The organism is Allobosea sp. GW822-FHT03F07 (assembly GCF_058801345.1).
Genome location: NZ_JBXAND010000005.1, coordinates 173,015 through 229,302 on the forward strand (window position 1 = coordinate 173,015; position 56,288 = coordinate 229,302).

Annotated in this window: 50 protein-coding genes and 1 tRNA gene (2 of these 51 running past the window's edge); 15 read left to right on the forward strand and 36 right to left on the reverse strand. The window is 68.1% G+C overall.

The annotated features are described in order from the left end of the window. Positions 1–387, reverse strand: the 5' portion of a protein-coding gene (rsgA, locus tag AC1RMY_RS16450) for a ribosome small subunit-dependent GTPase A (RefSeq protein ID WP_492866263.1). The gene continues 627 nt to the left of window position 1, outside the view; the window shows 387 of its 1,014 coding nt (coding positions 1–387); the start codon lies at positions 385–387; the stop codon falls past the left edge of the window. Positions 388–619: 232 nt separating this feature from the next. On the opposite strand from rsgA, the gene hydA reads away from it, so the two are divergent. Continuing rightward, complete coding sequence (hydA, locus tag AC1RMY_RS16455; protein WP_492866265.1) at positions 620–2,101, forward strand: dihydropyrimidinase; 1,482 nt, start codon at positions 620–622, stop codon at positions 2,099–2,101. A gap of 153 nt (positions 2,102–2,254) precedes the next feature. Here hydA and AC1RMY_RS16460 read toward each other — a convergent pair whose 3' ends face one another. From AC1RMY_RS16460 to AC1RMY_RS16490, 7 genes are all read right to left on the reverse strand, one after another. Beyond that, positions 2,255–4,882: an AAA family ATPase gene (locus AC1RMY_RS16460; RefSeq protein WP_492866267.1), complete on the reverse strand. Its 2,628-nt coding sequence runs from the start codon at positions 4,880–4,882 to the stop codon at positions 2,255–2,257. 10 nt (positions 4,883–4,892) lie between these two features. Then, positions 4,893–6,017, reverse strand: coding sequence for a metallophosphoesterase family protein (locus AC1RMY_RS16465; protein ID WP_492866269.1), 1,125 nt, complete (start codon positions 6,015–6,017; stop codon positions 4,893–4,895). A gap of 117 nt (positions 6,018–6,134) precedes the next feature. Then, positions 6,135–7,619, reverse strand: coding sequence for a tripartite tricarboxylate transporter permease (locus tag AC1RMY_RS16470; protein ID WP_492866271.1), 1,485 nt, complete (start codon positions 7,617–7,619; stop codon positions 6,135–6,137). Next, a complete protein-coding gene (locus tag AC1RMY_RS16475) occupies positions 7,616–8,134 on the reverse strand; it encodes a tripartite tricarboxylate transporter TctB family protein (protein ID WP_492866273.1) in 519 nt (172 codons plus the stop codon). Before AC1RMY_RS16475 ends, AC1RMY_RS16470 begins: the two co-directional genes overlap by 4 nt. Further along, on the reverse strand, positions 8,125–9,087 hold the full coding sequence (locus AC1RMY_RS16480; RefSeq protein WP_492866275.1) for a Bug family tripartite tricarboxylate transporter substrate binding protein: 963 nt from the start codon (positions 9,085–9,087) through the stop codon (positions 8,125–8,127). Before AC1RMY_RS16480 ends, AC1RMY_RS16475 begins: the two co-directional genes overlap by 10 nt. Positions 9,088–9,156: 69 nt before the next feature. Beyond that, positions 9,157–10,632, reverse strand: coding sequence for an NAD(P)-binding domain-containing protein (locus AC1RMY_RS16485; protein WP_492866277.1), 1,476 nt, complete (start codon positions 10,630–10,632; stop codon positions 9,157–9,159). Continuing rightward, positions 10,629–11,612 carry a LysR family transcriptional regulator gene (locus AC1RMY_RS16490; RefSeq protein ID WP_492866279.1) on the reverse strand — a complete coding sequence of 328 codons (984 nt, stop codon included), beginning with the start codon at positions 11,610–11,612 and terminating at the stop codon, positions 10,629–10,631. Before AC1RMY_RS16490 ends, AC1RMY_RS16485 begins: the two co-directional genes overlap by 4 nt. Positions 11,613–11,720: 108 nt before the next feature. On the opposite strand from AC1RMY_RS16490, the gene AC1RMY_RS16495 reads away from it, so the two are divergent. Continuing rightward, positions 11,721–12,206 carry a CMD domain protein gene (locus tag AC1RMY_RS16495; protein WP_492866281.1) on the forward strand — a complete coding sequence of 162 codons (486 nt, stop codon included), beginning with the start codon at positions 11,721–11,723 and terminating at the stop codon, positions 12,204–12,206. Further along, a complete protein-coding gene (locus tag AC1RMY_RS16500) occupies positions 12,203–12,778 on the forward strand; it encodes a peroxidase-related enzyme (RefSeq protein ID WP_492866283.1) in 576 nt (191 codons plus the stop codon). Before AC1RMY_RS16495 ends, AC1RMY_RS16500 begins: the two co-directional genes overlap by 4 nt. A 6-nt stretch (positions 12,779–12,784) precedes the next feature. On the opposite strand, the gene AC1RMY_RS16505 is transcribed toward AC1RMY_RS16500, so the two are convergent. The 3 genes from AC1RMY_RS16505 to AC1RMY_RS16515 are packed head-to-tail and all read right to left on the reverse strand — an operon-like array spanning position 12,785 to position 14,769. Continuing rightward, positions 12,785–13,852 carry an NAD/NADP octopine/nopaline dehydrogenase family protein gene (locus AC1RMY_RS16505; protein ID WP_492866285.1) on the reverse strand — a complete coding sequence of 356 codons (1,068 nt, stop codon included), beginning with the start codon at positions 13,850–13,852 and terminating at the stop codon, positions 12,785–12,787. Between the two features lie 21 nt (positions 13,853–13,873). Continuing rightward, entirely contained in the window at positions 13,874–14,560 is a 687-nt protein-coding gene (locus tag AC1RMY_RS16510) for a GntR family transcriptional regulator (protein WP_492866287.1), read from the reverse strand. Positions 14,561–14,583: 23 nt separating this feature from the next. Then, positions 14,584–14,769, reverse strand: a complete 186-nt coding sequence (locus AC1RMY_RS16515) for a hypothetical protein (RefSeq protein ID WP_492866289.1) — start codon at positions 14,767–14,769, stop codon at positions 14,584–14,586. 55 nt (positions 14,770–14,824) lie between these two features. Here AC1RMY_RS16515 and AC1RMY_RS16520 point away from each other — a divergent pair, with 55 nt between their 5' ends. From AC1RMY_RS16520 to AC1RMY_RS16550, 7 genes are all read left to right on the forward strand, one after another. Further along, positions 14,825–16,282 (forward strand): ABC transporter substrate-binding protein, encoded by a 1,458-nt coding sequence (locus AC1RMY_RS16520; protein ID WP_492866291.1) that lies wholly within the window; start codon positions 14,825–14,827, stop codon positions 16,280–16,282. Positions 16,283–16,373: 91 nt separating this feature from the next. Further along, positions 16,374–18,455, forward strand: a complete 2,082-nt coding sequence (locus tag AC1RMY_RS16525) for a hydantoinase/oxoprolinase family protein (RefSeq protein WP_492866293.1) — start codon at positions 16,374–16,376, stop codon at positions 18,453–18,455. A gap of 2 nt (positions 18,456–18,457) precedes the next feature. Next, the gene (locus AC1RMY_RS16530; RefSeq protein ID WP_492866295.1) at positions 18,458–20,104 is read left to right on the forward strand and encodes a hydantoinase B/oxoprolinase family protein; all 1,647 of its coding nucleotides are present in this window, start codon (positions 18,458–18,460) and stop codon (positions 20,102–20,104) included. 73 nt (positions 20,105–20,177) lie between these two features. Then, the gene (locus AC1RMY_RS16535; RefSeq protein WP_492866297.1) at positions 20,178–21,098 is read left to right on the forward strand and encodes an ABC transporter permease; all 921 of its coding nucleotides are present in this window, start codon (positions 20,178–20,180) and stop codon (positions 21,096–21,098) included. Then, positions 21,095–21,952: an ABC transporter permease gene (locus tag AC1RMY_RS16540; RefSeq protein ID WP_492866299.1), complete on the forward strand. Its 858-nt coding sequence runs from the start codon at positions 21,095–21,097 to the stop codon at positions 21,950–21,952. The genes AC1RMY_RS16535 and AC1RMY_RS16540 overlap by 4 nt, the downstream gene beginning before the upstream one ends. A 112-nt stretch (positions 21,953–22,064) precedes the next feature. After that, positions 22,065–24,386, forward strand: a complete 2,322-nt coding sequence (locus AC1RMY_RS16545) for a molybdopterin guanine dinucleotide-containing S/N-oxide reductase (protein ID WP_492866301.1) — start codon at positions 22,065–22,067, stop codon at positions 24,384–24,386. A gap of 44 nt (positions 24,387–24,430) precedes the next feature. Continuing rightward, positions 24,431–24,721, forward strand: a complete 291-nt coding sequence (locus AC1RMY_RS16550; RefSeq protein ID WP_492866303.1) for a DUF1330 domain-containing protein — start codon at positions 24,431–24,433, stop codon at positions 24,719–24,721. A 30-nt stretch (positions 24,722–24,751) separates the two neighbouring features. On the opposite strand, the gene AC1RMY_RS16555 is transcribed toward AC1RMY_RS16550, so the two are convergent. The 22 genes from AC1RMY_RS16555 to glpK form a co-directional block, all read right to left on the reverse strand. Next, on the reverse strand, positions 24,752–26,350 hold the full coding sequence (locus AC1RMY_RS16555) for an isochorismatase family protein (RefSeq protein WP_492866305.1): 1,599 nt from the start codon (positions 26,348–26,350) through the stop codon (positions 24,752–24,754). Positions 26,351–26,364: 14 nt separating this feature from the next. Further along, complete coding sequence (locus tag AC1RMY_RS16560) at positions 26,365–27,213, reverse strand: N-acyl homoserine lactonase family protein (protein ID WP_492866307.1); 849 nt, start codon at positions 27,211–27,213, stop codon at positions 26,365–26,367. 11 nt (positions 27,214–27,224) lie between these two features. Next, the gene (locus tag AC1RMY_RS16565) at positions 27,225–28,109 is read right to left on the reverse strand and encodes an amidohydrolase family protein (protein ID WP_492866309.1); all 885 of its coding nucleotides are present in this window, start codon (positions 28,107–28,109) and stop codon (positions 27,225–27,227) included. Continuing rightward, a complete protein-coding gene (locus AC1RMY_RS16570) occupies positions 28,106–29,218 on the reverse strand; it encodes a vWA domain-containing protein (RefSeq protein WP_492866311.1) in 1,113 nt (370 codons plus the stop codon). Before AC1RMY_RS16570 ends, AC1RMY_RS16565 begins: the two co-directional genes overlap by 4 nt. Beyond that, complete coding sequence (locus AC1RMY_RS16575; protein WP_492866313.1) at positions 29,215–30,099, reverse strand: AAA family ATPase; 885 nt, start codon at positions 30,097–30,099, stop codon at positions 29,215–29,217. Before AC1RMY_RS16575 ends, AC1RMY_RS16570 begins: the two co-directional genes overlap by 4 nt. A 4-nt stretch (positions 30,100–30,103) precedes the next feature. After that, on the reverse strand, positions 30,104–31,147 hold the full coding sequence (locus AC1RMY_RS16580) for a xanthine dehydrogenase family protein molybdopterin-binding subunit (RefSeq protein ID WP_492866315.1): 1,044 nt from the start codon (positions 31,145–31,147) through the stop codon (positions 30,104–30,106). A 1-nt stretch (position 31,148) separates the two neighbouring features. Beyond that, a complete protein-coding gene (locus tag AC1RMY_RS16585) occupies positions 31,149–32,936 on the reverse strand; it encodes a xanthine dehydrogenase family protein molybdopterin-binding subunit (RefSeq protein ID WP_492866317.1) in 1,788 nt (595 codons plus the stop codon). 11 nt (positions 32,937–32,947) lie between these two features. After that, positions 32,948–33,430 (reverse strand): (2Fe-2S)-binding protein, encoded by a 483-nt coding sequence (locus AC1RMY_RS16590; RefSeq protein ID WP_492866319.1) that lies wholly within the window; start codon positions 33,428–33,430, stop codon positions 32,948–32,950. 11 nt (positions 33,431–33,441) lie between these two features. Then, entirely contained in the window at positions 33,442–34,281 is an 840-nt protein-coding gene (locus AC1RMY_RS16595; protein WP_492866321.1) for an FAD binding domain-containing protein, read from the reverse strand. Between the two features lies 1 nt (position 34,282). Beyond that, positions 34,283–34,735: an SRPBCC family protein gene (locus AC1RMY_RS16600; RefSeq protein ID WP_492866323.1), complete on the reverse strand. Its 453-nt coding sequence runs from the start codon at positions 34,733–34,735 to the stop codon at positions 34,283–34,285. Between the two features lie 4 nt (positions 34,736–34,739). Next, positions 34,740–35,177, reverse strand: a complete 438-nt coding sequence (locus tag AC1RMY_RS16605; RefSeq protein ID WP_492866325.1) for an SRPBCC family protein — start codon at positions 35,175–35,177, stop codon at positions 34,740–34,742. Between the two features lie 12 nt (positions 35,178–35,189). Beyond that, positions 35,190–38,078: a flotillin family protein gene (locus AC1RMY_RS16610; protein ID WP_492866327.1), complete on the reverse strand. Its 2,889-nt coding sequence runs from the start codon at positions 38,076–38,078 to the stop codon at positions 35,190–35,192. A 28-nt stretch (positions 38,079–38,106) separates the two neighbouring features. Continuing rightward, on the reverse strand, positions 38,107–38,997 hold the full coding sequence (locus tag AC1RMY_RS16615) for a phosphoenolpyruvate hydrolase family protein (protein WP_492866329.1): 891 nt from the start codon (positions 38,995–38,997) through the stop codon (positions 38,107–38,109). Then, positions 38,994–41,243 carry an ABC transporter permease gene (locus AC1RMY_RS16620; protein WP_492866331.1) on the reverse strand — a complete coding sequence of 750 codons (2,250 nt, stop codon included), beginning with the start codon at positions 41,241–41,243 and terminating at the stop codon, positions 38,994–38,996. Before AC1RMY_RS16620 ends, AC1RMY_RS16615 begins: the two co-directional genes overlap by 4 nt. Next, a complete protein-coding gene (locus AC1RMY_RS16625; protein ID WP_492866333.1) occupies positions 41,236–42,024 on the reverse strand; it encodes an ABC transporter ATP-binding protein in 789 nt (262 codons plus the stop codon). The genes AC1RMY_RS16620 and AC1RMY_RS16625 overlap by 8 nt, the downstream gene beginning before the upstream one ends. Then, entirely contained in the window at positions 42,021–43,106 is a 1,086-nt protein-coding gene (locus AC1RMY_RS16630; protein ID WP_492866335.1) for a branched-chain amino acid ABC transporter permease, read from the reverse strand. Before AC1RMY_RS16630 ends, AC1RMY_RS16625 begins: the two co-directional genes overlap by 4 nt. 2 nt (positions 43,107–43,108) lie before the next feature. Continuing rightward, positions 43,109–44,119, reverse strand: a complete 1,011-nt coding sequence (locus tag AC1RMY_RS16635) for a branched-chain amino acid ABC transporter permease (protein ID WP_492866337.1) — start codon at positions 44,117–44,119, stop codon at positions 43,109–43,111. Next, positions 44,112–44,966, reverse strand: coding sequence for a helix-turn-helix transcriptional regulator (locus tag AC1RMY_RS16640; RefSeq protein WP_492866339.1), 855 nt, complete (start codon positions 44,964–44,966; stop codon positions 44,112–44,114). The genes AC1RMY_RS16635 and AC1RMY_RS16640 overlap by 8 nt, the downstream gene beginning before the upstream one ends. A 159-nt stretch (positions 44,967–45,125) precedes the next feature. After that, positions 45,126–46,376: an ABC transporter substrate-binding protein gene (locus AC1RMY_RS16645; RefSeq protein ID WP_492866341.1), complete on the reverse strand. Its 1,251-nt coding sequence runs from the start codon at positions 46,374–46,376 to the stop codon at positions 45,126–45,128. Positions 46,377–46,598: 222 nt separating this feature from the next. Further along, positions 46,599–46,904 carry a DUF982 domain-containing protein gene (locus tag AC1RMY_RS16650; protein ID WP_492866342.1) on the reverse strand — a complete coding sequence of 102 codons (306 nt, stop codon included), beginning with the start codon at positions 46,902–46,904 and terminating at the stop codon, positions 46,599–46,601. 513 nt (positions 46,905–47,417) lie between these two features. Next, positions 47,418–47,491 (reverse strand) — tRNA-Gln (locus AC1RMY_RS16655). A gap of 192 nt (positions 47,492–47,683) precedes the next feature. Further along, on the reverse strand, positions 47,684–49,189 hold the full coding sequence (glpK, locus tag AC1RMY_RS16660) for a glycerol kinase GlpK (protein ID WP_492866344.1): 1,506 nt from the start codon (positions 49,187–49,189) through the stop codon (positions 47,684–47,686). A 392-nt stretch (positions 49,190–49,581) separates the two neighbouring features. Here glpK and AC1RMY_RS16665 point away from each other — a divergent pair, with 392 nt between their 5' ends. Genes AC1RMY_RS16665 through AC1RMY_RS16675 form a run of 3 tightly spaced genes read left to right on the forward strand, consistent with a single transcriptional unit; the run spans position 49,582 to position 52,094 of the window. Continuing rightward, the gene (locus tag AC1RMY_RS16665) at positions 49,582–50,607 is read left to right on the forward strand and encodes a Ppx/GppA phosphatase family protein (RefSeq protein ID WP_492866632.1); all 1,026 of its coding nucleotides are present in this window, start codon (positions 49,582–49,584) and stop codon (positions 50,605–50,607) included. Between the two features lie 57 nt (positions 50,608–50,664). Continuing rightward, on the forward strand, positions 50,665–51,456 hold the full coding sequence (locus AC1RMY_RS16670) for an RlmE family RNA methyltransferase (RefSeq protein WP_492866346.1): 792 nt from the start codon (positions 50,665–50,667) through the stop codon (positions 51,454–51,456). Next, complete coding sequence (locus AC1RMY_RS16675; protein ID WP_492866348.1) at positions 51,453–52,094, forward strand: hypothetical protein; 642 nt, start codon at positions 51,453–51,455, stop codon at positions 52,092–52,094. The genes AC1RMY_RS16670 and AC1RMY_RS16675 overlap by 4 nt, the downstream gene beginning before the upstream one ends. Before the next feature lie 64 nt (positions 52,095–52,158). Here AC1RMY_RS16675 and AC1RMY_RS16680 read toward each other — a convergent pair whose 3' ends face one another. The 3 genes from AC1RMY_RS16680 to AC1RMY_RS16690 form a co-directional block, all read right to left on the reverse strand. Then, positions 52,159–52,443 (reverse strand): type II toxin-antitoxin system RelE/ParE family toxin, encoded by a 285-nt coding sequence (locus AC1RMY_RS16680; protein WP_492866350.1) that lies wholly within the window; start codon positions 52,441–52,443, stop codon positions 52,159–52,161. Further along, the gene (locus AC1RMY_RS16685; protein WP_492866351.1) at positions 52,440–52,727 is read right to left on the reverse strand and encodes a CopG family ribbon-helix-helix protein; all 288 of its coding nucleotides are present in this window, start codon (positions 52,725–52,727) and stop codon (positions 52,440–52,442) included. Before AC1RMY_RS16685 ends, AC1RMY_RS16680 begins: the two co-directional genes overlap by 4 nt. Before the next feature lie 107 nt (positions 52,728–52,834). Beyond that, positions 52,835–54,286, reverse strand: coding sequence for an MFS transporter (locus AC1RMY_RS16690; RefSeq protein ID WP_492866353.1), 1,452 nt, complete (start codon positions 54,284–54,286; stop codon positions 52,835–52,837). A gap of 362 nt (positions 54,287–54,648) precedes the next feature. Here AC1RMY_RS16690 and AC1RMY_RS16695 point away from each other — a divergent pair, with 362 nt between their 5' ends. Beyond that, the gene (locus AC1RMY_RS16695; RefSeq protein ID WP_492866355.1) at positions 54,649–54,861 is read left to right on the forward strand and encodes a hypothetical protein; all 213 of its coding nucleotides are present in this window, start codon (positions 54,649–54,651) and stop codon (positions 54,859–54,861) included. Between the two features lie 161 nt (positions 54,862–55,022). Beyond that, positions 55,023–56,288, forward strand: the 5' portion of a protein-coding gene (gene guaB, locus AC1RMY_RS16700) for an IMP dehydrogenase (RefSeq protein WP_492866357.1). Its footprint extends 228 nt past the window's final position; the window shows 1,266 of its 1,494 coding nt (coding positions 1–1,266); the start codon lies at positions 55,023–55,025; its stop codon lies off the right edge, out of view.

Here is a 56,288-nt window from a genome sequence, read left to right on the forward strand (position 1 = left end):
CTCCAGCCTTGCGACGTTGAAATCAGCATTGCAGGAGGTGACGATGAACAGCGTGTCGATATTGGCGCCCGCCAGTTGCGGCGTCTTGCTGCCCTCGACGCGCCGCGCGAGCACGCTCCTGCGCTCCAGCAGGCGCCTCAACCGATGCGTGCCGGGTTCGACCAGCACCCAGTCGCCGACCGTGTAGTCGCCGGTGTTGGTGTGAACCGGCAGTTCCAGCCTGATCGGGCCGTCCGGCGTGATCGCGCTCATCCGGGCGCGATGGACGGTGGCGATACGCGCCGGCACCAGCCCGGCCTCGTCGGGCTCGCATTGCCCGGCGAAGAAATCCGACCAGCCCAGCGCGGCGAGCGTCAACGGGCTTTCATCGTGGTCGGGGCCGGTCACGAGCAGCGCCCGTCATGCAGCGTCATCGTCATGTGCAACGCTAGAGCGGGGATCGGGCCGGCTGGCAAGCCTCCGATGCGGGCGAGCTGCATATAAGCGGCGCAAATACCTCGCGCGAACAAATCATAGCCCTGCGCCAGCCGCGGCTCGCCGCTGGCCGGAGGTTTGCTATGGTCGCGCCGCGCCAGCACCAATGGCCCGCCGAACTCGCTTTGCCCATCAGGAGAACGCCATGACCACCGAACCCTATGATCTGGTCATTCGCGGCGGTACCGTCGGCACGGTCTCGGGCAGCTTCACTGCCGATGTCGCGATCAGTGGCGGCACCATCGCGGCGATCGGCTTAGGCCTCGGCAAGGGCAAGCGCGAGATCGACGCGACCGGCAAATTCGTCCTGCCCGGCGGCATCGACACCCATGCCCATGTCGAGCAGGTCTCGGCCGGCGGCCTGCTCAATGCCGACACCTTCGAGAGCGCCACGACCTCGGCGGCCTTCGGCGGCAACACCACGCTGGTCTCCTTCGCCGCCCAGCATCGCGGCCTCGACCTGCGCAAGGTCGTCGACGACTACGCGGCGCTGGCGAAGCGCGGCGCACTGATCGACTACGCCTTCCACATGATCGTCGCCAATCCGGACAAAAAGACGATCCAGGAGGACCTGCCGGCCCTGATCAAGGAAGGCCACGCCTCAATCAAGGTCTTCATGACCTACGACCTGATCAAGGTCGACGACGAGCCGCTGCTGGACCTGATGCTGACCGCGCGCGAGAACCGCGCCCTGATCTGCGTCCATGCCGAGAACCACGGCATGATCTCCTGGATGGGCAAGAAGCTCGTCGAGCGCGGCTACACCGCGCCGAAGTTCCATTCCATCAGCCACCCGCGCGGCTCGGAATCGGAGGCCTTCACCCGCCTGATCACGCAGGCCGCGCTGATCGACCAGCCGATCATGATCTTCCACGTCTCGACGGCGGAAGGCTGCGCCGTGATCCGCCAGGCGCGCGGACAGGGGCTCAAGGTCTTCGCCGAGACCTGCCCGCAATATCTCTTCCTGACCAAGGCCGATCTCGACAAGCCGGGCATCGAGGGCGCGAAATGGATGTGCTCGCCGCCGCCGCGCGAAGCCGCCGACCAGGATGCGCTCTGGCAGGCGCTGGCGCTCGGCGACCTTCAGACGGTCTCCTCCGACCACGCCCCTTACCGCTTCGACGAGACCGGCAAGCTCTCTGCCGGGCCGAATCCGAACTTCAAGCAGATCGCCAACGGCCTCCCCGGTCTGGAGACCCGCCTGCCCCTGCTCTTCGACGCGCTGGTCTCGAAGGGCCGGCCGGAATTCGCCGGTCGCGGGCTGGAGGCTTTCGTCGATCTGACCGCCACGGCGCCCGCAAAGATCTACAACCTGCCCGGCAAGGGCGCGATCCAGCCGGGCTACGATGCCGACATCGCGATTTGGGATCCCAGGCGCGAGGTCACGATCACGGATGGGGCGATGCACGACCTCACCGGCTTCACACCCTTCGCTGGCCGCAGCGTGACAGGCTGGCCGGAGACCGTGATCCGGCGCGGCGAGGAGATCGTTTCGGGCGGCACGCTCAGGGCCGAGCCCGGCTCCGGCCGCTGGCTCTCACGCACCGGCGGCCCGGCCTGCGAGCCGACCGGTAGGCTCGCTTTGGAAATGGACCCGGCCCGCAATTTCGGTGCGAAGATCCTCTGAGCGGCTGTCGCCTGTCCCCGTAAACACCGCGTCATCCCGGACAAGCGGCGCAACCGCGCTGCTCCGGGATCAATCGTAGAGTGCGAGCCCTCCAATGGATTCCGGGTCAAGCCCGGAATGACAGCGTGAATCCGAGGCAAGGCAAGCCGCCCCTCAAACCTCGGGCGTCCACGGCACCATCCGCAGGATGTTGCCGCCGAGCTGCGCGAAGGCGCGCTGACGGCAGGAGAAGACGATGATCTGCTGGTTGCTGGCTTGCCGATGGAGCGCGTCGAACATCCGCTCGATCCGGTCGTCGTCGGAATAGACCAGCGCGTCGTCGAGGATGACCGGCGCCGGCTGGCCGTCCTTCGCGAGAAGCCGCGCGAAGGCGAGCCGCGTCAGCACGGCGAGCTGCTCGCGCATGCCGCCGCTGAGCACGCCGACGGGCTCCTCCAGCCCGTTGCGGCTGACCGTCCGGGGCAGCAGCGTCTCCTCGTCGAAGGTCACCGTCGCATCCTCGAAGAGCAGCCCGAGCAGCGGCCGCAGCTCTCTCATCACCGGCGCGAAATAATGGTCGCGCGCCTCGGCTCTCGCCGCCTCCAGCGCGTCGCGCAGCCGGGTCAGCAAGGCGACCTCGCGCTCCAGCCCGGCAAGCCGCTTCTGCGCCGCCGCCAGCTTGTCGCCGGCCTCCTGCCAGGCCTCTTCCACAGCCGTATCGGCCTGAGCGCGGATCTGCCCGTTCAGCCCGGCCGTCTCCTCGCGCAGCTTGGCGATCTCGGCCGCCGTCCCATCGACGACGGAGCGCATCCGCCGGAATTTGGCTTCGGCGCCGGCCACGTCGGTCGCGCCCTTGCGGAGCTCGTCTAGCTGAACCAGCACCGCGGCGCAGACCCGCTCGGCCTCGGCCAGCTCTGTCGCGAACGTCGTCTCCTGCGCCATACGACCCGCCTCCGGCCCCAACACCGCCGCCAGACCGGCCAGTTCGGAGGCAACGCTCGCCAATGCCCGCTCGGCTTCGACGACAGCGGCATGGGCCGCATCGCGCTGCGACTGCGCCGCACGGACCGCGCTGCGCGAGGCCGTCACCCGCGCCTCGGCCGTTGCCAGCGCGCTACGCACCGCCTCGGGATCGCCCTTGGCTTCGCCCGCGCCGGCACTCTGGCTCTCCAGCCGCGCGATCTGCTCCTGCAGTGCCGGCAAACCGTCCGGCGCCAGCAATGCGAGGCGCTGCCGGGCGAGGCCGAGCTTTGCGGTCAGATCACCGATCGCGGTCTCGCGCCGGCGCGCTTCGATCAGGCTCTCGACGCCGAGCGTCGCCAGCAGGCTTGCTCGCCGGGTTTCAGCGCGCGCGATGTCGTCATGGGCGCCGCCTTGCGACAATGTCAGCGCCAGGCGGCCGACGCCCTCGATCTCCAGCGTGGCATTGCGCGTCAGGGCGCGCTCCTCGCCATCAGCCAGCGGGGCGCCGTCGATCGCCACCCCTCCGCTCGCCGCCGTGCGATAGTCCATGCGCAGCAGCGGAGCCTGTGCGGCGATCGCGGCCCGCAATCCGACGAGCTCGGTCTCCAGGGCTTCGAGCTGCTTGACCGCGCCGGCCGGCAGCGCCAAGGCCTTCAGCTCGGCCTGGATCGTCTCGACCTCCGCGCGGCCGGCCTCGGCATGGGCCTGCGCCTGCCTCAGCCCCACGAGACGCTCGGTCGCATCGCGCGCCCGCAGGGCCTTTTCGAGGCGGCTCAGCAGTTCGCGCGCCTCGCGTTCCTCGCGCTCCGCCGCTTCGACCGCCTCCGTCGCGGCCTGCCCGGCCAGGCCGGATGCGCGCTGCCGCTCCAGCGCCTCGTCGCGCCTGCGGCTGCCCTCGGCCTCGCGCTCGCGCAGCACGGCAAAGCGCGCCAGATTCTGCCGGTAGCCGTCGAGCCGCTGCCGGGCGGCATCGCGACGGCCGCACGCCAGCGCCGTCTCGACCTCGGCGGTCTTCAGCGCCTCGCCCTGCGCCCTGGCCGTCGCGAAGGCGGCCTCTGCCTGGGCCACCTCGCGCAGGCGCGCCGCCTGCTGCTCGGGGTCCTCCAGCTCGGCCAGCCGGGCCCGCAGGGTGCGACGCCGGTCCAGCGCCTCGCGCAACGCCTTCACCTCGGCAGCCAACCGCCGCTCGGTCTCGACGAGCCGGTCGCGCTCCTCGAGCGCCTGCGCATAAGGGCCGCCGGCCTTTGGCCGTCCCGTCGCCGTCACCAGCCGCGACAGCTCCTCCTCGCAGGCGGCCACCGCCTGCGCCATGCGCCGGCCGCCGGTCAGCGACTCGACCTCACCCTGCACCGAGGTCAGCACGGATTCGCGCGCCCGCTTCTCGCTCTCTTCGTCGCTCTTGGCGCGCCGCTCGATCCCGGTGATGCCCTGTCGCACCCAGAGCAGGCCAGCCGGACCGGCGGTACCGCCCTCCACGAGGTTCGCGATGAAGCGCTCGGCCTCGTCGGCCTGCGCGACGAGGCGCCCCGAGCCGATCTCCCTGATCATCGCCCGGCGCCCGCCATAGAACTGCTTGGTCAGGCGGAACGGACCGTCGCCCGTCAGGATGTCGGCCTCGACCAGCGGATTGCCGCCGCTATAGGGCCGCAGACCCTGGACCGCGCCGGGCGTGCCGGTGTGGGGCTGGAAGAACAGCGCGTGCAGCGCATCGAAACAGGTCGACTTACCGAATTCGTTGACCGCGCAGAGCACGTTTACGCCGTCGCCGATGCCCTCGACGGCGATGCCGCGCCCGGCGAAGCGCCGAACATTATGGAGGCGCAGCGCCGTCAGCTTCATGACGGCAATCTCATGATGACATCGCCTCGCAATAGGAGAACAGCCTGACCAGCGCATCGCGTGCGGCCTGACGTTCGCTGGCCGGGCGGCTCTCGTCGAGGCTCTCGGCCAGCAGCAGGTCGGCCGCATGGCGCAACGCGCCGGCGCGGTCGATCGCGTCGAGGTCCTCGCTGTCGCAATCGGTCGCCAGCGCCTCGGTGTCGATCGAGAGATGCGCGAATTCCGGGGCGGCCGCCGCGATGGCCGCGTCGAGCCCGGCGCGCGCCTGCGGCCGCAGCCTGCCCGATGCGACAAGGCGCAACAGGATCTGCCGGCGGATGCTGCCCGCGGGCAGTCGCTCGCCCAGCGCCGCCGCGGCATCGTCGCCGGAGAGCAGTTCCAGCGGCAGCACACGCCAGTCGAAGCTGCCGGTCTCGACCGGAGCGACCTCGGGCATGGCAGCGGCCCCGGCGAGCGAGACCAGCAAGGCCCGCCCGGGTCCGTCATGCTTGAAGCGGTCCTGCTCCGGCGCGCCGCTATACCAGCTGCGCGGATTGACCTGCATCTGGCCGTGCCAGTCGCCGAGCGCGAGATAATCAAGCCCGGAGCGCTGGGCGCGATCGGGCGCGATCACGTCGAGCCCGGTGCCATCCTCGGAAAAGCTCTGGATCGCCCCATGGGCGAGGCCGATCCGCAGCGCACCCTCGGGCGTGACCGCCCGATCCATCCACTCGGTCAGGTCGCGGCCGGGCCGCCGCGTCGTGCAGGGTGCGGGCAGGATCGCGACGCCGGGCTCCAGTTCGATCGGCTCGGGCTGGATTGCCAGGACGACGTTCGCCGGCAAGGCCGCGCGCGCGGCCGCCCATAATTCGTCCGCCAGCAGGGAATCATGGTTCCCCGGCAGCACGACCCAGCGCAGGGAGGCATGGCCGGCCATGGCCGCGAGTGCCTGCCGCAGCATGGCAGGGCTCGGCGTCTCCGTGTCGAAGCAGTCGCCCGCCAGCAGGATCGTGCCCGCCCCACCGGCGCGCGCCTGCGCGGCCAGCCGGTCGAGCACGGTGTGGCGCGCATCGCGAAGCCGGCCGCGCAGCTCCTCCGGCATCGTGCCGAAGCGCTTGCCGATATGCAGGTCCGAGCTGTGGACGAAACGGAACATCGGGTCTCGCGAAGCCGCGGACGACGAATCCGCCCTGCCTTTGTCGGGACAGAGCGGGCATTTGTCGAGACGCTGGCGCAGCCGGAGCTGGCCGGCTGCACCATGCGGCTGCCGCGGCTATGTCGCGGCGCGCCATTTCCGCCAGGCCGGTGTCAGCAGGATCGCCGCGCTGAGCAGCGCGAGCGTGATCGCGATCGGCGTCGAGACGAGCGCGACCGTCCGTCCACCGGAGATCGTTAGGGCGAGCCGCAACTGGCTCTCGATCATCGGGCCGAGCAGCAAGCCGAGCACGATCGGCGCGCTCGGATAATCGAGCCGCTCCAGCACATAGCCGACCACGCCGACGCCCAGCAGCACCCAGAGGTCGAAGACAGCGTTGTTGACCGAATAGACGCCGATGGTGACGAAGAGCAGGATCACCGGCGCGAGCACGATGCGCGGCAGCCGCAGTACCTGTCCGAAGACGCGCGTCGCCGCAAGGCCCCCGAGAACGGCGAGCAGCAGCGAGGTCACCAGGAACTGCAGCATGAAGCCGTAGACGATGTCGGGATGCTCGCGGAAGAGCTGCGGGCCCGGCCGCAGGCCATGCACGAGCAGGCCGCCGAGGATCACCGCGGCAACGCCCGAACCGGGGATGCCCAGCGCCAGCGCCGGGATCAGCGAGGCCGCATTGTCGGCGCCGTTGCCGCATTCCGAGGCCGCGACGCCCTCGGGATTGCCGTGCCCGAAGGTCTCCGGCTCGCGCGCCACCCGCTTCGCCTCGTTATAGGCAAGGAAGGAGGACATGCTGCCTCCAGCGCCGGGCAGGATGCCGATGATGATGCCGATCACCGAGGAGCGCAGCCAGACCGGCATGAAGTAGCGCCACTGTCGCAGGGCAGAGCCCTGCGCATGCAGCTTGAGCTTGTCGCCGCTCATGCCGGTCTTCACGGCCTCCTCGACCATCTGCAGCACCGGCGGCACCGCGAACAGGCCGGTGAGCAGTACGATGGCGCTGAAGCCATCGAGCAATTCGAGCTGGCCGAAGGTGAAGCGCTCGGTGCCGTTGGAGATGTCCTGTCCGACCGCACCGATCAACAGCCCGATACCGCACGCGATCAGGCCCTTGGGCAGGTCGTCGCCGAGCAGCGAGGAGACGGTGGCCAGCCCGAGGATGCCGAGCCAGAAATACTCGATCGGCCCGAATAGCAGGCTGAACGAGACCAGCGGTGGTGAGAGCACGATCAGCGCGATGGAGGAGAGGACACTGCCGATCACGCCCGAGAGCAGCGCGACCTGGAGCGCATAGGCCGCCTGGCCCTTCTGGGTCATCTTGTAGCCGTCGAGCACGGTGGCGACGGAGGCCGGCGTGCCCGGCACGCGCATCAGGATCGCGGGGATCGCGCCGCCATAGGAGCCGCCATTGTACATGCCGGCCATCATGCCGAGCGCGAACAGCGGATCGAGCCCGAAGGTCAGCGGGATCAGGACGGCGAGCCCGGTGACGACGGTCAGCCCCGGCAGGCAACCGACGACGAGGCCGGCGACCACGCCGATGACCATCGCCAGGATGTTCATCGGCGCGAAGACGAGCGGCACGGCATGCAGCAGCGCGTCGATCATCGGAACAGCCTCCCGAGCGGCGAGAGGACGTCGGGTGGGATCGGACGCTCCAGAGCGAGCACGAAGATCAGCAGGATCGCGACGACCGAGATCACGGCGACGCCGAAGGATAGACCCCAGCGTCGAAACCCGACACTTGCCGGAAGCAGGACCCCAAGCGCGACGCTCGGCAGGATGAAACCGATCTGGCTGACCGCGAGAAAATAGAGAATGAGCGCGGCCAGACCGATCGCCAGCCGCGGGCCATGTTCGGCGAAGCTGCCCGCCATGGCGCGCCCTTGCCGGCGGCGCAACACCTCACGCAGCAGAATCCAGCAGCCGAGCCCGGCGAGCGCGACCCCGATAACGAGAGGATAGGTCGCACTATCGCCGGGATAGGCCGAGGCCGTGAGGATGACGGCGATCGCTCCCGCCACCAGGACGGCGGCGAATCCGATCTCGGCGAGGCTGCGCGAGCCCGGCGCAGGCGCGCCGCCTCCCTCCTGCGTCGGGGCTGACGCGCTGCTCACTTCCACGGCGTCGCCTTCCAGGTCGCTTCCAGATCGCGCGTCGCGCCGTCGAGGAAGGCCTTGTAGTCGGTAGAGGCGAGGTATTGCAGCGGAATCTCGGCGCGCTTGGCCGCGTCGAGATATTCCGGATCCTTGAGCGCCTGATCGACGGCCTTCTCCAGCTTCGCAATGATCTCGGCCGGGATGCCCTTCGGCGCGGCGATGCCGCGCGTGGCGCCCGCCACGACGTCATAGCCGCCCTCGCGGAACGTCGGCGCATCCGGCAGATAGGGCGAACGCTCGGCGCTCATGACGCCGATCACCCTGATCTGGCCCTCACGCGCGATCTGCAGCGCTTCGCTCAGATTCATCGTCGCGGCGGGGATGTGCCCACCCAGCACGGCCTGCCGAACCGGCGCGGTGCCGCCGAAGAAGGCCGGCGTGAATTTGGTATCGGCGAGGCGCTGGAAGTTCAGCAGCGCGATATGCTCGGAGGAGCCGCTGACGCCGGAGGTGCCGATAACGACGGCACCGGCCCCCTTCTTCGCGGCATCGACGATGTCCTTCAGCGAGGTATAGGCGCTGTTTTTCGGCACGACGAGGACACCGGGGTCGTAGACGAGGTTGGCGACCGGCTGGAAGTCGCTCATCTTGAACTTGGCCTTGCCCTCGATGACCAGCGCGTTGATCGCAGGCGCGTTGATGAAGCCGATCGTGTAGCCGTCCGGCTTGGCCTGTGCGACCGCCGTCCAGCCGATCTCACCGCCGGCTCCGGGCTTGTTGATCACACCGATGCGGGCATTCCCGCCGAGATATTTCTCCATGTAGCGGGCGATCGAGCGCGCCGCGACGTCGGTGCCGCCGCCGGGCGCGAAGGCGACGATCATCTCGATCGGCCTTTCGGGATAGGCCTGCGCGAGGGCCGGCGCCGGGCCGGCGAGGATCGCGGCGAGACCGCCAATTAACGTCAGCGTCTTCATGATCGGCTCCTTCGTTGGGTCGGTCGTGATGGCAGTCTCGGGCAAGGGCGATGGGTGCAGTCGTCGCTGTCAGGCAGGTGCGTGATCGCGCGGTTCGGCGACCAATGCGTCGGCATCGACCCATTCGTCGCCGAGAAGCTCCGGCGTGGCGAAGGCGACGAGCGCTTCGTAGTGCGTCTTGCGGTCGGCGACGAAGAGCGCGCGGGCGATGCCGCGCGCCAGCCGCTGCGCGCCCTCGCTGACCGCCGGAATGTCGCCCGACAACTTCCCATGCGAGAGCATCGCCGGGTAGTTGAAGCAGTGGATCTGCGTGAGCGCCGGGCAGATCCCGGGCTCGCGCTCCTGGAATTCGAAGCTCGGACCGAGATCGGGGGCACTCGCCAGCTCGGCGTTGTCGATGCCGGCCGGCGGCGCGTAGCGGTCCTTCCAGAAGCGGATGAAGGGCGCGACGGCGGCAAGTTCGCCGCGCAGGCCGAGATCGACCGAGAAACCCGTCGCCATGATCAGGAAATCGAGCGGATACGCGCCCTTCCCCGTCGTCAGGACGAGATGGCCGTCGCGCTCGACGAGGCTCTCGATCGGGCTGCCGAGATGGAAGCGCGCCTGTGGGTGACGCGACACGCGCAGCGTCGAGTCGCGCGGAGGCGGCGTCTGCGCCTTCATGGCGTAGTCGAGGAAGCGCCATTTCCAGTCGTCGGGCAGACCTGCGAAGCCGTGGACGACACCCTGGCTGCCGATGCCGGTGAACTTGTTGATCCGCGGCAGGTCCTTGCGGCGAACGAACAGATCCAGGCTCGCCGCGCCACGCTCCAGTGCCTCCGCGGCATTGTCCATAGCCGAGGCGCCGGCGCCGACGACGCCGACGCGCTTGCCCGCGAGCGCGGCGAAGTCGATCTCGTCGGCGCTATGGGCCCAGAGATTGCGGTCGATACCGGAGACGATCGGCGGCGCCCAGGAGCCGCCGAGCCCGTCGCGGCCCGTCGCCAGCACGAGATGGCGGGCATGGATCACGCGCTCGGCGCCGGCTTCGCTCAGGCGCAGCGTCAGCAGGTCATCGGGGCCGGGCGCGACCGCGACGAGTTCGACCTCGTTGCGGACCGGAAGCTCCAGCACCTTGCGGTACCAGACCAGGTACTCCATCCACTGCCGGCGTGGGATCTTGCCGAGCGCCTCCCAGGCCTCGACCCCGAACTGCGCCTCATACCAGGCCCGGAAGGTCAGCGCCGGCAGCCCCAGCGCCGGTCCGGTCAGTTGCTTGGGCGAGCGCAGGGTCTCCATGCGGGCGAACGTCACCCACGGCCCCTCGCGGCCGGCCGGCGCCTTGTCGAGCACCAGCAGGCTGGCGATGCCCAGCCCCTTGATCGCGGCAGCCGCCGCCAGGCCGCACATGCCCGCCCCGACCACGACGACGTCGGTCACCGGCTGCCCGGCGATCTCGCGCGGCGGTACCCAGCTCTTGGCCGGCCATTCCAGCCAGGACAGGTCCTGCTGCAAACGGAGCTCGAGCTGGCGCAACCCAAACGGCTGCTGCGGAACGGCGTTCATGGCGTCATGTCTCGTAGGGACGGCGCGGCGGGCTGTCCGAAGGCATCAGCCATCAGCCGGTCGCGCGCCGCTGCAGGGTGCTTGACGAAACCGGGAATGGTTTCGCGGGAAATTGCGTCGAGCCGGTCGATCAGGCCCGAGATCAGCGCCGTCGAGGGACGCCCATAGGGCGTGATCACCGCCCAGAAGAAAGAGATCGGCACGTCGATCGGCCGGATCGCGACACCATCCACCGGCATGCCGCAGGCGATGACCGGCTCGACAATGGCGATGCCGAGGCCGGCGCGTGCCGACATGATTGCGGTGTTCGAGGTGTTGGTGTCGAGCACAGAGGCCGGGACGACGCCCCGCTCGCGCAAGGCGAGATCGACCCGCCGGCGCCAGCGGAAGGGATTGGCCATGGTGATCAGCCGCCGGCCGGCCAGAGCCGCGAGCGGAATGCGCTCTGCCTGCGCCAGCGGATCGCCCGCCGCGACGGCCGCGACGCAGGGCGCCTCCCCGATCCAGTGGATCTCCAGCGCCGGATGATCCACGGGCAGGCTGGTGATGCCGATCTCCGAGACCTGCGTCGCCACCGCCTGGACCACCTGTTCGGCCAGCGCCGTGCGGATATGGATCTGTTCCGGCAGGCTGGCTTCACCCAGGCGCTGCAGCGCCGTCGGCAGCATTCCGACCGAGAACGAGGCGATCGATGCGACCGACAGCGAGCGCGGCCGGTCGAGCGCGATCGCATCGGCCCGCTCGCGCAACTGCCGGAGCCAGGCCATCACCGGCTCGACCTCCTGATGGAAGCGCAACCCCTGCTCGGTCGGGGTGACGCGCGGGCCGGCGCGGTGGAGCAGCCCGAAGCCGAGCGAGGTTTCGAGATCCTGGATCAGGCGGGTAAGCGCCGGCTGCGAGCGGCCGAGCAGACGGGCGGCCCCGGTGATGCTGCCGGCGGACATGACCGCTGCGAAGGCCTCAAGCTGCTTCAGGTCCATCCGTCTCACCATTCACATTCCGAATGATATGGACATCATGATGCGGGTCAAGCATCATTCTTGCATGCCCCTTTTTCAGGCTGCCCCATCCTGCGCGGAAAGGACGAGATGACGTTGATTGAAGAGCTCGCCGGCGTGCAGGCCGGCACCCCGCTGGCCGATGCGCTCGCGCAACGGGCCGAGATCATGGGGCTGAGCCAGGCCAGCCACGATGCCGTGCTGTTGCCGCGCGACCCCGGCGGGCTCAGCCATGCCGAGCGCGCCGCCCTCGCGGCCCGGATGGCCGGCGCGAACGCCGATCCGGCGCTGGTCGCGCACTACCGGACGTTGCTGACGCAGCGCGGCGAGACTTCTGCCCTGGCCGCCGTAGCAGTCGGCGAAAGCCCAATGGTCGATCCGCGCTTCGCCGCCATCATCCGCCACGCCGACCTGCTGACGCGGCGGACCCGCGAGGCGCGCAAGGACGACATCGCAGCCCTCGTCGCCGCGGGCGTCAGCGAGCCGGATATCGTCCGCCTCGCTGAACTCGCGGCCTTCGTCAACTATCAGGCCCGGGTGATCGCGGGCCTGCGCCTTCTGGGAGCGGCGGCATGAGCAAGGTCGTCCATGAATTCACCGCGACCGTCCCGCGCTGGTCGCCCTATGTCACGCCGGTTGAGCTCGACAAGGCGACGCAGGAGCAGCGCGACGCCATGCAGATCACGCCGTCGAGCAAGGGCATCTCGCCCTATGTTTTGACGCTGGCGCATGATCCGGAATCGCTGAAGGTGCGCTCGCCGCTGTTCAACACGATCATGTACGGCAAGGGCGGCCTGTCCTCGGCCGAGCGCGAGCTCGGCGCGGTCGCGGCATCGATCGTCAATTCCTGCGTCTACTGCGTCGCGGTCCACGCCTCGCGCTTCAACCAGCTCACCAAGCGCCCCGAGGTGATGGAGACGATCTTCGCAGGCGGCGTCGAGGCGGAACTCGAAGACCATCATCAGGCGATCTTCGATTTCGCCGTGAAGCTCTCGCAATCGCCGCCGGCCGCCGGGCCGGCCGAGATCGCGGCGCTGCGCGACATCGGCCTGTCGGAGATCGAGATCCTCGATTTGATCCTGTCGGCCTCGATCTTCGGCTGGGCCAACCGCCTGATGCACACGCTGGGTGAGCCGGTCAGGGATTGATCGGCTTCACTCGCCGCGCAATTGGCGGTGCAATTCCCCGCGGTCGAGTGTCGCGAGGTTCAGCGCCGGCAGCAGATCGTTCTCGGCCCTGAAGTCACGAGCGCAGATCGCATCGAACAGGGCGATGCCGGCCTGGTGCAGCGGCAGGGGGACACCGGCGATCCGCCCCAGCACCTCCAGCGGCGCGAGCCCGAAGGGCACATCCTCGGTAATGAAGCGGGTGTCCAGCGTCTTCGGGCCCAGCAGCTCCGGCCGGTTCTTGTAGACGGCTGCCGCCATCTCGCCGACCGGACCGGGCGTCACGCCGAATGAGTGAACATAATGGTCCTGCACGCTGCGCACGGAGAGGCCGAAGGCCCGTGCCAGCGCCAGCCGCTCGACATCCATCGCATCGACGATGCGGCCGACGCCCTGCGTGATCGAACCGTAATTCGGCCAGTCCTCGCCGCGTTCGGCCCGCGTCAGGTTGCCGAGCATGTTGGCGACATGCGCCGGCGGGTTGAGATTGCTGAGCATGATCGCCAGTACGTCGTCGCGCGCCTCGAAACGGTCGCCGAACAGGGCGCGGCAGGTAGCGAGCCCAGTCTGCGCACGGCGTACCGGCAGCGTCGCGACGTCGAGCTTGGCGCGGATGCCGGAAATGTGGACGCTGCGCGGCCCGCTCTTGCGGGCGGTCAGCGCCGTCGTCGCCCAGCAGGCGATCGGCAGGTCGAGGCCGCGCTGCATCAGCAGGCGATGCAGGTAGAGCGCCGCGAAGGAGCAATGCGCGCTGATGATGACGCTCTGCCCGGCGACGAGATGCGGCGCCATCGCCTCGATCACGGCCCTGAAGCCATTGGCCTGCACGGCGACGATGACCGCTTCCGCCCCCGCCAGGGCCTCGCCACAGCCGGCCGCGACCGCAAGCGGCAGCGACGCCTCGATCTTGCCGGTCGCCGTCAGCGCCGCACTGCCGGCGAAATCGGTCAGTGCCGCACCGCTGGGGGACCAGAGGATGGGCTCGTGGCCCCGCGTGGTCAGGTAGGCGGCGTAGCCGCGTCCGATCCCGCCGGAGCCGATGATGGCGACGCGCATGGAAGTTCCTTCGAAGGGTGGTCAGACGACCTCGAGGCCACCCAGCACATGCTGGTGGACGATGAGCTCGAGCCCGGGCCGGTCTTTCTGCCGCAGACGCTCGACGATGTCGTAGTGCTCCTGAACGGTGCGGGCGAGCAGCGTCGCGGTATTCTTTTCGCGGGTCAGCGTCACCGGCACGCGACTGCGCAGGTCGAAGATCATCGAGACCAGATCGCCGTTCGGGCAGAATTCGAGCATGGCAGCGTGGAAGGCGTAATTCGCCTCCTCCTGCGCGACGACCGTGCCCGCCGCCACGGCCTCGGCAAATACATCCGCCTGCCGATCGAGCCGGGCGAGCCCGGCCTCGTCGATATGCTTCAGCACCTCCACGGCGGCCGCGACCTCGAGGATCGCTCGGATCGTCACCACATTGCGAAAGCGTTGCTTGTCGAAGGTCTCGACCCGGTAGCCGCGATTGGCCTCCAGCTTGACGAAGCCCTTCTCCTCGAGCCGGTCGAGCGCCTGGCGGATATCGAGGCGCGAAGCGCCGTATTGTGCCTCCAGATCGACCTGCTTCAGCCAGGAGCCGGCGCTGAGCCGGCCGGTGCTGATGTCCTTCTCGATCAGCTTGGCGAGTTCGCGCGCCCGCACGGCGCTGCCACCCGCAGTCCGCTTGTCCTGGCTTTCGGCGCGCGTTGCACCGTTCTGCTGCGTGACCAGAGCCATTTGTCCTGCATTCCCGAGACGATTCAGGTCGACTGCTTCCATGAACGTTTTGCTTCGGATGTCCCGCCTCTGGCAACCGCCGCCGCTGCCGGCGACGCTTGCCGAAAGATTGAGCCGCCCTGCGAACAAAACGGCGATTGACAGATGCCAATCGTGAACTCACGATTGGCGCCAATATCGAACACGAGGGGATCGTCAATGTCCAGCACTTCGCTTCTCCCATTTCGTTCAAGCCTCTCCGGAGCGCGTCTCCTGGCGCTGACCGTGGGCGCCGCCGTCCTCGCCGGGCCGGCCACGGCGCGGGACCTGACGATCGCACTGTCGAGCAACGTCAACACGCTCGACCCGTTCAAATCGACCACCGTCGGCACCGACCTCAGCGTCGCCGCGCATATCTATACGCCGCTGGTCGACCGCGGCCCCGATATGAAGCTGCGTCCCGGCCTGGCGACGAAATGGGAGGCTGTCGGCGACACCGCCTGGCGCTTCACCCTGCGCGAGGGCGTGACCTTCTCCAACGGCGAGAAGCTCGACGCCGAGGCGGTGAAATGGAATGTCGAACGCGTGCTCGACCCGAAGACGGCTGCGCGCAACAAGCCCTGGTTCGCATCGATCGCCGAGGTGAAGGTGATCTCGCCCAGCGTCGTCGAGTTCGTGACGAAGGGCGCCTATCCCGATCTGCCCGAGCAGATGTCGATGTTCCTGCTGATGCCGCCGAAATGGACCGCCGAAAACAACCCTTCGGTCGCGGCGCTCGGCAGTGGTCCTTATGAGCTCGTGCGCTTCGCCAGCGGCGACCGCGTCGTGCTCAAGGCCCGCAAGGACTATTGGGGCGAGAAGCCCGCCTTCGACAACGTCACCTTCCGCATCATCCCCGAGGATTCCTCGCGCATCGCCGCCCTCGTGGCGGGCGACGTCGATCTGGTCACCGGCTTTCCGACCTCCGAGATCGCCCGCATCAAGGCGAGCGGCAAGGTCGACGCGGCCTCGGTACCGGGCACGCGCGGCATGTTCATCAAGCTCAACGGGCTGCGGGCGCCCTTCAAGGACACTCCCAAGATCTGGCGCGCGCTCAACCTCGCCATCGATCGCAAGGCGATCAATGACGGGCTGCTCGACGGCCTCGGCGAGATCAGCGCCTGCCAGCCGCTGTCGCCGACCTATTTCGGCTTCAACCCCGATCTCAAGCCGATCGCCTACGATCCTGCCCAGGCAAAGAAACTCCTGGCCGAGGCTGGCGTCGCCAACAGCCTGACCATGGAGCTCGAGGTCCCGACCGGCCGTTACATCCAGGCCTCGGATATCGCCCAGGTCGTCGCCTCGCAGCTTGCCGAGGTCGGCGTCACCGTGAAGCTGCGCGAGATGGAATTCGGCGCCTTCATGAACAAGTACATCGTCGGCAAGAACCTCGGCGACTCCGCTTATTTCGGGCTGGGCTGGCCGACGCTCGACGCCGGCGGCCTGCTGAACTTCTGGGAAACAGAGAACCCGCAGTCTTACTGGGGCAACGCGGCCTTCACCGACGCGGCCAAGGCCGCCCGCTCGACCAACGATCCGGCCAAGCGCCTGGCCCTCTACAAGACGCTGACCAAGCAGCTCTGCGAGGATTCCCCCTCGATCTTCCTGTTCTTCACCCCGATCACCTACGGCCAGTCCAAGGCCATCGCCTGGCAGGCGCGCGGCGACGATTGGGTGCGCGCGATGGACGTCAAGACGCGCTGAATAGGCCTCCGCCGACCATCCTGGCGGCGGGCAGCCTGGCCCGCCGCACGGGCTTTGCCTGATTTCCGATCAACCGGACCGCAACCTCGTCATGACCGTTCAAGACCAAATCGCCCCGAAGCTGCGCGTCGGCGTCGATTCCGGCGGCACCTTCACCGATGTCTGCATGTTCGACGAGACGCGCGGTGAAATCCATGTCTGGAAGGTGTCGAGCACGCCGCAGGATCCGTCGCTCGGCATCGCCGGCGGCATCGAGCAGGGCGTGGCCGAAGTCGCCAAGGCGACAGGCCAGGCGGTCGAGGTGGTCTATTTCGGCCATGGCACGACGGTGGCGACCAATGCCCTGATTGTCGGGCGCGGCGCGGAGACAGGGCTGATCACCACCAAGGGCTTCCGCGACGTGCTCGAACTGCGCCGGCAGAAGCGCGATTCCCTCTACGACATTCAGACCCAGAAGCCGCGCATACTGGTCACTCGCGACAAGCGCCTCGAGGTCAGCGAGCGCGTGCTCTTCGACGGCAGCATCCTAACGCCGCTGGACGAGAACGAGGTCCGCACTGCGGCCCGCAAGCTCAAGGCGGACGGCATCACCACCGTCGCGGTCTGCTTCCTGTTCTCCTTCGTCGAGCCGGTGCATGAGAAGCGCGTCAAGGAGATCCTCGCCGAGGAGATGCCGGGCGCCTTCGTCTCGATCTCGCACGAGGTCGCGCCGGAATTCCGCGAATACGAGCGGCTCTCGACCACGGTCGTGAACGCCTATCTCGGCCCGATCATGAAGTCCTATCTCTCGAAGCTGCAGCCGCGCCTCGCCGAGATCGGCATCGACGCCCATCCGCACCTGACGCAGTCCAATGGCGGCGTGATCTCCTCGGAGGTGGCGCAGAACTTCCCGGCGCGCACCGTGCTGTCCGGACCTGCCGCCGGCGTCATCGCGGCGCTTTCGGTCGGCAGGCTGGCCGGCTTCGACAACGTCATCACCTTCGACATGGGCGGGACCTCGACCGACGTCTCGCTGATCGACCGCGGCCGGCCTCAGATGGCGAACGACGCCAATGTTCACGGCTATCCGCTGAAGCTGCCCATGCTCGACATCCACACGGTCGGCGCCGGCGGCGGCTCGATCGCCCATATCGACGCGGGCGGGCTGCTCAAGGTCGGCCCACGCTCGGCGGCAGCCGATCCCGGCCCGGTCTGCTACGGCCGCGGCAATGAGGAGCCGACCGTCACCGACGCCAATGTCGTGCTGCAGGTGCTCAACCCGACGCATCTGCTCAACGGCCGCATGAAGATCGATCAGGCCGCCGCCAAGGCCGCGATCGGCAAGCTCGCCGACCAGCTCGGCCTCGGCGTGATGGAGACCGCGCAGGGCATCATCAGCGTCGTCATCGCCAACATGGCCAAGGCCATCCGCGTGATCTCGGTCGAGCGCGGCTATGATCCGCGCGACTACGTCATGCTCGGCTTCGGCGGTGCCGGCCCGATCCATGCCTCGAGGCTCGCCCGCGAGCTCGATATCCCCCGCCTCGTCATCCCGAAATATCCGGGCATCATGTGTGCGCTCGGCCTGCTGCTCACCGATCTGCGCACCAATCTCTCGCTGACGCGCCTGCTGCCGTTGAGCGAGGACGGCGCGCCGAAGATCGAGAGCGGTTTCGCGGGCTTGGAAGAACGCGGACGCGAGTGGTTCGCGCAGGAGGCGATCCCGCAGGAGCGTCGTTCGCTGATCCGTTCGATCGACATGCGCTATGGCGGCCAGGGCTATGAGCTGACAGTCCCCTGCCCGGCCGGTCCGATCGATGCGGCCGCCCTGGTGAAGCTGCGCGAGGCGTTCGAGCGCATCCACCATCAGGTCTATGGCTACATCGCCGCCGAGGAGCCGGTGCAGGTCACGACCCTGCGCATCGAGGCCGTCGGACTGGTGCCGAAGGCCGATCTCAAGGCTTATCCGCCGGCGAGTGGCACGAGCGATGCCGCCATCACCAGCTGGCGCGAGGTCTGGCTGCCCGAGACCGGCGGCTTCACCCGCTGCCCGATCTACGACCGCGCCTTGCTCGGCCCCGGCCACAAAGTGGCGGGGCCGGCCATCATCGACCAGATGGATTCGACCACCCTCGTCCTGCCCGGACAGACGGCGACGGTCGATGCCTGTCTCAACCTGATCCTGGAGGGCTGACCATGCTGGACAACGTCAGGACGGAACTCGATCCGATCACCGTCGAGGTCATCGGCAGCGCGCTCACCACCATCGTCGAGGAGATGGGCAAGGCGATCATCCGCGCCGCCTATTCGACCAACATCAAGGAGCGGCAGGACTGCTCGACCGCGCTCTTCGATGCTGAAGGACGCACCATCGCCCAGGCCGAGCACATTCCGGTGCATCTCGGCTCGCTGCTCGGCATCGCCGAGCACGTCTTCAAGAGCCATGACCTCTCGACGGTGAAGCCCGGCGACGTCTTCGTCGGCAACGACGCCTATACCGGCGGCGGCACCCATCTCAACGACATCGTCTTCCTGGAACCGATCTTCCATGGCGGCGAACTGGTCGCCTGGGTGACGAACCTCGCCCACCACTCCGACTTCGTCGATCGCGGCCACGCCCACATCTTCCAGGAAGGCCTGCGCATCCCGCCGGTCAGGCTCTATCGCGAGGGCGTGCTGCAGGAAGACCTGATGTCGCTGATCCTGCTGAACTGCCAGGTTCCGCGCGAGCGCATCAACGATTTCCGCGCCCAGATGGCGGCAAACCGGCTCGGCGTGCAGCGCTATCAGGCGCTTTGCGACAAATACGGCCGGGAAACCGTGACGGCGGCGGGCGCCCAGGTGCTCGATTACACCGAGCGCCGCACGCGCGCCGGCATCGCGACCATTCCCGACGGCACCTACCGCTTCCGCCACGACTTCGACAGCAACCTCGTCGACGGCGTGATGGACCTCCAGGTCGTTATCGAGGTCAAGGGCGACGAGATCTCGATCGACTTCCCCGATGCACCGCCCCAGGTCCGCGCTCCCATCAACATGGTCTACACGGCGCTGCTGGCGACGGTCTATTTCGCGATCAAGGCGGTGGTCGATCCCGATTTGCCGGCCAATGCCGGCTTCCACCGGCCGATCCATGTCTCGGCGCCGCTCGGCTCGGTGCTGAATTCGGTCGCCCCGGCGGCCGTCTACAGCCGCACCGATATCGGCCAGCGCCTCGTCGACATGATCTTCGCCGCACTTGCCGAGGTCGTTCCGGAGCGCATCGCCGCCGCCTCGACCGGCGGCACCCTGCTGACGACCAGCGGCATGCACCCGCGCACCGGTCGCTTCTACGTCTATAACGAGATGCATGGCGGCGGCATGGGCGCACGCGCCGACAAGGACGGGCTCGACGGCGTGCAGGTCAACACCACCAACACCGCCAACCTGCCGATCGAGGCGCTCGAAACCGAGCACCCGGTCATGGTCGAATGCTATGAGCTGGTGCAGGACTCCGGTGGCGCGGGCGAATATCGCGGCGGCATGACGCTGCGCCGCCGCGTCAGGATGCTCGACCATATGGCCCGCATCTCGGCCGGCGGCACCAACTCGATCGTGCCGCCCTTCGGTCTCGCCGGCGGTGAACCGGGCTCGACGGCCCGCGTCGAGCTGTCGCCGGGCGCAAAGCCGCTCGACCGCCGCACCGGCATCCTCCAGCCCGGCGAATGGGTCGGCATGGTCGCGGCGGGCGGTGGCGGCTTCGGCGATCCGAAGAAGCGCGATCGCGCTCTGGTCGAGCGCGATCTGCGCGAGGAACGGATCTCGCGGCAGGCCGCCGTCGAGATTTACGGGCTGAAGCTCTGAGGATCGTGGGCGCGATGGAGGCGAGCACGATGAAGGCCTGCTCGATGAAGGCCCGTCCGATGAAGGCTTGCAGATGCCGCGCCATCTGACCTCCCGCCTCGGCGAGGGCCTGATCGCGATCTGGGGCGTCGTGACGGTCGTCTTCGTGGTCTCGCGCCTGCTCGGCGACCCGGCCGTGCTGCTGCTGCCGATCGGCGCGACCGAAGAGCAGATGCGCGAGCTGCGAACCCAGCTCGGGCTCGACCTGCCGCTGCTGCAGCAATATCTGAGCTTCCTCCTCAACGCCGCGAAAGGCGACTTCGGCCAGTCCTTTCAGTTCGGCCGCCCCGCCCTGACCGTGGTTATGGAGCGCTTGCCGGCGACGGCCCTGCTGGCGGGAAGCGCGCTCGCGATCGGGATCCTGATCGGCGGCATGGCGGGCGCGCTCGCCGCGATCTATCGAGGCTCTGCCATCGAGGCGCTGGTCCTGCTCGTCGCCCTGCTCGGCCAGGCGACGCCCTCCTTCTGGCTCGGCATCATGCTGATCCTGTTCTTCGCCGTGCAGCTCGGCTGGCTCCCGACGGGCGGCTACGGGACCTGGCAGAACCTCATCCTGCCGGCGACTACGCTCGCCTGCTTCACCACGGCGAGCATCGCGCGCCTGCTGCGCTCCTCCATGCTCGACGTGATGCGCGACGACTATGTCCGTACCGCCTATGCCAAGGGCCTGCCGCCGCGGCGCGTCTTCACCTGGCATGTCGGGCGCAACTCGCTGATCCCGGTCGTCACCATGACCGGCATCCTCGCCGGCGAATTGCTGGGCGGCGCGGCGGTCACCGAAACCGTCTTCTCCTGGCCCGGCGTCGGCCGGCTGATCGTGCAGGCGATCGAGACCAAGGATTTCCCCGTCGTGCAGGCAGGCGTCGCGGTGGTCGCGACGATCTTCGTCGGCGTCAATCTTCTGGTCGACCTGCTCTACACCCTGATCGATCCGCGCATCCGGCAAGCGTCATGAGGCTGCTCTCCTTCCTGCGCAGCCAGCGTTCCAACTGGCTCGGCCTCTTCGGCGCCGCCCTGTTGCTTTTGCTGCTGACCCTGGCGATCGCCGGCCCCTGGCTCGGCCTGCCCGACCCCACGCGCGGCGATCTGCGCGCCCGCATGCTGGCCCCGACGATCTCCTGGACAGGGCTCGGCAGCCATCCTTTCGGAACCGATCAGCTCGGCCGCGACATTCTCAGCCGGATCGTCGCCGGCAGCCGCGTGACGCTGACGATCGCCGGCTCGGCGGTCATTCTCGGCGGCATCGTCGGGATTTTTCTGGGCCTGATAGCCGGATATTTCGGCGGCTGGAGCGACCGCCTGCTGATGCGGCTGGTCGACATCCAGCTCGCCTTCCCGCTGATGCTGCTGGCGCTGCTTGTCGTCGCGGCGCTGGGGCCGAGCCTCCACAACCTGATCGCCGTACTCGCTTTGACGAGCTGGGTCCGCTACGCCCGCATCGTGCGCGGACAGGTGCTGACGGTGCGCGAGCGAGAATTCGTCCAGGCCGTGCGAGCGATGGGGGCCGGCCACCTGCGCATTCTCGGCCGCCACATCCTGCCGAACGTGCTGACGCCCGCCCTCGTCGTGGCGACACTCGAACTCGCCCGCACCATCGTTCTGGAGGCGGGACTGAGCTTCCTCGGGCTCGGCATCCAGCCGCCCTCCCCGAGCTGGGGCCGCATGCTCGCGGACGGTCGCACCTATATCGCCAGCGCCTGGTGGATCATCACCCTTCCGGGCCTCGCGCTGATGCTGACCGTGCTCAGCGTCAACCTGCTCGGCGACTGGTTGCGCGACTGGCTCGACCCGCACAGCGAGCGCGGCTGACGCCATGCGTCGGGCACAGCGCCCCGATCGCAGCGAGACTATCGACCACGGGGAGCGCTGCCGCTAAGCCTCGATACCGCAGGTATCGAGGCGGCTCGCCGGAGGAAAGCGGATGAATCAGGCGGACATGGCGAACGATACCCGCGAGGACGGCTTCCTCCCCCACACCTCGCATTGGGGCGTCTTCTCGGCCCGGATGAAGGATGGCGCGCTCGAGGTGAAGCCGCATCCGGGCGATCCGGATCCGAACGGCATCATCGACAATTTCCCCGCCGCGCTGCGTCACCGCGCCCGCATCGCCCAGCCGATGGTGCGTCGCGGCTGGCTGGAGAACGGCCCCGGCGCCGACGCGCGGCGCGGCCGCGACGAATTCGTCGCTGTATCCTGGGACAAGGCGCTCGACCTGCTCGGCGGCGAGCTCAAGCGGATCAGGGACGGCGCCGGGCCGGGCGCGATCTTCGGCGGCTCCTATGGCTGGGCCAGCGCCGGGCGCTTCCACCACGCCCAGAGCCAGATCCACCGCTTCCTCAACACCGCCTGCGGCGGCTATGTGAAATCGGTCAACAGCTATTCCTCCGGCTCCTCGCAGGTGCTGGTGCCGCATATCATCGGCGAGTACGAGGATCTGACCAAGCGCAACGTCTCCTGGGAGCAGATCGCCGAGCACAGCGAGATCGTGCTCGCCTTCGGCGGCATGGCTCTGAAGAACTCGATGGTCGCCGGCGGCAGCGTCAGCAAGCATGTCGAGCGCGGCGCGATGCGCCGGGCCGCAGAGCGGGGCTGCGAGTTCGTGCTGGTCGGCCCGCTGCGCTCGGACCTGCCCGAGGAGGCGAAGGCCGAATGGCTCTCCTGCATTCCCGGCAGCGACACCGCACTGATGATGGGCATCGTCCACACCCTCGTCGTCGAGGGCAAGCATGACCGCGACTTCCTCGATCGCTGCACCGTCGGCTGGCCGGTGTTCGAGCGCTATCTGCTGGGCGAGACCGATGGGCAACCGAAGGATGCCGCCTGGGCTGCCGATGTCACAGGCGTTTCCGCCGACGAGATCGTCGCGTTGGCGCATCGCCTCCATGGCAAGCGCGCGCTGATCGTCGTGGCGCATGCGCTGCAGCGCGCCGAACATGGCGAACAGCCGGTCTGGATGGGCATGGTGCTGGCCGCGACGCTGGGCCAGATCGGCCTGCCCGGCGGCGGCTATGGCTATGCGCTCGGCGCGATCGCCTATTACGGCCGCCGCTTCAACGCCGTGCCGGTGCCGACCTTCTCGCAGGGCAAGAATGGCGTCACGGATTACATCCCCGTCGCCCGCATCTCCGACATGCTGCTGAACCCGGGCGAGACCTATCGCTATAACGGTCAGACCCGGACCTACCCCGAGATCAAGCTGGTCTACTGGGCCGGCGGCAATCCATTTCACCACCACCAGGACCTGAACCGCCTGCGGCAGGCCTTCGCCCGGCTCGACACGCTGGTTGTCCACGAACTCGCCTGGACGGCGACGGCTCGTCATGCCGATATCGTCCTTCCATGCACCATGACGCTGGAACGCGAGGATATCGGGGGCAGCTCGAACGACCCGCTGCTGGTGCCGATGCACCCGGTCGTGCCTGCCTATGGCGAGGCCCGCGACGATTACGCCATCTTCGCCGACCTCGCCGAGCGCCTCGGCGCGCGTGAAGCCTTCACCGAAGGCCGCAGCGTGCGCGAATGGCTCGAATATCTCTGGGAGCCGACCCGCGAGGGTCTCGCCGCCAAGGGCCTGCCGGCGCCGAGCTTCGCCGAGTTCTGGCGCAGCGAGGGCTACATCGTGCCGCAGCTGCCCGACGATGGCGGCCGGCTGCGCGCCTTCCGCGACGATCCGGAGGGCAAGCCGCTGCCGACGCCCAGCGGCAAGCTCGAGATCTTCAGCGAGACGATCGCGAGCTTCGGCGAGGCCGACTGCCCCGGCCACCCGACCTGGCTCGGCCCGACCAATATCCCCGATCCGGCGACGCCCTACGTGCTGGTCGCCAACCAGCCGCGCACCCGCCTGCACAGCCAGTTCGACTTCGGCGGCCATAGCGGCGGCGCCAAGCATCGCGGCCGCGAGGTCGCGCGGATGCATCCCGATGACGCCGCCGCTCGCGGCATCTCCGATGGCGACATCATCCGGCTCTACAATGAGCGCGGCGCCTGCCTCGCCGGAGTCGTGCTAACCGACGGCATCCGGCCCGGCGTCATTCAGCTCCCGACCGGCGCCTGGTACGACCCCGTCGATCCCAGCGAGGACAAGCCGCTCTGCGTGCACGGGAATCCGAACGTGCTGACGCGCGATATCGGCACCTCGGCGCTGGCCCAGGGCTGCACCGGCCAGCTCACGACGGTGCAGGTCGAACGCTTCGACGGCAATCTGCCGCCGATCAACGCCTTCGAGCCGCCAGCCGCCAGCTGAGCGGCGGGCGACACATGGATCCGATCAACCAAGGAGGAAACATCATGGCCAAAGCCTATTGGGTCGGCACCTATCGTTCCGTCAGCGATCCGGACGCGCTGGCGGCCTATGCGAAAATCGGCGGCCCGGCGATCGTCGCGGGCGGTGGCCGCTTCCTCGCACGCGGCCTGCCCGCGCTCGTCTACGAAGCCGGCCTTCAGCAGCGCACAGTCGTCATCGAGTTCGACAGCGTCGAGCAGGCCAAGGCCACCCATGACAGCCCAGCCTATCAGGAAGCGCTCGCCTTGCTCGGCAACGGAGCCGAGCGCGACATCCGCATTGTCGAGGGTGTGTAGGGCGAACCCGGCACGGCGTCGCGGCCGGCCTCACCCTCCGGTAGCGTCGATCACCGCATCGACATCGGTCACAACGGCCACGTTCTGCAGCGCGTAGTTGATGGACGCCGTGTGCCATTCGGCGTTCATCGTCGAGCAGGCGTCCTCGGGCACGATCATGAAATAGCCCTTGTCGGCACCGGTTCGCGCCGTGTGCTCGATCGACATGTTGGTCCAGGCGCCGGTGACGATGACGATGTCGCGGCCGAGCGCCTTGAGCACGGTCTCCAGCCGTGTGCCCTCCCATGCGCTCATGCGCTGCTTCTCGACGACATGGTCGCCACCCTGCGCCTCCAGCCCCGGCACGGGCGCCGCGCCCCATGTGCCGCGCACCAGAGCATTGGCGTCGGCTAGCCCCTCGAAGAGCGGAGCGTTCATCGTCACGCCCGGCGCGCCCTTCTCGACGATAAACCAGACATGGATCACGGGAATGCCGCGCGCCCGCGCGGCTTCAGCCAGCCGGGCCGCATTGCCGATCGCGTTCTGCTCCTTGCAATGCGCCGGCGAGCCCGAGGCGGCGAAGGCGCCGCCCTCCATCACCACGTCGTTCTGCATGTCCTGGATCAGCAATGCGCAGCGTGAGGCCTCCAGCCGGTAACCGGGAGCGGCCTTGTTCGCGCCATTGCGCGCGACCGCGGCGGCCGGCTGCGCATTGACGCTGCCGCGCATGCTCGCAGCCCCGCGTGCCGTCATGAAGGGCTCGCGCCGTGGTCCCACCTTGGTTTCGACGGCATAGAGCGAATGGCTCGCGGTCAGGAAGAGCGTGCGCCAGTCCGGCCCGCCCCAGGCGAGATTGCCGACCAGTTCCGGCACGCGCAACTTGCCGATCAGCTCGCCCTTGATCGTATAGACCCAGACGCCACCGGGGCCGCAGACCCAGACATTGCCCTGTGCATCGCATTTCATCCCATCCGGGACGCCGGGCTCGGCCCCGACGATGCCGGAGGCGAAGAGCCGCGGAGCGCCCAGCCGCCCATCGGGCAGGATGTCGAAGACGCGGATATTGCACTGGACCGTGTCGTTGACGAAGAGCCGGTCCTCCGTCGGGCAGAAGCAGAGTCCGTTCGGCTGGTCGAAGAGATAGCGGTCGACCAGGAGCTGTGGTTCCCCGCCCCCCGGCGGGATACGGTAGACTCCCTGGAAACCCAGCTGGCGCGGCCGCTCGACGCCAAAGACCGGCATGCGGCCGTACCAGGGGTCGGAGAAATAGATCGACCCGTCCGACTTCACGACCACGTCGTTGGGGCTGTTGAGCTCCACGCCCTCGAAATGCGACGCCAGAACCTCGCGCCGGCCGTCCGGATGCTCGCGGACGAGGCTCGATGTGGCATGCTCGCAGACGATGAGGTTCAGCTCGGCATCATAGGTCATGCCGTTGCACTTGTTCGCCGGGCGCCTCACCTCGCGCACACCGCTGCGGTCCCAACGCCGGCGCACATCGCCCGGCATGTCCGAGAACAGCAGATACTGCTCATGCGGGTGCCAGACCGGCCCCTCGCAGAATTCGAAACCGCTTCCGAGCTGCCGAACCGGCGCCCAGAGGTCGACCAGCTCGGCGAATTGCGGTTGGACGGCGGTGTGGGTGGTCATGGCGCCGGCTCCGCTCAGGCCGCGAACCAGTTGCGCGCCGGCAGCGACTGCACCACCGGGCCGGGCACCGCCATGTCCATGCGGCCGATGACCTGGCCATGGGCAATCTTAGCCGGCTTGTCATGCACGGGGAGCAGGAATGTCCCATTCGCCAGCAGCTTCTTGATCGCAGCCTTCTCCTCGCGCTTCGAGACGCCGTGATTGCCGGTGGTGCGCGGCTCGTTGGCGTGCAGCTCGTGGAAGGGCGTCACGATCTGGTCGTTGAAGTCGTAGATCACGTCGCCGCAGATGATCGCCCGGCCCTCAGCCGTATCGACATGGACGTTCATCGAGCCCTCGGTATGGGCGCCGGCCGCCTCCAGGTAGCAGCCGGGGAAGAGCTCGATCATCCCCGACAGCTCCAGATCCTCGAAGCGCAGCGCGTCGCGCGTGTGCAGCCGGTCGATCAGGTGCTTGATGTCGGGCGCCGGATATTGCGGGTGCATCAGCCCCGAAACCGAATATTCCAGCTCGCGGCGGTTGACGATCACGGTGGTGTTCATCGGAAAGAGCTCGTCCTTCCCGGCATGGTCGATATGGAGATGGGTGTGCATGACATAGCGCACGTCGCCCATCCTCACGCCGTGCCGGGCAAGCTGGTTCTCGATCATGTTCTCGTGGAACTGGAGGCCGCGCATGCCCAAGCTCTCCATGATCTGGTTGTGGCGGTAGCCGGTATCGACCACCACCGGCCAGGGACCGCCGAGGATCAGGAAGCCATAGGTCGGCACGCGCCGCGTCCGTCCGCAATCGCGCCCGAGCACGAGGAAGCTCGCCTCCAGCTCGATATCGCCATAGTCGAGGATCTTGATTTCGAGCGGCATGCGTCTCTCCCTCAGCCTTGCTGCAGGCGGTAGACCCGCCGCGCGGTTTCGTTGAACACGGCCTGATGAGCCTCTTCCGGCACGGCCGCGAGATGCGCCGCGATCAGCTCCGGATAGGTCGTCCAGAGCTTCTCGATCGGGAAATTCGAACCGAACAGGCAGCGCTCGGCGCCGAACAGCGCCAGCGTCTGCACGGCGACGAGGCGGATATGCGAGTCGTCGTTGCGGTGCAGGAAGGTGCCGAGGCCGGAAAGCTTGCTGACGATGTTGGGCTGGCTCGCGAGCAGCGTCATGCCGGCGCGCCAGGTCGCGAGGCCGCCGGGGCTCAGATCCTCCAGCATGCCGGCGTGCTGCAGGACAAAGGTCACGCCCGGGCAGGCGGCTGCGAGATCGGCAGCCCCCGCCATCTGGCCGGCGAAGACCTGGAGATCGAAGCTGAAGCCGTAATCGGCGAGCCGGCCGACATTGGCGACGAGGCGCGGGTCACGCGCCAGCTCCGGCCCGCTGGCGAAGCGATAGAGCGCGTTCTCGTGCCAATGGAGCTGCATCCGGACGCCGCGGACGCGCGGATTGCGCGCGAGCGCGTCGAACTGGGGCCTGGCGTCGTCGGCCAGCATGTCGACATAGGCGACGATCGCGATCGGGAAGCCGGCCTCGTCCGAGGCGCGCGAGACATAGTCGACCTCGTCGAGAAAGCGTACCGGCGCCCAGTTGGCCTGAACATAGACGGCCTCGGTGACGCCGGACGGTCGGCAGTCGCCGAGATATTCCGCGACGGGATAATCGCGGCGGATCGGCTCATAAGGACCGAATATCCGCGGCTGCATGGGACCGACGAGCCAGGGCAGATCCTGCTGCCGCCAGATGTGGAAATGGGAATCGACGAGACCGGTCATGCCGCTGCTAAGCCTCCGAGCGAGAGAATATGCCGGCAGATGCGGGCGGTGCTGGCGCCGTTGCCGAGGCTGGCGAGATGCGGTGCGATCAGCCGCAGCGCCTCGGTCTCCGGCCGGAAAGCCGGGTCGGCGGCGAGCGGGGTCAGCCAGTCGATGCGATGCGCGCGCTGGCCGAGCCTCGCAATGGCCGCGACGAGTGCCGAAGGATCGCCTCGTTCCAGCCCATCCGAGATCACGACGACGACCGCGCCGCGCGCATAGGACGCAAAGCGCGGCACGGCGAGAAACGCCTGCAGCGCATCGCCGATGCGCGTGCCGCCGTCCCAGTCGGCCACGAGTCCGGCGGCCTCCGCCAGCGCCTGTTCGCGGCGCTTGCGCCTGAGCGCCTTGGTGACGCGCGTCAATCTCGTCCCGAAGGTGAAGACCTCCGAATAAGGTGCTGACTGCACGATGGTATGGGTGAGCGCGAGATTGGCGTCGCTGCGCTGCTTCATCGAACCGGAGACGTCGATCAGCAGCAGGATCGGCCGCGGCCGCGTCACGCGGCGCAGCTTCTTCAGGCTCATCACCTCGCCATCATGGCGGATGGCGTCGCGCATGCTGCCCGCGAGATCGACCGTCGCGCCGCGTCGCGCCGGGCGGTGGCGATAGCCGCGCCGGCGCGGCAGCGCCTCGGGCAGCGCCCGGCCGAAGCGGCGCAGGGTATCGTTCTCGTCGAGCGGCTTCAACATGCGGACGGACAGTGCCTCCGCGCCGGTCGCCGCCTGCCCGGTCTCGTTGATCTCCTCGCCCAGCAGCACCTCGCGGGAGCCGCTGTCCTCCTGCACCGACATCTCGTCGTCGGGGGCGAAATCCTCGTCGCCCGGCTCGAAGAGCGCGCCGAGGAAATGCGCGTCGAACAACGCGTCGAACAGCTCTCGCTGCTCCGGATGGGGCGCGAGCGTCGCGACCGCCGCCTTGCGGACCTGCTCGAGGCTGCGCGGCCCGAGCAGTTCGATCGCGGCGAGGAAGGAGACGGTCTGCTCAGGCGCAACCGCCAGCCCATGCTCGCGCAGCAGCGCCGGAAACGAGACGAACAAGCGTGCGGCAGGAGGAAGGGGCGCGATCATGCCGCCAGCCCCGGGATGAACAGCGGCAGGCGCGGGCGCAAGTGGGCGAGGTCCTCCTCGTCCTTGATCGCGGTGCCGAGCGAGCGACGGAAGGCCTCGGGCCAGGGCGCGCCGCTCTGCGCCAGCGCGGTCGCAGCCTCCGCCCAGTCGACCGCCTCGGCCACGCCCGGCGGCTTGGCCAGCGGCTCCTGGCGCAGCAACCCGACGGCGTGGACGACCGCGCGCGCCGTGCCTTCCGCGACAGCCGAGGAGCGCAGCATGATGATCTGCGCCTCCCGCTCGGCTTCCGGATAGGCGATGTAGTGGTAGACGCAGCGCCTTCTCAGCGCCTCATGCAGCTCGCGGGTGCGGTTCGAGGTCAGCACCACGACGGGCCGCTCGGGCGCCCGAAGTGTGCCGCGCTCGGGGATGGAGATCGAGAAATCGGAGAGGAATTCGAGCAGGAAGGCCTCGAATTCATGGTCCGAGCGGTCGATTTCGTCGATCAGCAGTACGGTCGATTCCGGACGCCGCAGCGCCGTCAGCATTGGCCGCTCGATCAGGAAATCGTCGCGGTAGATGTCGAGATGCTCGCCCTCGCGCGCCTGCCTGATGGCGAGCATCTGGCGGGGATAGTTCCACTCGTAGAGCGCGGCCGAGGCGTCGATGCCCTCGAAGCATTGCAGGCGGATCAGCTGCCGGCCGAGGATACCGGCGAGCGCCTTGGCGGCTTCCGTCTTGCCGACGCCCGGCGCGCCCTCCAGCAGCAGCGGTTTGCCGAGCGCGAGCGATAGGTAGCCGGCCGTCGCGATGCCGTCATCGGCCAGATACATCGCCGCCGTCAGGGCCTGGGCGAGGTCCTCGGGGCTCGATATGCCGGCGACGGTGGTGCGCAAAGCCATGGCGTCAGCGCCAGTTCACCGGGCCGCCGCGACGCGGCCCCGGCTTGACGCCGCCATTCGCCTTGATCCCGCGCAGGATCTTCTCCGGCGTGATCGGCAATTCGTCGACGCGCACGCCAACTGCGTTGTAGACCGCGTTGGCGACCGCCGGCAGCACCGGATTGGCGCACATCTCGCCCGGTCCCTTGCCGCCATAGGGCCCGTCCGGTGCCGGCCGCTCCAGCACGGTGACGTGATAGGGCGCGATCTCCCCCGGCCCCGGCATCAGATACTCGTTGAAGTCGCGCGGGCCGTGCTCGATGCTGGGATAATAGGGCTCCGGCGTCTCGTAGAGCGCGTGGCTCATCCCCATCCAGGCGCCGCCGACGAGCTGCTGCTCGACCATGCGCGGATTGATGACGCGGCCGAGCTCATAGGCGCTGGTCATGGCGAGCACCTCGACCTCGCCGGTCTCGTCATCGACCGCGACATCGGCGACGAGGCAGGCATGGGCGAAGGCGGTGTTCGGGTTCATCTCGCCGGTCTCGGCATCGACCGCCGAGAGCGGGATCAGGAAGATGCCGCGCCCGGCGATGGTCTTGCCCTGCTTGAACTGCGCCGCCTGCGCCGTCGCCTTGACCGTGATTGTCTTGGACGGTGCGCCGCGGACATGGATGTTGCCGCGCCCGTCGGTGACGAGGTCGGCGGCATTGACCTCCAGCTCCTCGGCCGCCGCCTCCAGCAGCACGCCGCGCGCCTCGCGCGCCGCGACGATGATGGCGTTGCCCATGCGATGCGTGCCGCGCGAGGCGAAGGAGCCCATGTCGTGAGGGCCGGTGTCGCTGTCGGCGGTGTCGACGAAGACGTCCTCGATCGGCACGCCCAGCGTCTCCGCCGCGATCTGCCGCGAGACCTGCTTCATGCCCTGGCCGAGATCGATCGCCGAGAGCGCGACGGTGAACTTGCCCTCCGGATTGGAGTGGATCAGCGCCTGGCTCGGATCGCCGCCGAGATTCATGCCGATCGGATAATTGACCGAGGCCATGCCCCGGCCTTCGTGACGGGCCATGTCAGCGCCTCCTCGTTCCGAAGACGGATGAAAACCGCACCGCGCCATGCTGCGTCTGTGCTGGAGCGGCCGGTGGTTGAGCCGGCGGAACGTTCGGAACCGGCGCCGGCGCGTAGGTGGGAGCAGCGGCCGCAGGGCTGCTGATCGGCTGATACGGCGACGGCGCATAGGCTGGCGCCGCAGCAGGTGACACAGCCGGCGGCGGCATGCCTGGCCGCGCCGGCTCGTAACGCGGCACCTGCGTCGGTGCGGCGCGTCCGTCCCGCGCCCCCTCCATCACCGGCTGCTTGCTGAGCGGGATGCGCATCGTGCCGGCCGGCAGCGTCTGGGTCGGCGTGCCCGCCCGCGTCTCCGGGCGGCCGATCTGGCCTTTCGTGTCGATCACCGTCGCCGGAATCTGGCCGCGCTCGCCGGCGCCTCCCGTATGCGAGGTCTGCCGCTTCGCCTGTTCGGAGAGCGGCCAGTTCGCCTTCTCGGCAGCAACCTGCACGCATTCGACCAGCGCCGTGTTCTTGGCGGCGCGCCTGTGCGGCTTCATGTCCCCGTCGCGATAGGCGTTGAGGATGCGGAACTCCATCGGGTCCAGGTTTGCCGCCTCGGCGAGGCGGTCCATCTGGACCTCGAGCGCGAAATCGACCGCCGTAACGCCGAAGCCGCGCATCGCGGTCGAGGGGCAGCGATTGGTGTAGGCGACATGGACGTCGGAGGCGACGTTCGGGATCCAGTACGGCCCCGGCAGATGGGCCGTGCACTTGATCGCCGCGTAGCTGGAAAGCCGCGTATAGGCCCCGGCGTCGAAATAGCTGCGGATGTATCGGGCAACGATGCGCCCGTCCCGCATCAGCCCGTCCTTGATGTAGATGCGCTCGGCGCCGCGCGGCGAGCCGTAGAGCATCTCCTCCTCGCGATCGAGCACGAAGCGCACCGGCTTTCCGGTGAGCATCGCGCCCAGCACGGCGAGAGGTTCGGTCAGCGAGTCGACCTTGCCGCCGAAGCCGCCACCGACCGTGCCGCCGACGAAATGCAGCCTGTTCGAGGGCACGCCGACGATCTTCGCGGTGGTGTCGAGCGAGAAAAACAGGCCCTGCGCGCAGGAATGGACGAGATAGCGCCCGTTCTGGTCCGGCGCGGCGATGGTGCCGTTGGTCTCGGTCGGCGCATGCTCGATCGGCGACATCTGGTAGCGATGCTCCATCACGATGTCGGCCGAGGCGAAGCCGCGCTCGACATCGCCGAAGCGCAGCTTCTGATGGTCGAAGCGCTCGTGATATTCGAAGTAGTTGCCCGGATAGGTCTCGTTGACGGTCGGTGCGCCCGGCTTCAGCGCCTCCTCGACGTCGAAGACGGCCGGCAGCGGCTCGTAGTCGATCCGCACCAGTTTCTTCGCCGCCAGCGCCTCCGCCTCGCTGTCGGCGAGGATCGCGACCACCGGCTCGCCCTTGTAGCGGACCTTGTAGACCGCGAGCGAAGGCTCGTCGTCCTTGCCGAAATTGATCAGGCTGAGCAGCGTGTTCTTGTTCACCGGCACGTCTGCGCCGCGCAACACGCGCTTGACGCCCGGCGCCCGCTCGGCGGCGGAAACGTCGATCGAGCGGATGCGGGCATGGGCATGGGGGCTGCGCACGACCTTGAGATGAAGCAGCCCGTCGAACGCGTGGTCGTCGAAATAGCGCGTCCGCCCGGTGACGTGGCCGGGCATGTCCTGGCGCTGCAGCCCCTTGCCGATCACGTTGAGATCATCGTCGCGCTCGTCGGCGAAGATATCCTTGCGCATCTCCATCGTGGCCATGGCGACCTCCTTCAGGCTCGGCGCGCGCCGGGCGAACCGGCAGCGGAAAGAATGGCCGCGACGATCGGCTCGTAGCCGGTGCAGCGGCAGATGTTGCCGCTGATCGCCTCGATCACCTCGTCGCGGCTGGGATTCGGGTTCTTCTCGAGCAGCGCCCGCGCCGCGGTCAGCATGCCCGGCGTGCAGAAGCCGCACTGCGCCGCGAAATGCTCCATGAAGGCCGCCTGCAGCGGGTGCAGGTTCGGCCCATCCGCCATGCCAGCCGCCGTCTCGACATGGCGGCCCTCGCAGGCGATCGCGAGCGTCAGGCAGGAGAGCTGCGGCTCACCGTCGATCAACACGGTGCAGACGCCGCAGGTGCCCTGCCCGCAGCCATATTTCGGCGAGAAGTCGCCGAGCCCGCGCCGGAGCGTGTTGAGCAGCGTCTCCGGCGCATCGACGAAGGCGGCGCGGTCGGAGCCGTTCAGGCGGAACTGGACCGGGATCTTGGCCATGGCGCGCCTCCTCAGCGGGGTTCGCCGGCGAGCAGCCGGCCGAGATGGATGGGCAGCACCTCGCGGCGATACCACTCGCTCGCGATCGCATCGGTGGCGGGCTGGCAGCCTTCGAGCGCCGCCTGCTTCGCGGCCTGGATCGCGGCGGCATCGAGCGCCGTTCCATTGAGGGACTTGCCCTCCAGCGCCCTCTCCACGCCCCGCGCCCGGATCGGCGCCGGCGCCATCGCGCCATAGGCGATGCGCGGCTGCATGATCCGCCCGGCCTGCGCCGGCAGATGGGCGGCGATCGAGAGCACGGAGATACCCTTGGGCTTCACCCGGCTGATCTTGCGGAAAAGGAACTCGCCCGCATTGGCCGGCCGCGAGAACTGGACGCCGGCGATGAGCCCCGGCGCCGTGGCGCGGTCGCGCCCGGCGAGGAATTCGTCGAGCGGCACAGCCCGGCCTGCGCCGTAGCCGGCCTGCAGCACGACCTGCGCGTCGAGCGCAAGCAGCGCCACGGTGAAGTCGCCATAGGGACAGGGCGCGAAGAGGTTGCCGCCGACGCTCGCCATGTTGCGGATCGCCGGCCCGCCGATGGCGCGCGCGGCCGGATGCAGGAAGGCGAGTTCCCGGCTCACCAGGATCTGCGCCATGGTGACGCCGGCGCCGAGTTCGATACGCCCGCCACCTGCTTTCACCTGCCGGAAGGCGGGATCGGTGACGCGCACCAGGGTGCCCTCGGTCAGTCGTCCCTCATTGACGTCACGCATCACCAGCGTGCCACCGCCGATCAGCACGCAGTGGCGATCCCCTGAGAGGATTCCGGCGGCCTCGGCCATCGTCGCGCAGCTTCTCACAGCCAGCATGTCAGACGCCCTCCCCGGCCAGTTCCGGCAGGCGGCGCACCGCCTCGATGCCGTTGGTGTAGACCTCGTCGCCGACGATGCGGGCGAGTTCCTCCTCGCGGCCGGGCGGCGTGGTGAAGCGGCTCTCCCAGTGCCAGAAGGCGCGATTGCCGTCCGTGACAGGCAGCAGCCGGACATGGGCGACGTAGTTGAAGAGCGGGATCGGCGTGTCGAGCAGGCAGTAGCTGAAGGTCATTTCGAGGTCCGACAGGGTGAGAAGCTGCTCGCGCAGCTCGCTGCCGTCCTGCAGCCAGAAGCGCCGCACGCAGCCGATCCGGTCGGAAGGATGTCCGCGCTCGATCTCGCTTCGCGCCACGATCGGGTGCCAGCGATCATGGCCGTTGAAATCGCGCAGGATCGACCAGAGCCGGTCCACGGGCGCATCGATGATGGTGCTGCGGACGACGTGAGGCATGGCCTCATCCCCCGAATGCGCGCTTCAGCGCGTCGAACCCGCCCTGGAAGACATTCGTGCCGATCCCCTCGACCAGCTCGGCCTCGCGCTCAGGCGCGCAGTCGAAATCGGCCGACCATTCGATGAAGGTTCGCTCCTGATCGGTGATCGGCGTCAGCCGGAGCGTCGCGACATAGTTCGTCAGCGGCATCGGCGAATCCAAGATCGAATAGGTGCAGAACATGTCGTAATCCGACAGGCCGAGGAGCTGCTCACGCAGCCTGTCGCCGCTGCGCAGGCTGAAGGCGCGGATGCAGCCGACCTTGTCGGCCGGATCGCCGTTCTCGATGCGGCTCTCGGCGATGCGCGGATGCCAGTTCGGCAGGCCGTTGAAATCGCGCACGCGGGCCCAGACCTTGGCGGCGGGAGCGGCGATGACGCTGGAAACATAGACGCGGGCCATGATGTGTTGTCCTCAAGCCTTCGTCTCGGGCGTGCCGTCGCCGCCAGGCTTGCCGCCGCTGTCGCCCTTGGGCTTGGCCGGCTGCGCCTCCTTGGCGACGCGTTGCATGTCGGAGGCCTCGCGCATCAGCCCGCCCATCTTGGCGAGGTTGCCGCCCTCGATGCCGATCTCCTTCAGCACCTGGTCGATCATCGGCGCCTGCACGCGGTAGCGCAGCGCGGATTCGATCACCTCGTCGGTGGGCGAGCGCGCCGCGCCGCCCGCCCCGCTGGCACTGCCGCCTCCGCCTGCCAGGCCATCGACATGGAGGATGCGGATGCCCTCGATCTTCTCCATCGGCTTGACGCTCTCGCGCACGATGCCCTCGATCCGGTCGAGCAGCCGCCGCCGGAACAGCCCGTAGCGGGCGCCGTCGCTGAGCACGTTCTCGGCCTCGTAGAGCAGCTTCTGCGCCTCGGCATCGACCGCCTTGCGGATCTTGTCGGCCTCGGCGGCGATGCGCGATTCCTCCGCCGCCTTCTCGGCAAGCAGGACCTCGACGGTCTTGCGCCGCCGCGCTCCCTCACTCTCGCGGATGGTCTTGACCTGCTCCTCGGCCTCGACCGCCTTGCCGCGGGCGATTTCGGCATTGGCCTGTGCCGCGGATTCCTCCAGCGACTTGGCGTAGAGCGCGATCGCCTTGTCCATCGCGGCGCTCTCGACCTCGCGCTCGCGCTCGATTTCGAGCTTGCGCAATTCGCGCTGCCGGCCGACACGAGCCTCGTCGAGCCCGCGATCGGAGGAGATTCGCGCCCGCTCGACCTCCTCATTAGAGGCGATCTGCGCCTCCTGCAGCGATTGGTTGCGCGCTATTTCCAACTGCTCCAGCGCCCGCCGCCGCTCGATCCGCACCGCTTCGAGCGCCTGCTCGCGGCCGATATCGACCGTCTCGACCTGTTGGCGCGCCGTGATCTCGGCCTGACGCAGCGCCTTGTCGGCATCCGTCCGCTCGACCTTCTTCGCGGCGATCGCGATCGCCCGCTCCTCCTCCGCGACCTCGACCTCCCGCTTCTGGGCGATCTGCTGCATCTCGCGGGTCTTGCTGGAGTCGATGCGCTCGATCTCCAGGCCAAGTTCGGTCGTGATGCGCTGGCGCTCGACGCTGTCGCGGCGCTTCAGCTCCGCGGCATCGAGATCGGCGGCTCGCTTGATCTCGAGTTCCTTCGTCGCGAGGTCGGCCGCGATGCGCTCGGCGGCCAGCGCCTTCTCCTGTGCGATGCGGGCAGCCTCCGTCGCCTCGCGGGCGGAGATCTCCGCGGTATCGATCGCCTGGTTGCGGATGATCTCGAGATTGCGGATCTCCTCGTCGCGGCGGATGCGCTCGCTGGAGACGACACGCTCCTGTGCGATGCGCGCCTTCTCGACGCTCTCGCGCGCCGCGATCTCCGCTGCTTCGACCGCTTCCGTGCGCCCGATCTCGAGCAGGCTCTTGCGCTGGTCGAGGGCGATGCGGTCGGCGATGATCGCCTTCTCCTGGGCGATGCGCGCCTTTTCGATCGCCTCGCGGGCGGCGATTTCGGCCTCGTCGAGCGCCCGGTTGCGGGCGATGCCGAGCGCGCGGACCCGTTCGTCCTGGGCGATCCGGGCAGTCTCGACGGCCTCGCGCGCCGCGATGTCTTCCTGGTCGAGCGTGCGCGTGCGCTCGATCTCGCGGTTGCGCACCTCCTGCTCGCGGGCGATGCGCTCGGCGCTGACCGCCGTCTCCTGCAGGATGCGCGCCTTCTCGGTCGCCTCGCGGGCGGCGATCTCGGCGGCTTCCAGCACCTTGGCGCGCTCGATCTCCTTCTGGCGGATCTCGCGCTCGGAGGCGATCCGGGCCGCGTTGATCGCCTGCTCATTGGCGATGCGCGCCTTCTCGACGGTCTCGTGCGCCGCGATCTCGGCCTCCTCGACGGCCTGGGTCCGCGCGATCTCCTGCTGGCGGATGTCGCGTTCGGAGGCGATGCGCGCTTCGCTGATCGCGCGCTCATTGGCGATGCGCGACTTCTCGATCTCCTCGCGCGAGAGGATCAGCGCCTGCTCGGCCTCGGTGTCGCGGGCCGCCCGCTCGCGCGCCACCTCGGCGCGCTGCACGGCGCGCTTGATCTCGATCTCGCGCTGCTGCTCGAGCCGTGCCGCCTCGCTGTCGCGCTCGATGTCGAGCGCCTGTCGCTCGGCTTCGAGATTGCGGGTGCGGATGCGGATCATCGCCTCCTGCTCGATGTCGTTGCGCAGCTTCCGCTTGTCCTCGATCTCCTCGATGATCCGCGTCAGACCCGCCGCATCGAAACGGTTGGACGGGTTGAAGAATTGCAGGTCGGTCTGGTCGAGATCGGTCAGCGCGACGGATTCCAGCACGAGGCCGTTCTGGTCGAGCGCCTCGGCGGCGGCGTCCTTGACACGCTGGACATAAGTCCCACGCTGCTCGTGCATTTCCTCCATCGTCATCTCGGAGGCGACGGTGCGCAGGGCCGAGATGAACTTGCCGGAGAGCAGCGCATTGAGTTGATCCGGCTGGAGCGTGCGCCGGCCGAGCGTCGCGGCGGCGACCGAGACAGATTCCCGCTGCGGCCGGACCCGGACATAGAACTCGGCGTCGATGTCGACGCGCATGCGGTCGCGGGTGATCAGCGCATCGTTATTGGCGCGCGTCACCGCGAGCTGCAGCACGTTCATGTTGACCGGCGTGACGTCGTGGATGATCGGCAGCACGAAGGCGCCGCCATTGATCACGACCCTTTCGCCGAAGAGCCCGGTGCGGACGAAGGAGACTTCCTTCGACGAGCGGCGATAGAGCCAGTTCACCAGATAGACGACGATGGCGATGACGATCACCGCCACGATCAGCCAGAGGATCAGCGATCCGATCAGTTGACCTGTCATGTCCTCATCCTCCCACCCGTCCTTCGGGTCACTTCGCCTTGCCGGTCTTGGCCGCCGGCTTCGTCGTCTTGGTCTTGCTCGTTGCGGCCGCTCGCCCGATCCGCTTGAAGGCGCGCGTCTGGTCGCGGATCGCGACCTCGACCGGCAGCCGCTCCATCGAGGACGCCCCGTAGAAGCCGTGGCAATGCTTCGTGTTCTTCATGATGAAATCGGCATCGGCCGGCTCGGCGACCGGCCCGCCATGGACGAGGATGATCGCGTCCTTCTTGACCTCGAGCGCGGCGGCCGCCCAGGCGTCGACCAGCGCCGGGCAGTCGGCGAGCTTCAGCGCCGTCTCGGCGCCGATCGAGCCGCCGGTCGTCAGGCCGAGATGACAGACGGTGATGTCGGCGCCGGCCTTGGCCATGGCCCGCGCATCCTCCTCGCAGAAGACGTAAGGCGTCGTCAGCAGGCCCTTGGCGTTGGCCAGCGCAACCATCTCGACCTCGAGTCCGTAACCCATGCCGGTCTCTTCGAGGTTCTTGCGAAAGACGCCGTCGATCAGCCCGACCGTCGGGAAGTTCTGGATGCCGGCGAAACCGGTCCGCTTCACCTCGTCGAGGAAGACGTCCATGCGCCGGAACGGGTCGGTGCCGCAGACGCCCGCGATCACCGGCGTCGCCTTCACCACCGGCAGCACCTCGGCCGCCATCTCCATGACGATGGCGTTGGCGTCGCCATAGGGCATCAGTCCGGAAAGCGAGCCGCGCCCCGCCATGCGATAGCGCCCGGAATTGTAGATCACGATGAGGTCGATCCCGCCGGCCTCCTCGCATTTGGCGGAAAGCCCCGTCCCCGCCCCGCCACCGACGATCGGCTCGCCCGCAGCGATCATCGCCCTGAAACGCTCGAGCAAGCTCTTCTTGTCGAACGCGGTCATGGCCTGCCTCCCCCGGCTCGCTCGCGCCGGCGCCCGGCATGCAGCGAGCGGAAATGCTGCACCAACGCGGCGGCGAAGGCGGGGTCATTGATGTGGAGCGGCAGGCGGATCAGCTGCCGGTTTGGGCTCGTCCGCACCGTCTGCTCCAGCGCCTGGAAGAGCGCCGCATCGGCGGCTGGATCGTGGAAGGCCTGGCCGGACGCATCGAGTGCAGAAACGCCGAGCTCCGGGACGAGGAACCGCACCTGACCCTCCATCTGGTTCAGCCGCTCGCCGATCCAGCGACCCATCCGCGCATTCTCCTCCGGCGTGGTCCGCATCAGCGTGATCTGCGGGTTGTGCGGATAGAGCTTGCGATTGCGGTAGCGCTCCGGAACCGTCTCGGGCGCGAAGAAATTGACCATGTCGAGCGCGCCGACCGAGCCGACATAGGGAATGCGCCTGCGGATGACCGCGCCGAAGCGGTCCTCCGTCGCCGGCAGGAAACCGCCCATCATCATGTCGCAGATCTCGGTCGTGGAGACGTCGATCACCGCGCCAATGAGGCCGGAATCGACCAGCTTCTCCATCGACTGCCCGCCGGTCCCGGTCGCGTGGAAGACGAGCGGCTCCCACTCCGCCTCCAGCAGCTTGGCGACCTGCTGCACGCAAGGGGTCGTGACGCCGAACATGGTCAGCCCGACCAGCGGCTTCTCGGGCTCGCCCCGGCGCGGGCCGCTCTCGCGCCTGAGTTCCGCCAGCCGCGCCTTGGCCATCGCGGCGATCGCACGCGCGCCATTGCCGAGCACGAGGCGCGAGACGCGGTTCAGCCCCTGCACGTCCGTCACGGCATGCATCATCGTGATGTCGCTCGCGCCGACATAGGCGCGGACATTGCCGGAGGCCATGGTCGAGATCATCAGCTTCGGCAGTCCTACCGGCAAAGCCTGCATCGCCGGCGTGACCATCGCGGTCGCGCCCGAGCCGCCGGCGGAGATGATGCCGAGCACGCCCTCCTGCCGCGGCAGCCAGGCGGCGAAGGCTTCCGTCATCGCCGCGACCGCCGTGCTGCGATCGCCCGAGGCGATACCGGTCGAGCCCCGGGCCGAAGCGAGCGCGACCTGCTGGGGCGACACGTCGCCACCGGCACTTCGCCCGGAGGTCGAGAGATCGACCAGCCGTGTCCGCAGCCCTTCGGCCCGGATCAGGTCGCGGATATAGCGCAGCTCCTCGCCCTTGGTGTCGAGCGTCCCCGCGATCACGACATAGGGCTCACCGGCGGTCGCAGCAGCGAGCGGGCGGATCGCGCCCACGGGCTCGCCATTGCGCGTCGCCAGCGTCGGGCGAGAGACCGTGCGGGCCTGCGCCTCGATCCGCGCCGCCGGGATGGGTTGCGACCAGCGTGTCGGGATGACCGGGTTGGCGTTGTAGATCCGCGTCGGGCCGACAGGAGCCACCGGCACGGGCCGTGCGGCAACGCCCTCGCCGCTCGCAAGCCCCTGCGCGGCATCGGTCTCGTCATGGCCGTGGCGGCCGACGCCGAGCAGGCGCTGCTGCAATTCGCGGTCGCCCGCCAGCGTCGCCGAGGCAATGATGCGGTTGACCCGGCCATTGACCATGATCGCGACCGGATCGGACATCTGCGTGGCGACGCCGATGTTCTGCTCGATCACCAGGATCGCGACATCGCCCTGCTCGGCGAGCCGGACCAGCATCTCCTCGACATGCGCGACGATGACGGGCGCCAGCCCCTCGGTCGGCTCGTCCATGACCAGCAGGCGCGGATTCAGCAGAAGCGCGCGGCCGATCGCGAGCATCTGCTGCTCACCGCCGGAAAGCTGCGCGCCGCCATTGTTGCGCCGTTCGGCGAGGCGCGGAAAGGCCTCGTAGACGCGTTCAGGCGTCCAGGCGCCGCGTTTGCCGCGCTGCATCAGCCTTAAGTGCTCGTCCACCGTCAGCGAGCGCCAGAGCCGGCGGCCCTGCGGAACATAGCCGATGCCGAGCCTTGCGACCTCGGCCGGCGAGCGACCCGCGATCTCCTCGCCGAAGAAGCGGATCGAGCCCGAGCTGATCGGCACCAGCCCCATGATCGCCTTGCACATGGTCGTCTTGCCCATGCCGTTGCGGCCGACGACGGAGAGGACGCCGCTATGCAGCGTGAGATCGACGCCCTGCAGCGCATGCGAGCGTCCGTAGAACACGTTGAGGCCGGCGATCTGCAGGATCGGCATGCCGGCCGCCGGTGGCGCTTTCAGGCGCTCAGCCATGAGCGCCTCCGAGATAGAGTTCCTGAACCTCGGGATCGGACTCGATCTCGTCCGGACGCCCTTCCTTGAAGATGCGGCCGTTGTGCATCATCGTCACGCTCTCGACGACGCGCAGCGCGACATCCATGTCGTGCTCGATGACGATGTAGCCGATATGGCCCGGCAGCGAGGTCAGGATATGGACGAGGTCGCGCCGCTCCGTCGGCGAGAGGCCCGCGGCCGGCTCGTCGAACAGGATGAAGCGCGGCGCGCCGGAGAGCGCGAGCGCGATCTCAAGCTGGCGCTGCTGGCCATAGGCGAGTTCGCCGACCAGCCGCTCCTTGACGCCCGTGAGATGCACGGCCTCGACCAGCCCCTCGGCCGCATGGACGAGCGCATCGTCCTGGCGCGGCCGCAGCAGCGAGAAGCGGTTCCGCGAGACGCCCCGGCAGGCGAGATAGACATTGTCGAGGACCGAGAGGCCCGTGAACAGCGAGGAGATCTGGTAGGTGCGGCGCAGGCCCCGCCTGATCCGCTCCTGCGGCGGAAAGGCCGTGACGTCCTCGCCGAAGAAGCGGATGATGCCGGTGCTCGGCGCGAAATCCCCGGTGATGCAGTTGAACAGGGTCGTCTTGCCGGCGCCGTTCGAGCCCAGCACTGCGCGCCGCTCGCCCGGCCGCACCGAAAGCGTGATGTCGGAGAGCGCAGCCAGCGCGCCGAACAGCCGCGAGACGCCGCGCAGTTCCAGCGCGTTCGCCGAGCCGGCCGACGCCAGCCCCTCTCGTGCCGCGATCGCGCTCATGGCACACCTCCGCCGACGCGCATGCCGGCGTCGCGGGCGTCGCTGCCCCGGCGATAGCGCTCGCGCAGCCGCTGCCAGATGCCGATCAGCCCGTCCGGCGAGAACAGCACGATGACGAGAAATCCGAGGCCGATCAGCAACTGGTAGCGCTTGCCGTCGAGGCCGACGCCTTCGAGCATGTCGAGCGAGAAGGTCCGCAGCAGCACATAGACCAGCGCGCCGATGAAGGGCCCGATCGGGCGGCTGAGCCCGCCGACGACGGCGATGATCAGCACGTCGACGACGGGCCCGACGCCCGCCGTGCCGGGCGAGATCTGGCGCTGATACCAGACCAGCAGCACCCCCGCGCAGGCCGCTATGAAGGACGCGAAGCTATAGGCTGCGATGCGGTGCGCGACCACATCGAAGCCCAGCGCCGCCATCCGGCGCGGATTGTCGCGCACGCCCTGCAGAGCGAGGCCGAAAGGCGCCCGCGAGACATAGATCACGGCGCCATAGGCCAGGGCCGAACAGGCCAGGGTCAGATAGTAGAAGGGCAGGTTCTGGCCCCAGTCGACGCCGAGGAAGACCGGCGGCTTGACCCCGTTGAAGCCGCTGAAGCCGTTGAAGACCGTGTAGTTCTGCAGCGTCAGGTAGTAGAAGGCCGAGGCGATCGCGAGCGTGATCATGATCGTGTAGATGCCCTCGGTACGGACCGAGAGCGCCCCGCTCAGCGTGCCGAACAGGGTCGCGACCAGGATCGCGATCGGCGCGACCATCCACCACGGCCAATGCAGGCTGATCTGCGAGATCGCGCTGTCGCCGAGGATCGCGACGAGGTAACCGGCGAAGCCCGCCACCGTCATCTGCACCAGGCTGACGATGCCGCCATAGCCGGCGAGGAACATCAGGCTCAGGGCCACGAGGCCGAGGATCATCGAATAGGCGATGATCTGGACGAGCCAGAACGGGCTCGCGATCGCCGGCATCGCCAGGAGCAGGACGCCTACGACCCAGAAGGCCGTGCCGCGCCGCCCCAGCCAGGCACCGAAGCCCTCCGGGCTGCGGGCGCGCTGCTCGAGGTTGAGATCGGCGATCGCCATCGTCAGCGCCTCGCCGCCAGGCCCTGAGGCCGCACCGCCAGCACCGCGACCATGATGACGAAGGTCAGCATCACCGCATAGGTCGGCATGTAGACCGAGCCGAACTGCTCGGCGAGGCCGACGATCAGCGCGCCGATCGCGGCGCCCGGGATCGAGCCCATGCCGCCGACGATGACGACCACGAGCGAGGACAGCAGGATCTTGGTGTCCTCGCCCGGCTGCAGCGACTGGAAGGTGCCGCCGACGACGCCGGCCAGCCCCGCAAGCCCGGCACCGAAGGCGAAGATCATGACGAAGACGAGCTGAACGCGCACGCCCGTCGCCGAGAGCATGTCGCGATCATCGACGCCGGCGCGCACCAGCATGCCGACCCGCGTCCGGTTGAGCGCGAGCCACATCAGGATACCGACGATGATCGCGCCGATCAGGATGGCGATGCGCACGAAGGGATAGGTCATCATCACCGGATCGCCATTGCTGCGCAGCGCGACGACGAAGGGCAGCTGCACGGGGCCGGAAAGCCAGTCCGGCGTCGTGACCTGGAAGGTGTCGCCGCCATAGTTCCAGAGCAGCAGGTCGGCGAAGATGATCGACAGGCCGATGGTGACGAGCGTCTGGCGCAAATCCTGCCCTTCCATCCAGCGGAAGAGAAGCACCTGCATCAGCACGCCGACGATGCCGACCACGATGAAGGCCGCCAGCAGCGCCAGCAGCCAGGAGCCGGTGAACTGGCCGGCGCTGTAGCCGAGATAGCCGCCGAACAGATAAAGCGAGCCATGCGCCAGATTGACGTTGCGCATCAGTCCGAAGATCAGCGTGAAGCCGCTCGCGACCAGGAAGTAGAGCGCACCCAGCGTGATGCCGTTGAACAGCGCGCTGAGGAAGACGCGCTTGCGACCGAACATGGCTTCCATCCCCGGCGTCCAGACCGAGAAGACCAGCCAGACCAGGAGGCCGACCGCGAGGATGATCACGAGCGACCAGACCGGGCGGCGGGCGATGAAATCAGACATGGGCTGCCTGCATGGGCGCGGCCCCGACCGTGCGCAGCACGCGGCGATAGTCGCGCGGTGCCATGCCCATATGGGCGGTGAAGAAGCGCGTGAAGACGCTCTGGCAGGAAAAGCCGAGGCTGTTTCCTATCCGCGTCACCGGGTCCCGGGAAAAGACCAGCCGGTCGAGCGCGGCGTCGAGGCGAACCGTATTGGCGAACACCGTTGGCGTGACGCCGACCTGCTGCCGGAACAGCTTGAAAAAATGGGCGCGCGACAGCCCGGCCTCGCGCGCGACCCGTTCGAGCGCGCCCTCATAGCTCGGATGGTCCTCGAGCAGGCGGCAGGCGCGCAGCACGCGCCGGTCGAGCGCGCCCTCCGGCGCGAGATGGGCGAAGGACGAGGCCAGCTCCGGCTCGATCGGCTCGCTGGATGCTTGCGCCAGCGCCATCAGCACCGGCCCGAGATTGAGGTCGCGCCGCGGCGACAGCAGCATCTCGACGATCTTGTCGCGCCAGGCGGCGAGCTCGCGGGTAACGACCAGTTCCGACGACGGAAACACGATCCCCCCCGGCGGGCTCATCGCCTGGGCGGCAAGCCATTCGGGCCTGAGATAGACGACGAGGAAGAGGCCGAACCGGCCGGCGCTTTCCGGCTGGAAATTATGCGGTTCCCACGGATTGATCGCGACGCCCATGAAGCGGTCGACGAGCGTGCAGCGGCCGCCGACCGTCACGAGCCCCCGCGATCCCTCCAGGAAGAAGATCAGATGGGCCTCGCGATGGGCATGCAGCACCAATGGCCGGTCGAGATCGTAGATCGAAACCCGGCCGAAGGGACCGTGGCAGACCGCGACTGCGCGACTCATGGTTCCTCTCGAAGGCAGGTCCGGCGGCACGGCTCGGGCCTCATCGGGCAAGCCGCCATCCATGCGCCCCCGCCGCGAAGCGGGGGCGCCGGCACCGGGACGTCACGGGGCGAAGGGGTGCGCATCTCGCGTTGCTCCCCTGCGGCAGTCTTCAGGCGCCTATTTCTTGCATTCCGGATTGGTCCGGGACGGCAGCCCCACCGCCTTGAACGCCTCGAGCGAGAGGCCGAGCGTCTGGGTGACGTCGGGAACAGCGCGGACGAACTTGTTGGTCAGGTCGCCATTCGGCAGTTCCGCGACCTCGGTGATGAAGGTCGTGGCGATCGCCTGCCGGTTGTCGTCGAGCTTGATCTTGCCGTTGGGCGCATCCAATTCGACCTTGGCGAGTTCGGCCCGTAGCTTGGCCCCGCCATCGGAGATGTCGCCCTTGACCTTGTCCATCGCGATCGCAAGCGCCTTGACCGCATTGTAGTAGTTGGTCGCGAAGAGCGAAGGGCTGGCGAAGCGCTTATCGGCCGGGAAGGCCTCCTGATACGTCTTGACCCAGGCTTTCCAACGCGGATCGTCCCAGGCGTCGGCGACGCCGCCGGACGAGGGCGTGCCCACCAGCAGGCGCTTGGCGGCGCCCTTCGACGACAGCACCGTCTGGTCGACCATGATCGAGCCGCCGATGAACTTGGCCTTGCCGCCGGTCTGGCTGTACTGGTTCAGGAAGTTGACGGCATCGCCGCCGCCGAGGCCCAGAAAGACCGCGTCGACATCGTCGGGGATGTTGGCGATCACCGAGCCGAAATCCTTGGTGCCGAGCGGCACCCACTGGCGCTGGACGATGTCGCCGCCGGCGCGGCAATAGCCGAGCGCGAAGCCGAAGACCTGCGTATAGGGGAACGAATAATCCTCGGCGATGACCGCGATCTTCTTGAAGCCCTTGTCCTTCAGCACGTATTCGCCGAGGCCGGCCATCCACATCGCGCCGTCGCTGTTGAACCGGAAGAAATTCGGCGAGGGATTGACGAAGGTGGTCTCGAGCGCCCCGGACGAGCCGTTGACCATGACGAGGTTGGGCACGGTCTTGCTGTAGTCGCGCATGGCGATGCCCTCGGAGCCGGAAAGCGGCCCGATGATGAGCTGCACCTTGTCCTGCTCGACGAGCTTGCGCGCGGCGCGCAGCGCCGAATCCGGGCTGGCGTCGGTTGCGGTGATGATCAGTTCGAAGTCGCGGCCGGCGAGCTTGTTGCCGAGTTCCTTGGCCGCGATCTGGACGCCGCGCACGCCGTCCTCGCCACCGGACGTCAACGCGCCCGACAGCGTCGCCATCACCCCGATCTTGAGTTTTTCCTGAGCGCCGGCAACCGACGCGGCAGCCATGAGACTACAGACCGCGACAGCGGTCATGAGCACCTTTCGCATCGTATTTCCTCCCTACGTGGCCGGCCACGCCGAAGGTTTCAACGGCGAGGCCGATGGCGGCTTTTTGATCCGCTCTAAGGGAAAGGTAACACACGCCACCTTGCTGCCAAGGTCGCGGACATTGCGCTGGGTCTGCTTTTTGGCCTTGGGAGGAGGGTTGCTGGGCGGCGTTCCTTCCGAGACTTGGGCCGGCCCCCTTGCGGGCGGCCGACCCTTTGCTCTTTATGCCGCGCCGTAGGAATTGCTTCGCCTGCTGGCGACGAAAGCCGCAACGTCAGGGGCCAGTATGCCGCGACGCTCCGCCCACGAAGCGAAGATCCCCCGAGCTGTTTCAGTCTCTATGTCCCCCCGCACGGCTGCCAGGCAGCCCTTCAGCGCCAGTGCGTGCGCCGCGTCGCGCTGGGAGACCGGCCAGTCTGTCAGGAACATATATGCCTCCATCGCCGATGAGACCGCAGTCGCCACACCGAAGCGGCTCAGGATAACGACGGGGCGCTCGAAATGATCGGAAGGGGGTGCCAAAGCCATATCCTCCTAGAAGCAACATGGGTTCAGGCCACCGACCAGCTAGTCAGCGGTGACGGATATTTTGGAATGGGGCTTTCTGTCGTCAAGACCGGCTCGATGCCGAGGCCGCTCTCGCTTGCGGTCGCTGCCGCGACGTCTCCGCGACGCCCCTTTCCGACCTCCTCGGAGTTCCGCAGGCGGCGAGAAGGACCCGACGCCGCCGTTCGAACTCACTCCGGGGGGCGGCCCGCGCGAGTGAAGAACCGGCCGAGATGTGGGGATGACCAACCTGCATATCGCCCCTGGCAATACGCATGAGAGAGACAGCGTTGCCGATCAAGCCGGCGGGAGCTTCTCGTCTTCAGGAGATGCTGGCAGAGTTCCCTTGCCCGGTGAGGGCTAAGCGCACGGGCAAGGCGGGCGAACGCCAAGTCATGGCAGAGCATGTCGCCGTGGGCCTTCAGGTTGCGCCGCGCAAGACCGTACGGGCCCAAGCAGTCCGGTGACATCCTTGCTTGTCGAGCCACGGAAAAGTGGCTGGGGGACTAGGATTCGAACCTAGACAACCAGAGTCAGAGTCTGGGGTCCTACCGTTAGACGATCCCCCAACAGGGCGTGGCGCCGATGGCTGCGCTCGCGTTGGTGAGGCGGGGTCTAATCAAAGCTTTGCCGAATGGCAAGCCCCAGATTGCAGTCCCTCATGCAATCGCAGCGGAGCCGCCTGAACAGGCGTGCCGGCGCGCGCGGCCGCCCGTCGCCCGCCAGGTCTTGCCGCCCTTCCGCCGTCCGCGCACCGGGAATCAGGCGCCGCTCAGCGTCCGGCGCACGCTGTCGCGCCAGCCGTCGATCTTGCGGACACGCTCGCTCGCCGCCATGGCGGGCGTGAAGCGCCGCTCCAGCCGCCAGAGATCGGCGAAGCGGTCCGGCTCGGGCAGGAGGCCTGCGTCGAGCCCGGCGAGATAGGCTGCGCCCAGCGCCGTCGTCTCGCGCAAGCTCGGGCGGTCGACGGGCCGGTCGAGCAGGTCGGCCAGGCGCTGCATCGTCCAGTCGGAGGCGACCATGCCGCCATCGACCCGCAGGACCTCGCGGGTCCCCTGCCCGCTTTGCGGCCAGTCGGCATGCATCGCCTCGATCAGGTCGATCGTCTGGTAGCAGACGCTCTCCAGCGCCGCCCTGGCGAATTCGCGCGGCCCCGTGCCGCGCGTCAGCCCGAAGATCGCGCCGCGCGCCTGCGCATCCCAATGCGGCGCACCCAGGCCCACGAAGGCCGGCACCAGATAGACGTCCTGCGCCGGGTCGGCGGCCTGGGCCAGCGGCCCGGTCTCGCTGGCATCGTTGATGATGCCGAGCCCGTCGCGCAGCCATTGCACGGCCGCACCTGCGATGAAGATCGAGCCTTCCAGCGCGTAGGTCCGCTTACCGCCGAGCTGATAGGCGATCGTCGAGAGCAGCCGGTGCTGGGAGGTGACCGGCGTATCGCCGGTGTTGAGCAGGGCAAAGCAGCCGGTGCCATAGGTCGACTTCACCATGCCCGGCGAGAAGCAGGCCTGGCCGATCGTCGCCGCCTGCTGGTCGCCGGCGATGCCGCGCACCGGGATGGCGGCCCCGAACAGCTCCGGCGCGGTCTCGCCGAAGAGCGTCGCGCAATCCTTCACCTCCGGCAGCAGCGCCGCGGGAATGTCGAACAGCGCCAGCAACTCCTCGTCCCAGACGCCGCGATTGATGTCGAAGAGCATGCTGCGCGAGGCGTTGGTCGCATCCGTCGCGTGCACCGCCCCGCCGGTCAGGCGCCAGAGCAGGAAGGAATCGACCGTCCCGAAGGCGAGTTCGCCGGCCTCCGCCCGCCGCCGCGCGCCGGGAACATTGTCGAGCAGCCAGGCGATCTTGGTGGCCGAGAAATAGGGATCGATGCGCAGGCCCGTGCGGCCCGCGACCATCTCCTCATGGCCGGCCGCGACCAGCTCGGCGCAACGCGACGCGGTGCGCCGATCCTGCCAGACGATGGCGCGGTGGATGGTGCGGCCCGTCTGGCGGTCCCAGACCATCGTCGTCTCGCGCTGGTTGGTGATCCCGATCGCGGCGATGACGCTCGCATCGAGCCCGGCCTTCGCGATCGCCTCGCGGCAGGTCGCGAGCACGCTCTCCCAGATGTCCTCCGGTTCGTGCTCGACCCAGCCCGAGGCCGGGAAATGCTGCGCGAACTCGCGTTGGGCGCTGGCAACGAGGTTGAGTTCGGCGTCGAAGATCAATGCGCGCGAGGAGGTCGTGCCCTGGTCGATCGCGAGGATATGGCGTGCGGCGGCCATGCGGCGGTCCTTCCCTGAAGCGGCGGCCGAGTCGGGGCCGTCTCGCGCGGAGACTGGCCGAAGCCCGCCCGCGAGGGCAAGGGCGGGAGCCGCAGAAAAGGGCCAGGCGACAACGAGGCCTCCCCTGCCAATCTCCCGCCGGCGGAAGGTTCCGCTTGGCACCTTAGTCCCGCTGTTGTTACGCTCGTTCCAAAGAGGCAGCCGGGCTCGTCGCCCGGCTCAGCCGCAACGCCCTTAAGGCCGATGCGCGGGGCAGATGCGGCAGGCCAGAGGAACGGGCGAAAGTGGCGGTCGAGGACCGGCAGGAGCGGGATGTCGCAGCGGTAGCGCTTCCGCAATTTCACGGTGCGAGCCCCGATCCGGGCGGCGCGACGCACGCAACTGTGCCGAAAATGGCCTCCCCGGGCATTGAGGCATTGCGGATCCAGCCGCAACGCGCACCCCCGACAACCTATGCCGCGCTGGATCTCGGTACCAACAATTGCAGGCTGCTGATCGCGCGGCCGGCCCAGCACGGCTTTCGCGTGGTCGATGCCTTCTCGCGAATCGTCCGGCTGGGCGAAGGGCTGGCGGCGAGCAGCCGGCTCTGCGACGCCGCGATGGACCGCGCGGTCGACGCGCTCAAGGTCTGCCGTGGCAAGATGCTCCACCGCAACGTCACGCGCGCCCGGCTGGTGACGACGGAAGCCTGCCGCGCGGCCGTCAACGGCTCCGATTTCGTCCGCCGCGTCGCCGACGAGGCCGAGCTCGAACTGGAGATCATCGACCAGCGCACGGAGGCCGCGCTCGCGGTCTCCGGCTGCGCCGCGCTGGCCGATCCCGTGGCCGAGGGCGTCATCGTGTTCGATATCGGCGGCGGCTCGACCGAGATCGTCTGGATGGGCGGTCGCAACGAGGCGCGCGATCCCGCCGCCCGCATCCGCGAATGGGCCTCGCTGCCGATCGGCGTCGTGACGGTCGCCGAGCGCTATGGCGGCGTCGACGTCAGCCGGGCGCTGTTCGAGACGATGGTCGAGGACTGCACCAGGGAACTCGCCCCCTTCGCGAAGAAGGCTGCCGCAGCGCGCGGCGCCAGGGCGTTCCACCTGCTCGGCACCTCGGGGACGGTGACGACGGTCGCCGGCATCCATCTCGGGCTGGCCCGCTATGACCGCCGCGAGGTCGACGGCTTGTGGATGCGCCAGGAGGACATCCTCGCCGTCATCGACCGGCTGGTCGAAATGGACTATGCAGCGCGGGCGGCCAATGCCTGCATCGGCCGCGAGCGCGCCGATCTCGTGCTGGCCGGCTGCGCCATCTTCGAGGCGATCCGCCGCGCCTTTCCGAGCGAGCGGGTCCGCATCGCCGATCGCGGCCTGCGCGAGGGCATCCTGCTTAGGATGATGCATGAGGACCGCGCCTGGTGGCGCCGGAGATGAGATGACGCCTTCGAGGACACGGGCCGGCAGCATGGCGACGCCGCCGGGAGCGCGGTGATGAGCACCATCAAGTCGGGCGGAAAATCGGCGGGCAAGTCGGGCGGCAAGTCGACGGGCAAGGCGGTCGGCGTCGCCGGCAAGTCGGGCGGCGCGCGCGACATGCGCGTCAAGGTCAAGAAGGCCGGCAAGCTCAAGCATTCCTCGCAGCTCTGGCTCGAGCGCCAGCTCAACGATCCCTATGTGAAGCGGGCCCGCGAGATGGGCTATCGCTCGCGCGCCGCCTTCAAGCTCGAGGAAATGGACGATCGCTTCAAGTTCCTGAAATCGGGGCAGAAGCTGGTCGATCTCGGCTGCGCGCCCGGCGGCTGGTGCCAGATCGCGGCGGCGCGGATCGGGCTGGAGAAGGGCAAGGGCCGCATCGTCGGCATCGACCTGCTCCCCGTCGATCCGATTCCGGGCGTAGACCTGATCCAGTTGGATTTCATGGCCGACGAGGCCCCTGCCCTGCTGACGCAGCGCCTCGGCGGGCGCGCCGACGGCGTGATGTCCGACATGGCCGCCAACACGACCGGCCACAAGAAGACCGACCACCTCAAGATCATCGCGCTGGCCGAAGCCGCGCTGGAATTCGCCTACACGATACTCGCCCCCGGCGGCTTCTATCTGGCGAAGCTGTTCCAGGGTGGCGAGAGCGCCGAATTGCTGGCCCAGCTCAAGCGCGACTTCACCACCGTGCGCAACGTCAAGCCGTCGGCCAGCCGGGCAGATTCGTCCGAGCTCTATGTGCTGGCGACGGGGTATCGGCGGAAGGCGGAGGAGCCCGCGCCTGGCACTGAAGCCGAGGCATGACGCGCACGGACCTGCCCTCGATAAAGCGCGTTTGTCTGGCGATGGCGCTGGGCCCGCTCGTGGCGAGCGCTGTGTATACCGTTTACGCGTTCGGCATCGACGGCCGATTTCTCTGGGCATTAATGACCGTCTTAACGGTAGGTGCCTACCCGGCAACGCTGTTCTTGGCGATCCCGATTTACGTCGTCGTTCGCGATCACGGGCGCCTCAGTGTTGCTTTCGTTTGCGCAACGGCAGGCCTAATTGCAATCGTTCCTTGGCTGCTTCTTGAGCTTCTGCCGTCGTCAAAGGGCTTCAGCGCGAAGGTCGACAATGTCTGGCTGGTGCAGGACGGGGTTTTGACTGCGGCCGGCAGGCTCCACAAAATCCGATCTTACGCGGAAAAGTTCCTGGCAGGCGCGCTCGGCGGCGGTGTTTTCTGGCTGATCGCCATTCGCCCTCTACCCAAGCGCGCACGACAGAATATCAGCACATCTCGGAAGACGTACGCGGACATCTCGATCCGCGAAGGGAACAAGGTTTTGTCCGGTCAGAACCTGTATCGAGATGTTGCCGCGCTCAACGAGGCAGACGCCGCCGCTGATCTCAAGGCGTTTCATGAACAGATCGATCGCAACATGCCGGGAGGGCCCGGTTAGCCGAAGCCCCGTTCAATTTCTGGGACGGGTCGAAGCCGGTCCGTTCGTTCCCGGCGACAGCCCCTCACCTCTGCGGCGGCCATTGCCTCGCCGCATGCAGGACACGCAGCACGCGCACCCGATCGCCGACAAGGTCATAGACCACGACATAATTGCCGTGAACGACCAGTTCCCGCGTGCCGGCGACGCGGCCTGGACGGCCGAGCGCCGGATGGTCGACCAACCGCGCCGCCTTCTCGGAGAACAATTCGTCGAGCGCCAGAGCGGCCACCGGATTGTCGGCCTCGATATAGTCGTAGATCTCTTCGCGGTCCCGTATCGCCTCGCGGGTCCAGAACAAGCGCGTCATTCAGGCGCCTGGAGCCGGCGCCGCGTCGCGGCGCGCCGGCCCGCGAACCGGGCTTCGACCTCGTCGGCGGCAACCAGCTCGCCGGCATCGGCCGAACGCGCTCCGATCTGGACCTGCTCGCGGAACCAAGCGTCATGGCCTGCCGCTTCCTGCTGCTGGCGCACGAAATCACGCATGAAATCGCGCAGCAATTGAGCGCCGGAACGATCACGCGCCTTGGCGGCGGACGCGAATTCGCTTTTCAGGGCTTCATCGACCCTGAAGGTGAAGGTCGCTTCGCTCATAGCGCCGCTCCGTGTGTTACATATGAATTACACGTTAGCACACAGGGCGGTGGGTTCAAACGGGAGCGTTTGCGAGCGAACGTCTGCGCAAAGCCTGACTGCCGCCGTCACTCCAGCGGCTTCTGGTCGGCGATCGCCTCCGCCGTCGCTTTGCGGGCGCTGAACGGCGGATCGCTCAGGTTATGACCGGAGACCTCGGCGCCGGCATCGGGCGCGAGTTGCGCCATCATGAAGACGGATGAAGCCGAGATCAGCCCGACCAGCATGAAGGCCGGCCAGAAATCGCCGGCGCCGAGGGCAGCACCGCCATGGAATGCATGTGCCGTCTCCAGCGCGAAGGCGCCGATGGTGACGCCGAGGCTCAGCGACAATTGCTGCGCCACGCTCGACAGGCTGGTCGCGCTCGACATCTCCTTGTTGGAGACGTCGGCATAGCTCAGCGCGTTGATGCCGGTGAATTGCAGCGAGCGGAAGCAGCCGCCGATCAGCAATACCGACAGCATCAGCCAATGCGGCGTCAGCGGCGTGAACAGGCCCGATGCCGCGAGAAACGCCGCGCCGACCACGGCGTTGACGGTCAGCACCCGCTGGAAGCCGAAGCGCGCCAGGATGGTCTTCGCCGCCGTCTTCATCAGCAGGGCACCGGCGGCAGAGACGAAGGTGATCAGCCCTGATTGCAGCGCGTCGAGCCCGAAGCCGAGTTGCAGCATCAGCGGCAGCAGGAAGGGGATCGCGCCGATGCCGGTGCGAAAGATCGAGCCGCCGATCACGCCGATCCGATAGGTCGGAATCTTCAGCAGCGACAGGTTCAGGACGGGGTGGGCGACGCGGCGCGAATGGAACCAGTAAGCGACGAGCGCCGCGACGCCGGCCGCGACGCAGGCATAGGACACCGCCTCGGGAACCAGGTGCCGCCCGCCGGTGGCGAGCCCTAGCATCAGGCTGGCGAAGCCGAAGGCCGACAGCATGAAGCCCTTGATGTCGAGCGGCGCGACGTCCTCCTCGCGCACATCCTCAAAGAACAGGCTCGCCAGCAGGATGCCGACAATCCCGATCGGAATGTTGATGAAGAAGATCCAGCGCCAGTCGAAATAGGTCGTGATGAAGCCGCCGAGCGGCGGACCGACGACGGGGCCGACCAGCGCCGGCACGGTCAGATAGGCGAGCGCGCCGACCAGCTCGGATTTGCTGACGCTGCGCAGGATGACGAGCCGCCCGACCGGCACCATCATCGCCCCGCCCATGCCCTGGATGAAGCGCGCGCCGACGAAGGCCCCGAGCGAATTCGACAGCGCGCAGAGGATCGAGCCGAGCATGAACACGCCGAGCGCGGCGCGGAAGATCGTGCGGGCGCCATAGCGGTCCGCCATCCAGCCCGAGATCGGGATGAACACGGCGAGGCTGACGAGATAGGAGGTCAGCGCCAGCTTGAGCGCGATCGGATCCTCGCCGAGCGACTGCGCGATCACCGGCAGCGAGGTCGCGATCACCGTCGAGTCGGTGTTTTCCATGAACAGCGCGCAGGCGACGATCAGGGGCAGGAGTTTGGCGCGCTGCAAGATGGTCGGGCCTCGCGTGAACGACGCTCTGCCTTAGCCGCACGAATCGGACGTGACGAGGACAAGTCGGGCCCGCAGCCCTCGCCTCGCGCATCACCGCCATGCGCTGAGCGTCTCGACTACCGCAAAAGACAGCCCCGTCATGCGCCAAGCACAGTGCCGATGGCGGCCACCATCTCCCATCTGATGAGATGTCCGTCATGGCCCGGACATCGAAGGGGCGCTTGTTTTTGCCAACGATCTGGAGACGTCCGATGCTCGACCGACCTCACCTCCCTGCCTTTCACAGCGGCTGGCGCGCAGCTGCCCTCGCCCTTTGCGCCGGCGCAGCCATGTTGGCCGCGCCCTCTCCCGCAAGAGCGATGGATACCGACTGGCATCAGACCTGCACCTTCAAGACCTCTCCTCAGGGCTATGGCGAGATGGCGCGAGAGCGCGCCTGCATCCGCCAGAATGACTGCACCGCCATGGCCGACGCACGCGGCGGCATGATGATGGGCATGGGCTGTATCGGTGTTGCGCCCGACACTCCGGCGGCCGCGACCAGAGCGGCGCAGCCGAAGCAGCGCCGCTAGCTCCGCCAGGCTCGCCGCCGCGCATCGCCGCATTGCAAAATATTCGCTGCGGCGCTCTAGCGGCGGCGGCGGGCGCATGCTAACGGGCCTCGTCAACCCGGTCGCGGGCGCCCTCCGCGAGACCGCAACAGAGCCGGCCCGAGCCGGTGTCGGAGTTGACGATGACGCTTTCCCTCGACGGTCTCATTCGCGACGGTTTCACCTTCGACGACGTGCTCCTCGAGCCCGGCCCGTCCGAGGTCATGCCGGCCGATGTCGACATCAGCACCCAGCTCACCAAGACGATCTCGCTCAACCTGCCGATCATCGCCTCGGCGATGGACACGGTGACCGAAGCGAAGATGGCGATCGCCATGGCGCAGGCCGGCGGCCTCGGTGTCGTCCATCGCAATCTCGAGGCCGACCAGCAGGCGGCGCAGGTCCGCCTCGTCAAGAAGTTCGAATCGGGCATGGTCGCCAACCCGATCACGATCTTCCCCGACGAGACGCTGGGCGAAGCGCTGGCGATCATGAAGCACAACTCGATCTCCGGCATCCCGGTGGTCGAGCGCGGCCCGCAAGGGCACAAGGGCAAGCTCGTCGGCATCCTCACCAACCGCGACGTCCGCTTCGCCGCCAACCCGGAGCAGCCCGTCTCGGAGATCATGACCAAGGACCGGCTGATCACGGTGCGCGAGGGCGTCACCCAGGATGAGGCGCGCCGGCTGCTGCACCAGTTCCGCATCGAGAAGCTGCTCGTCGTCGACGATCACTACCGCTGCATCGGCCTGATCACCGTCAAGGACATGGAAAAGCAGGTCGCCCATCCCAGCGCCGCCAAGGACGCCAAGGGCCGCCTGCTGGTGGCGGCCGCGACCACGACCGGCGATCTCGGCTATGAGCGCTCGGAGATGCTGGTCGATGCCGGCGTCGACCTGATTGTCGTCGACACCGCGCACGGCCATTCCTCCAAGGTGCTCGAGGCCGTTGCCCGGGTGAAGAAGCTCTCCAACGCCGTCCAGATCATCGCCGGCAATGTCGCGACCGCCGGCGGCGCCCAGGCGCTGATCGACGCCGGCGCGGACGCCATCAAGGTCGGCATCGGCCCGGGCTCGATCTGCACCACCCGCATCGTCGCAGGCGTCGGCGTGCCCCAGCTCACCGCCGTGATGGACGCCGCCAACGCTGCAGCCAAGGCCGGCATCCCGGTCATCGCCGATGGCGGAATCAAATACTCCGGCGATCTCGCCAAGGCATTGGCGGCAGGCGCTTCCTGCGCCATGGTCGGTTCGCTTCTGGCCGGCACCGACGAGACCCCGGGCGAGACCTTCCTCTACCAGGGCCGCTCCTACAAATCCTATCGCGGCATGGGCTCGGTCGGAGCGATGGCGCGCGGTTCCGCCGATCGCTACTTCCAGCAGGACATCAAGGACGCGCTCAAGCTCGTG

What these genes read in the sequence shown, in the direction of transcription:
- AC1RMY_RS16675 (WP_492866348.1), top strand. Translation starts at nt 51,453, where the DNA reads ATGACGCGCACGGACCTGCCCTCGATAAAGCGCGTTTGTCTGGCGATG.
- AC1RMY_RS16645 (WP_492866341.1), bottom strand. Translation starts at nt 46,376, where the DNA reads ATGCGAAAGGTGCTCATGACCGCTGTCGCGGTCTGTAGTCTCATGGCT.
- AC1RMY_RS16575 (WP_492866313.1), bottom strand. Translation starts at nt 30,099, where the DNA reads ATGGCTTTGCGCACCACCGTCGCCGGCATATCGAGCCCCGAGGACCTC.
- AC1RMY_RS16555 (WP_492866305.1), bottom strand. Translation starts at nt 26,350, where the DNA reads ATGACCACCCACACCGCCGTCCAACCGCAATTCGCCGAGCTGGTCGAC.
- AC1RMY_RS16635 (WP_492866337.1), bottom strand. Translation starts at nt 44,119, where the DNA reads ATGTCTGATTTCATCGCCCGCCGCCCGGTCTGGTCGCTCGTGATCATC.
- AC1RMY_RS16585 (WP_492866317.1), bottom strand. Translation starts at nt 32,936, where the DNA reads ATGGCCACGATGGAGATGCGCAAGGATATCTTCGCCGACGAGCGCGAC.
- AC1RMY_RS16540 (WP_492866299.1), top strand. Translation starts at nt 21,095, where the DNA reads ATGAGGCTGCTCTCCTTCCTGCGCAGCCAGCGTTCCAACTGGCTCGGC.
- AC1RMY_RS16685 (WP_492866351.1), bottom strand. Translation starts at nt 52,727, where the DNA reads ATGAGCGAAGCGACCTTCACCTTCAGGGTCGATGAAGCCCTGAAAAGC.
- AC1RMY_RS16670 (WP_492866346.1), top strand. Translation starts at nt 50,665, where the DNA reads ATGAGCACCATCAAGTCGGGCGGAAAATCGGCGGGCAAGTCGGGCGGC.
- AC1RMY_RS16480 (WP_492866275.1), bottom strand. Translation starts at nt 9,087, where the DNA reads ATGAAGACGCTGACGTTAATTGGCGGTCTCGCCGCGATCCTCGCCGGC.
- AC1RMY_RS16535 (WP_492866297.1), top strand. Translation starts at nt 20,178, where the DNA reads ATGCCGCGCCATCTGACCTCCCGCCTCGGCGAGGGCCTGATCGCGATC.
- AC1RMY_RS16640 (WP_492866339.1), bottom strand. Translation starts at nt 44,966, where the DNA reads ATGAGTCGCGCAGTCGCGGTCTGCCACGGTCCCTTCGGCCGGGTTTCG.
- glpK (WP_492866344.1), bottom strand. Translation starts at nt 49,189, where the DNA reads ATGGCCGCCGCACGCCATATCCTCGCGATCGACCAGGGCACGACCTCC.
- AC1RMY_RS16615 (WP_492866329.1), bottom strand. Translation starts at nt 38,997, where the DNA reads ATGACCGCGTTCGACAAGAAGAGCTTGCTCGAGCGTTTCAGGGCGATG.
- AC1RMY_RS16610 (WP_492866327.1), bottom strand. Translation starts at nt 38,078, where the DNA reads ATGACAGGTCAACTGATCGGATCGCTGATCCTCTGGCTGATCGTGGCG.
- AC1RMY_RS16650 (WP_492866342.1), bottom strand. Translation starts at nt 46,904, where the DNA reads ATGGCTTTGGCACCCCCTTCCGATCATTTCGAGCGCCCCGTCGTTATC.
- AC1RMY_RS16505 (WP_492866285.1), bottom strand. Translation starts at nt 13,852, where the DNA reads ATGCGCGTCGCCATCATCGGCTCCGGCGGGATCGGACGCGGCTACGCC.
- AC1RMY_RS16550 (WP_492866303.1), top strand. Translation starts at nt 24,431, where the DNA reads ATGGCCAAAGCCTATTGGGTCGGCACCTATCGTTCCGTCAGCGATCCG.
- AC1RMY_RS16630 (WP_492866335.1), bottom strand. Translation starts at nt 43,106, where the DNA reads ATGGCGATCGCCGATCTCAACCTCGAGCAGCGCGCCCGCAGCCCGGAG.
- AC1RMY_RS16625 (WP_492866333.1), bottom strand. Translation starts at nt 42,024, where the DNA reads ATGAGCGCGATCGCGGCACGAGAGGGGCTGGCGTCGGCCGGCTCGGCG.
- AC1RMY_RS16665 (WP_492866632.1), top strand. Translation starts at nt 49,582, where the DNA reads ATGGCCTCCCCGGGCATTGAGGCATTGCGGATCCAGCCGCAACGCGCA.
- AC1RMY_RS16525 (WP_492866293.1), top strand. Translation starts at nt 16,374, where the DNA reads ATGACCGTTCAAGACCAAATCGCCCCGAAGCTGCGCGTCGGCGTCGAT.
- AC1RMY_RS16465 (WP_492866269.1), bottom strand. Translation starts at nt 6,017, where the DNA reads ATGTTCCGTTTCGTCCACAGCTCGGACCTGCATATCGGCAAGCGCTTC.
- AC1RMY_RS16570 (WP_492866311.1), bottom strand. Translation starts at nt 29,218, where the DNA reads ATGATCGCGCCCCTTCCTCCTGCCGCACGCTTGTTCGTCTCGTTTCCG.
- AC1RMY_RS16620 (WP_492866331.1), bottom strand. Translation starts at nt 41,243, where the DNA reads ATGGCTGAGCGCCTGAAAGCGCCACCGGCGGCCGGCATGCCGATCCTG.
- AC1RMY_RS16580 (WP_492866315.1), bottom strand. Translation starts at nt 31,147, where the DNA reads ATGGCCCGTCACGAAGGCCGGGGCATGGCCTCGGTCAATTATCCGATC.
- AC1RMY_RS16595 (WP_492866321.1), bottom strand. Translation starts at nt 34,281, where the DNA reads ATGCTGGCTGTGAGAAGCTGCGCGACGATGGCCGAGGCCGCCGGAATC.
- AC1RMY_RS16510 (WP_492866287.1), bottom strand. Translation starts at nt 14,560, where the DNA reads ATGGCTCTGGTCACGCAGCAGAACGGTGCAACGCGCGCCGAAAGCCAG.
- AC1RMY_RS16565 (WP_492866309.1), bottom strand. Translation starts at nt 28,109, where the DNA reads ATGACCGGTCTCGTCGATTCCCATTTCCACATCTGGCGGCAGCAGGAT.
- hydA (WP_492866265.1), top strand. Translation starts at nt 620, where the DNA reads ATGACCACCGAACCCTATGATCTGGTCATTCGCGGCGGTACCGTCGGC.
- AC1RMY_RS16500 (WP_492866283.1), top strand. Translation starts at nt 12,203, where the DNA reads ATGAGCAAGGTCGTCCATGAATTCACCGCGACCGTCCCGCGCTGGTCG.
- AC1RMY_RS16485 (WP_492866277.1), bottom strand. Translation starts at nt 10,632, where the DNA reads ATGAACGCCGTTCCGCAGCAGCCGTTTGGGTTGCGCCAGCTCGAGCTC.
- AC1RMY_RS16600 (WP_492866323.1), bottom strand. Translation starts at nt 34,735, where the DNA reads ATGCCTCACGTCGTCCGCAGCACCATCATCGATGCGCCCGTGGACCGG.
- AC1RMY_RS16545 (WP_492866301.1), top strand. Translation starts at nt 22,065, where the DNA reads ATGAATCAGGCGGACATGGCGAACGATACCCGCGAGGACGGCTTCCTC.
- AC1RMY_RS16590 (WP_492866319.1), bottom strand. Translation starts at nt 33,430, where the DNA reads ATGGCCAAGATCCCGGTCCAGTTCCGCCTGAACGGCTCCGACCGCGCC.
- AC1RMY_RS16695 (WP_492866355.1), top strand. Translation starts at nt 54,649, where the DNA reads ATGGATACCGACTGGCATCAGACCTGCACCTTCAAGACCTCTCCTCAG.
- AC1RMY_RS16490 (WP_492866279.1), bottom strand. Translation starts at nt 11,612, where the DNA reads ATGGACCTGAAGCAGCTTGAGGCCTTCGCAGCGGTCATGTCCGCCGGC.
- AC1RMY_RS16470 (WP_492866271.1), bottom strand. Translation starts at nt 7,619, where the DNA reads ATGATCGACGCGCTGCTGCATGCCGTGCCGCTCGTCTTCGCGCCGATG.
- AC1RMY_RS16530 (WP_492866295.1), top strand. Translation starts at nt 18,458, where the DNA reads ATGCTGGACAACGTCAGGACGGAACTCGATCCGATCACCGTCGAGGTC.
- AC1RMY_RS16605 (WP_492866325.1), bottom strand. Translation starts at nt 35,177, where the DNA reads ATGGCCCGCGTCTATGTTTCCAGCGTCATCGCCGCTCCCGCCGCCAAG.
- AC1RMY_RS16680 (WP_492866350.1), bottom strand. Translation starts at nt 52,443, where the DNA reads ATGACGCGCTTGTTCTGGACCCGCGAGGCGATACGGGACCGCGAAGAG.
- AC1RMY_RS16460 (WP_492866267.1), bottom strand. Translation starts at nt 4,882, where the DNA reads ATGAAGCTGACGGCGCTGCGCCTCCATAATGTTCGGCGCTTCGCCGGG.
- AC1RMY_RS16560 (WP_492866307.1), bottom strand. Translation starts at nt 27,213, where the DNA reads ATGCCGCTCGAAATCAAGATCCTCGACTATGGCGATATCGAGCTGGAG.
- AC1RMY_RS16495 (WP_492866281.1), top strand. Translation starts at nt 11,721, where the DNA reads ATGACGTTGATTGAAGAGCTCGCCGGCGTGCAGGCCGGCACCCCGCTG.